The sequence below is a fragment of the Bacillus sp. SH5-2 genome, from assembly GCF_008368905.1.
GTDB lineage: Bacteria > Bacillota > Bacilli > Bacillales > Bacillaceae_G > Bacillus_A > Bacillus_A luti.
This window is the reverse complement of sequence record NZ_QOSD01000036.1, coordinates 1-57,671: the sequence shown is the minus strand read 5'-3', so window position 1 is coordinate 57,671 and position 57,671 is coordinate 1. Positions and strand designations below refer to the sequence as shown.

Below are 57,671 nucleotides of genomic sequence, written 5' to 3'. Positions count from 1 at the left end.
TTTCCCGAACAAATGGCTGATCGTCTACAATTAACAAACGAATAAGTCCATCTTTTATTTCAGTTTGTCGTGGTATGGTACAAGTAACAAGCATACCTTCATCTGGCTTTGTATATACAGAAAATTGACCTTGCAAATTCATTGCCCGTTCTTTCATCGCATTCATACCGAAGCCTTCCTGCCATTCTACATTTCCTTTTCCATTATCTTGAACTTCTAATCTCGTATATTGTTGTTCAAACTGCAATGAAACTATAATTTCAGTCCCCTGACCATGACGTACTGCATTCGTAAGGGACTCTTGTAAGCAGCGAATGAATGCGATCTTCGCTTGCCGAGACAATTCATATTCCTCTCCGTATGCCCGAAAACTTACATTTACCTGAGCGTGCTCCTGAAATTCGGTTCCAAGATTTTGTAGAGATTGAATCAAGGAAGGCGATTGGCACGGAGAATCCATTTGATGTAGGTAACCTCTTACGTCCTCGATGCTTTTACGTCCCATTTCAAGCAGAGAATCTAGCCTCTGTATACCCATTTCAGTAGCAAGTTCGGTGCGCAACGTTTCCATCCCCATAATAATAGAAGTATAAGCGTGACCAACTGTGTCATGAAGCTCGCTCGACAGCCTGTTCCGTTCTTCTGCTAGTGTAATGCGTTCAATCTGAGACATATATTGCTCAAGTACTGCGTTTTGTTTACGAATTGCTTCATTTTGCTTATGATTGACGATTAATAAATGAAAAGCGAAGCCCATTACATATGCGAATCCATAATAGGTGACCATAACCCAATAGCTATTACTTGGCGCAACCGCACAAAAAATTCCAGTTGTTATAAAAACTGTTATTGGAGCTGTCCAATAATAGGACAAATGCTTACTATTCGCAGCAATTAGAAACACTGATATAAGAAATGTGTTGTAAGCTCCTGGAAATAATGAGGTTAAATATATACATAGTCCACCATACAGCAGTATTTCTGTGAACAAATAATATTTATAATTGAATAGTAAGGCTACCCATGGAACAGAGAAGGCAATAATTTCCCAAAGAATAATAATCCAAAGTGGTAATGTTAAACCATCCTGAAAATTTAATGTAGCTAGAATGATAGACACACTAGCAAGTAGGCGTACCCCTAACATAATCCAATCATACCAAAACCAATACTTAACCATATCTAACAAGTCCTTTACCCCCTAAATAGCCTACCATTTTACTTCCTATATTATAATTTAATCCTTCCTGCCTTATTATACTTTTTAATTTAAAACTACGATACTACTCACAGACTGCAAACTTCTATTGATTTAGTTGCCGAATCATACTACGTGTATAGCCCCCAATTTTCTTTGTCAAACCATCGACTATTCTAATACTTATGGCGGTAAATACTATACCCATAAACATTACAAAGAGTGACTTGGCAAAAGTATCTATTTGTATGAATATAATATTCATATCGATGTATCGATATAGTAGTGGTGCCAACAGGAACATAAGTGGCATTACATAAAAAGTGATTGTACTAATGAGACTGAAAATGCCAATCACAAATTTCTGCATTAACCAATAGACAGCAAACCAAGTGCGACGATCTGTAAGCACTAATTTCACCTGAGTCCAGTTCGATGTATCCATTGTTATACTTCTATCGTAAGAGTCGGTCGAAATATCTGTATAAATTTTCGTCTGTATGCGCTCGAATTGGATAAAGGGTGTGGTAGTCTGTAGTACGCGTATAACTAGTGGAATCCCAACTACCGTAAATGAAAGGGTGAAACTGAATAGCAGAGCTATTAGATAAAAACAAAAATAAAACAATCCTGTAACGAAAGTTAGCAATAAAAAATAACCATTCTGGATGAATCTTGATTTCATAAAGTTCATCGCTCCTATCTATGTAATAACCGAATCATACTGCTTTTTTTGTCATTCTCACTAGTGTAAAAGTGTCATATGACAGTTCTAAATGATGTTAAAAAGGGGAGAGCAGCTTACTTCTGGTTAAAAAAGATGCTTTTATTAATCCTCTACAAAACAATCCCGTTTTTGCAGATGCAAGAACGGGATTGTTTTGTACTTTTATTTAATATGAGATGGACTTGTTTTTCGAATATGAAAAATAATATCAAATTGCTCAAGCAATGATTTATCAAAGTATGCCGATTCGTTCGGGAAGATTTGTCCCCCTATACTTAGTAATGGTCTTTTTGCTTTAACCCATTTCTCTGCTTGTCCTTTAAGGTGACGGTTATCCAATAAAAACATGTTATATGGTACTTTCCCGAGAGTATAATTAAAGCTATTTACATTTTGTGGGATTTCGCGAGTTGTAATCTTACCTCCAGTGGAAGGATCATATTCGCTGTATAAGGTGAAATTTCCCTCCGTAGTTGTACTACCAATTGTGACATAATTATTGTCTAAACGTTCCTTCAAAAACTGCCCCGCAACATAAGGGTATAATTTCTCATCGATAATTCCTTTAGCTATATGAATATTGTGTGCCCATACCATAGTTTTACCACCCAATGCCTCTTGTGCCCACATTGCATGATCGGCCAAGTATTGTTCATGTAGCTTTATCATACTTGGATAGTCGTTAGGGAGCAGCATTGTGGTAAATTTCTCTATTGCACTCGCCGTTGCTTTCGCCCAGATGTACTCGGATGGAATTATTTCTGTGTTGGGTTGCTCATTCTCATCTTTTAGTAATCGGGCTACTCTCTCAGCGTTTGCTTTAAACTTCTCTTTCTTTTCAGGAGCAAGTTTCATATATTCCTGTATACTTCCAGTAAAAGACGACAATTCTTTATAATTTTCTTCTACTTCTGCCAGCAAATCTGGTCGATGCAGCCTTACATAATCAATTACTTTATTAAAGCTACCTTGGTCCAACGCCTTTAAGTCGAGCCCAATAAATTGGATCTTTTTTTTATTGGATGGATCAGCATTATAATCTTTCATCCACTCAATCATGGCTATAATTTCATCAGTAGGATATAACAATTTTAAAAATTCCCTAGGGTTTCCTTTTCCTGTTTGGATATATTCATTTAGCTTTAAGCCGTTTCCCCAATCTTCTTCCATTGCAAAATTCGTAAAACCCATCTCAGTAACCAAATATTTCACAAGGCGAAACTTCATAGTAAAAATTTCAGAGCTTCCATGAGTATTCTCTCCTAATCCTACATATTGTGCGCTCCCAATCATTTTCTTAAGTGGTCTTAGATCATCAAATGGTTTTGACGGTTCTATCGTTTTTAATGGGATAGCCTGTGATTGTATTGATTTAACTATATTTTTTTGGACTGATTGACCTGAATTTTCGACTGCTAACGTTTGAGCATTTCCTACTTCTCCAAATCCTGTGACTAATAAAGCTGTACTAACCATTGCAATCATTTTTTTCTTATTCATCTTTGCCACCTCAATTGAATTATTTTTATAAACAAGATTGATTCATGTACTTGCACGAATCAATTGCCTTAATTCAATTGTTATCTATCCCATATCATATTTTCTAGTTACATATTGTCATAAGGTTAAATTGACACAAGTCATAGGTTAATCATTACACTTTTGTACTATCGGCTATGACAACTTATAAATAATAATTACATTGATGAGTCGCAAGTAAGACTAGATTATGAGTTTGGGAGGGATTTTAAAGATGAATGATCTGTATGCCAAAATATTTTTATTCTAAGTTGTGTCTGTGGAAATGACAAGAAGTAAATTCGATAAACAAGTGAATGAAAGGGGAAGGGCGGATTACAATGATATTACACGCAAAATCGTTCCACAATAAAGATAAAATCCAACGTGCTAAAATAGGACTTCAACTCTTTCTAAGTATCTTAACAATTACTTCTATTATCCTAAATGTAATAGTAATGGTTACTAAAAGTATGCCGCTTATTGTGGTATATATGTTTACCCCAGCATTTTCTTCTATTTTGACTCGCATAATATTGAAAGAAGGGTTTAAAGATGTATCTTTTAGTCTCGGTAACTTAAAGATATGGAAGGGGATTGGTTTTGCTCTATTAATACCTATGATAATATGTGGAATTACTTATTCTATCGCCTGGTTGAGCGGAATTGCGAGGTTTCAGCATCCCGAAGGTGGTATGTTAGAACCAATCTACAATATACTTGGACTTCAGTATTTACCGGCACCATTCAGTTTCATTTATCTAGTAGTATTGAGCGGCGTTTTAGGAAGCTTGCTTAACTTAATCCCAGTTATGGGAGAAGAAATGGGTTGGCGAGGTTATATGCTCACAAGGCTAGTTGATGCAGAGTTTTCACGGCCTATCCTTATTAGTGGATTGATTTGGGCAACGTGGCATGTTCCAATTGTTATTGCTGGTCTATATGTAGAGGGATCATCTGTCCTACTTTCAGTACTTGGCATCTATTTTTGTATTGTACCATTCAGTTATATTACAGCTTATTTACGACTTATCACAGGTAGCGTTTGGCCTTCGGTTATCATCCATACCACTTGGAATGCCATTATTCAAGGACCTTTCGCACGTGCAAGTACAGGATATCAAACTGAGATTTGGATTGGAGAATCTGGCTTGATAACCGCTATTATTATCTTAATTACTGCAATAATTACGTCTCGAATAGTAAATCTTACTAAATAGCATACGGGTGTGTTGTAAATTCAATTAGTGAAATATGACGAGGCGAAATAAGATACCCCTAAAAATATAGTTAACTCATGCATAAATATCATAATTCGTCACATGTTATTCGCAAATATAATGGAGGTATAATTATGGATATTCAAATACATGAAAGTAATACAAATGAAGTGAATGTAAAAGTAATACAAAAAGCGAATATAGATTAAAATTTTTTGATACATTTCTGAGTATAAAAATTGATTTATCCCGCGTTAACGGACAGTAAAACTCCCACCTCAAAATTCAGTTGGAGCAAAGAAGTTAGGTGGGAGATCAACTGTCCGTAAACGTCCGATTGGTTCAACTAATAATCAGTGGGGGATGAACAAAACCCCCACTGATTAAAGTTTCACTTTATACGAAAAAACGGATTTGATGAGATTACTAGAAGAAGTTCAATAACTTTAATCGTAAAAAGATAAAAAGGAGCGAAAATACGCTCTTTTTTTATTTATCGTACTATTTTTAGGAGGTTAGTATGAATAAGGTGTGAATAAATAATGAATATCATTTTCAATTATGAAAATTCATTAAATTTTTTTATGGAATATATGTGAAATGTTGTATAAAATAAGCAAGTATGCCAAAAAATATAGGAGGAAAGTTGTGAAGAAAAATAAGAGTTTAGTAATTTTTTTAGGAGTGTTTATTATGTTGTTTTCTTTTTGTTTTCAAGGAAATGTACAGGCAGATGTAAATACTGTTCAATCTGGAAAAATAAAATCAGGAAACGTAACGGTATGGGAAGTTGGAAATGTAGCGAAAGTATTAGCGGATGTGGAGCGCTTAAATTTAAATACAGTAAATGTACCAATCCAAGTTGATATTCCGAATGTAACTTCTACTAATATGGTAATTAATCAGGCGCAAAAGAAACAGGCTATTATTTTAATTCAAGAATTATTAAAGCGTAATATTCAAGTTATCGTGGAACCATTCCCGTATATTCAACAGGGGAATGTTGGGGAGACAGAATGGAATCCAAGTAATATTAATGATTTCTTCTGGAATTGGAAGACGATTGTTTTACAAGATATTTTTGATTCTATTACAAGTAAATATAATGTGTATGGATTAAAGATTGCTTCTAATTTCGTTAATATGGAATATGCAGAAGGATATTGGAGCGATACGATTGATTTCGTTCGCCAGCAGTATAAAGGAAATGTTTTGTATCAAATGAACTGGTGGTTAACAGCAAGTTGGGACCCTTCGTATGAAGCGAAGTTTAAAGAGAAAATAAATCGTCCGTATTTAAAAAAGGTGGATATTGTTAGCATCGATAGTTGGTTTGAAGTTTCCGGAAAAAGGAATCCATCATATGAAGAAGTGAAGCAAAGTTTATTTGCGACAACAGTATATAATCGTGGACAAAATGTTGTTCAGCAACTAGAACAATTACATAATGTAACAGGAAAACCAGTTTATTTTGGTGGATTTAACGTACCGGCTCGTGAGCTTGGACTACAAAATCCGTGGAATCCAGATGTTTCGAATGTGTTCTCAAAAGATGTACAACTAAACGGATGGCGTGCTTACCGAGATGTATTAGAACCGAAACCATATTTTAAAGGTTTTTCAATTTGGTTTATTGGTTCTAATAATAGTACGCATGCGTATCAAATACATAGTAAAGAAGCAGAGGCAGTTATTAACGGCTGGTACCGAAAATAATTTTTATTAAATAGGTAAGTTTTGAATTTTACCACATATATTTCTAGTGAAAGGCCTTTCACCATCTTATCACCTAGGGGGCAATCATAATGAAATTTTTGTCTTACCTTACAGTAATTTTGGTGATTCTTGGCGGTTTGAATTGGTTGTTTGTAGCGTTAGATTACAATGTAGTTGAGAAATGGTTTGGTTCTATGCCGGCGCTTGTGGACACTATTTATTGGCTCTTTGGTCTTTCTGCTATTTATCAAATTTTTGATCGGTTCTTTACGAACAATTAGCTATTATTCTATTATTACTAGAGTGTTAAGTACGATTATGTACTTAACACTTTTTTGTGTATTTATAAAGTAAGCATCAAATATTACCCACCTACAATTTGTAAATAATCTATGGTGTAATCTCCGTACATACTACATATGGAGTTTTTTTGGGATTTATAGTTATAACATCTTATATTTTGTTTATAATTGTAAATAGTTATTCAAATGTTATTTCTTTTTTATAAAAAAAGGAAAAATAATGCAACTTTTTAACGCGCTTATTCGTGTTATATATGAAAGGAGGAGGGGGATGGAAATTGAAGAAATATATAAGGTTTATATAAACGATGTGTACCGGTATTTATTTTCCCTTTCTCGTAGCCATCATGTAGCGGAGGACTTGGTGCAGGAGACTTTTTATCGGGCGTATCTTTATCTAGAAGACTATGAAAACCAAAAGGTAAAATCATGGCTTTTTAAAGTGGCGTATCATACGTTTATTGATTTTGTTCGGAAAGAGAGAAAAGTGTCTTTTGTAGGAACGGAGGAATTAGAGGCAATGCAAGCAGGTGAATCTACAGAAGAGTATGTAGTCACAAAAAATAGTTATGAAAAATTAATTCAGATTATTCATACTTTACCTATGGGAGAGGCACAAGCTGTTTTATTATGTGATGTACATCAATTAACGTACGAAGAGGGTGCTTCTGTATTAGATTTAAAGTTAAACACGTATAAAAGCCACATATTTCGCGGGAGAAAGAGATTAAAACAATTGTTAAAGGAGGAAAAGAGTCAAAATGACAAATGATAAACCTCATTCTGAACAAGAAGATTATAACGACTTGTTGCAAGAAGCTCTTCATCAAAGGCCTGCATCTCTTCCTGATGGAAAACAGGAGCAAGTGTTGAAGATAGGAAAAAAAAGAGCTCGTATTACGAACGTTTTAATTGTATTTACTTTTTTATTACTGATTCAACCTATTTTATATATATCTACGCTCTTATACTATGTATTTGCACCTACAAACGCAATGGAGATACGGAATGTAGTAAAGCAAACGATAAGTGTAACGGAACCAAATGTATTTATGAAAGAAAGAGACATGGAGCAAACATTGTTACCGCTTAGTTTACAATTGAATTTTGATTTGTATAAAAGGGTAGGAAAGAAAGATATTCGAATAGGCGAAGAGAAAACATACTATTTATTAAGCAACGTAACGAAAGTAAGCCGCGAATATACAACAGATGAAAAAATTCCAGAAGTCACATATATAGATAATGAAGTGTTGTCTCATCCTAATAATTATAATACGTCTTATAATAGTAGCGAAGAAGCGCAGGTATTAAAAGGTCTTCCGCAAGAATCTGTTGTAGAAGCATTTGTATCTTTTAGAGAATTATTAAGTGTACAAGAGGTAACGAATATGTTTCCTACTATTGATATCGTCTGGTATGCCATTAATACAGGATTAGAGGAGAAACAAAAGAATGATGAGGGTATGTATGTTGCGCCGATTGGTTTTCCGGCAGATATGATTTCAAGTATAAGTGGTCCTTTTGTAAGTGATTCACCTCATGAGGAACAATTTATTGGTGTGCTAAAGTCATTACAGAAGCATGAAAATTTAGCGGTGAAGCTATCTAGAGCGAAAACATTAGAGTTGTCAAAGCGTATTTCTTTTCTTGAAAAAAATGGGGTAAAAACATACGGGGCAGTTGTAACTGGACCTAAAGGTGAAGTTGAAAAATTGATGAGTCATGAAAAAGTTAGAAACTTGAAAGTAGGTGAAGCGAGATTATGGAATTGGCATTCTTAAAAAAAAGAAAGAATCATAGTTATAAACAGGAAACATGGATGGGGACTATTTCATTAATTATTGCCTTTCTAGCGTTATTGTATTTGAACATTACATTGCTTAGTCAAGAAACATTTATAGGCGAAGGTTTTCGGCAAATAGTTGCAGTTGGATTGTTATGTTCAGTCGTAGGCATGATCACAAAAAGAAAAAGTCGAAAATATGCATTGTGGGCATGTAGTTTATTTGTTTTTATGCTACTGTTTACTGTATTTGGATTTATGTTAGGTTGGATGATAAGTTTTGGACCGTAAATATGCGGGAAAGAGCGAATGTAGATTCGCTCTTTTTTATGTGTAAAAAGTAAAATAAATAAGAGAAGAACGTATCAAATTTGAAAGGAGAGCAGTATACGATTTGAATGCTGTTGTGTTGATTTGTTTTTTGTTCCTTTTATAAAAACTATATTGGCACTTGCAAGCGATTCCATTGCGTCTTGCGCCGTAATAATAGAAAACAAATTGACCGTATATTGTATTTTGGGGTATAATTCAGAAAGTTTAAAAAATAAAAGATGAGAAATAGGGAGGTCATCCGGGTGATGGAGAGAGTGTATAATTTTTCAGCAGGACCATCAATACTCCCTTTGCCAGTTTTAGAGAAAGTGCAAACGGAGCTTGTAAATTATAACGGGACAGGCATGTCAATTATGGAAATGAGCCATCGATCTTCTTATTTCCAAAGTATTATTGATGAAGCGAATAGCTTACTTCGTGAATTAATGAACATTCCTGATGAGTATGAAGTATTGTTTTTACAAGGCGGTGCGTCATTACAATTTTCTATGATACCGCTGAATTTAATGAATACGTATAAAAAAGCGGGGTACGTATTGACTGGCTCATGGTCTAAAAAGGCGATGCAAGAAGCAGAAAAAGTAGGGGAAGTACAAGTAATTGCTTCTTCTGAAAAAGAGAAGTTTACTACGATTCCTAAACTGGATGGTTTATTAGGCGATGAAAACCTAGACTATGTACATATTACAACGAACAACACGATAGAGGGGACGAAATATGTGGACATTCCACATGTAGATAAAGTACCACTCGTTGCGGATATGTCCTCAAATATTTTATCAGAACGATATGATGTTTCGAAGTTTGGTCTCATATATGCGGGAGCACAAAAGAATTTAGGACCAGCGGGCTTAACGATTGTGATTATAAAAAAAGATTTAATTGGCGGGGCAGACCGAGTTTGTCCGACAATGTTAAACTATGAAACTTACAGTAAAAATAACTCCTTATATAATACACCGCCGTCCTTTAGCATTTACGTAACAAAACTTGTACTAGAGTGGTTAAAAGAGCAAGGCGGAGTATCTGCGATTGAAGAACAAAATAGAATGAAATCGTCACTTCTTTATCATTTTTTAGATGAATCTAAGTTGTTTACTTCACCAGTTGATCCTACGTATCGATCACTTATGAATATTCCGTTTACAACACCATCAGACGAACTTAACAATCAGTTTTTACAAAAAGCGAAAGAACGCGGCCTTGTTACACTAAAAGGACATCGCTCAGTCGGTGGTATGCGCGCTAGTATTTACAATGCGATGCCAGTACACGGCGTACAGCAATTAGTAAATTATATGAAAGAATTTGAGCTTGAGAATAGATAGGGAGATGGGGATATGTTTCGTGTTCAAACGTTAAATCAAATTGCAGAAAAAGGTTTGCAAGTTCTTGGCGGAGAGCGGTATGAAGTAGGGGATCGTATTGACCATCCAGATGGTATTTTACTTCGCAGTTATTCTTTACATCAAGAAGAGTTTTCGAAAGATTTAAAGGCGATTGCAAGAGCTGGTGCTGGTGTAAATAATATTCCTGTAGATCGATGTACAGAAAAGGGAATTGTAGTATTTAACACGCCAGGGGCAAATGCCAATGCAGTAAAGGAACTCATTATCGCGAGTCTTATTATGTCTTCACGTAACATTATTAATGGCGTAAGCTGGACGAAAAATTTAGAGGGTGAAGAAGTACCTCAGCTTGTTGAATCAGGGAAAAAACAATTTGTTGGATCAGAAATTGCTGGGAAGCGTCTAGGGGTTATCGGCCTTGGCGCAATCGGTGCTTTAGTGGCAAATGATGCGTTAGCGTTAGGAATGGACGTTGTCGGATATGATCCTTACATTTCAGTTGAAACAGCGTGGCGCCTTTCTACACATGTGCAAAGAGCATTTAGCCTAGATGAAATTTTTGCAACGTGTGATTATATTACACTTCATATTCCTCTTACAAATCAAACGAAGGGGATTATTGGCGAACATGCTGTAGAGAAGATGAAAAAAGGTATGCGTCTATTTAATTTCTCTAGAGGAGAACTTGTAGATGAAAAGGTTCTTCAAAGAGCGTTAGAAGAAGATATTATTACACATTACGTAACGGACTTCCCGAATGAAAATGTTATAAAGATGAAAAATGTAACTGCGACGCCACACCTTGGTGCATCTACGTCTGAATCGGAAGAGAATTGTGCGGTCATGGCAGCGCGTCAATTACGTGAATATTTAGAGACAGGAAATATTCGCAATTCAGTAAACTATCCAAACGTCGAATTACCGTATATCGGAAAGAAACGAATTACAATTATGCATCAAAACGTTCCGAACATGGTAGGTCAAATTACAGGATGTTTAGCAGAACATCATATTAATATTGCGGATATGATTAATCGTAGTAAACATTCTTGGGCATACACAATGATTGATATTGATAACGGAATTGATGATATAATAAAAGAGAATATTGTGGAAAATATAAGTAAAATTACAGGTGTTGTAGCCGTTCGAATGATTGTGTAAAGGGGAGAGAAATGTGGCAAAAATCCGACCGTTTCGGGCCATCCGTCCAGTAGAGGAAAAAGCAGTGCAAGTTGCAGCTTTACCTTATGACGTATTAAATAGTGAAGAGGCAAGAGAAGTTGTGAAAGGAAATCCGTATTCTTTCTTACACGTTGACAAAGCAGAAATTGACTTAGAGCCGGCACTTTCACCGTACGATGATCGCGTATATGAAAAAGCAGGTGAAAATTTAAATCGTTTTATACGAGAAGAAGTATTCATTCAAGACGAAGAGCCAGCACTATACATTTATGAATTGACGATGCAAGGAAGAACACAGTCAGGTCTTGTCGTTTGTACATCGATTGATGAGTATGAAGATGACACAATTAAAAAACATGAAAGAACACGTCACGAAAAAGAACTAGATCGCATTCGTCACGTAGATGTGTGTGATGCAAATACAGGTCCTATCTTTTTAACGTACCGTACAAAAGACGAAGTGAAGCGTTTAATTAGTAACTGGAAAGAAGAGCATGCGCCAATTTATACATTTACAGCAGAAGACGGCGTTAGGCATGTTGCATGGAAGATTGCAGAGGAAGAAGTAATTACGACTTTAGTAAACGCATTTGAAGATATTCCGAATTTGTACATTGCAGACGGACATCACCGCTCTGCATCAGCTGCAAAAGTAGGGCTAATGCGAAGAGAACAATATCCGAATTACACAGGAGAAGAAGAATTTAATTTCTTCCTATCAGTTTTATTCCCTCAAGATGAATTATCCATTTGGGATTATAACCGAGTTGTGAAAGACTTAAACGGATTATCAGAAGAACAGTTTTTAAAGCAAATCACGCAATATTTTTATGTAGAAGAAGCAAACGTTTCTCCGTATAAACCGAATGAGCCGAAAACATTTGGTATGTATATAAACGAGAAGTGGTATAAGCTCACTGTGAAAGAGGAAACGTTTGATGCGAACGATCTTGTGAAAGGTTTAGATGTGTCTATTCTGCAAGACCATCTATTAAGCCAAGTGCTTGAAATACATGATCCGCGATCTGATTCACGCGTCGATTTTGTAGGCGGAATACGCGGGTTAGAAGAACTAGAGCGCCTTGTGAACAGCGGTGCATATAAAGTAGCGTTCTCATTATATCCAACGTCAATGGAAGATTTATTAGCAATCGCAGACGCTGGGGAAGTTATGCCACCAAAATCAACGTGGTTTGAACCGAAGTTGCGCAGCGGGTTGTTTGTACATTCTTTAAAGTAAATATAGACTTCTTTAGTTAGAAAAACCGAAATGATGTTTAATTTCGGTTTTTTTTATTTTAAAAGTGTTTTTAAGGAGGGGTATTAATGAAATTGCAAGTAGGGGAGAAAATCACTTTTGAGCGAACTTTTACGAAAGAGGATGTTGCGTTATTTACCGAAGTATCTAAAGATGAAGGTGTTCATCATGTTACACCAGATGAGCAGGGGAGATTTGTTGTACAAGGGCTTTTAACATCAACGCTACCTACAAAAATTGGTGGTGATTATAACGTACTAGCTCGCAAAATGGATTTTGAATTTTTACGTCCTGTTTTTAGCGGTGATACAATTCGTTGTGACGTAACCATTGAACAATTTGAACCAGATGAAAAAAATCGCACAGAGATTATGGCGATGTTTATTTGTAGGAATCAACTGGAAAAGGAAGTAATGAAGGGGAGTTTTTCGGGGGTTATTCTTTAATTGATAGGAAAAGTAATGAATAAGTGGGGCCCCCATGCCTCTCAGGCTTAGAGTTTTAATTCCCCCCCCATAACGAAAATTTTATGTATCGTTGAATACTGATAATAAGACGTTATGTAATATACTCTATTCTTTTCTTAACTATTAGAAAATAGTTGAATAAGCTCGTCAACAAAAAGGACATTCCTAGTATTACAAGAAATGTCCTTTCCACTAAATTATAGGATATTTTGCTAAAATTCCAACTCTAAAATTAGTTTACTGGTTTGACCTGTAAACTGATAATTATAGGACCCTCTCAGACTTTCTAAGTTACCGGTAGCTTTGATAATTGTTCCTGGGGAATCTAAATTTCCTTTATCAAATATTCCTTGCTCTATAGCTGTAAATGTCCCTTGTTGCCCCTTATAAATTCCTTCAAAGTGTAAAAATCCAGAAATTTTAGCAGTAGCCAAGTGACCATCATTTATATTTGAGTCTAAATAATATAATAAGTATTCAACAAAAGCTTTTCCTTTTAATTCACCATCAATATCATATTCAACATGGGCAATATTAATAGGGAAATCTTTTCTAGTATCATCGAGTAGTTTTTCATCCCATTTACTTACTGTAAATGTTACTTCCATACACGTAAATCCCCCTTTATCATTAGATAAGCAATCTCCATATCATTTAAAAAGAACCAATTCACAGTCATATCTCATAGGAGTGTTTTTATTTATTTGAGTCCTGCCATATCGCTATCAAGCTAATAAAATAGGATCAGGAAACATAATTATAAAACTTATGGCTCTATTTATTTAAAGTTTCACTCCACGCTACTTTCCAAAATAGAGAAAGATCTATTTTCACAATCAATTTCTGCCATCGCACCGTAAGGTAAAATAAACTTCGGTTCAGTATGGCCGAAATTCAAATTATAAAGAACTGGCAAATTTTCTAAGTTATATTCCTTCATAACTTTCAGTATTTCATGTTTATATTCTTCATAATACATTTCGTCTTTCGGTTTACCAAAAATGATACCTTTTGCTTTTTGCAGAATGCCTTGCGCTGCATAATTTCGTAACCAATACTTTATATAACTTGGTTCTGGATGATCTTCAGAGGTTTCAAAGAAAAGAATACTATTCTCCCAATGTTTTTTCTCAGGCCAAAGTTCCGTTCCTTTTGCAAATTCCAGTACTTCTATACAACCACCAATTAAACGCCCTTGTACGGTGGTAGAGCCTTGAAGTACCTCATATCCATTGTTTTGCTGCATCGTACGCCTTGTATTCTTATTTATTTCTATCCATTCTAAACGCTCACTCGTCCATTCATGAGCTGGTTGAATTTTACCAATTTTTTCATTTGAAAAGAGTGTTCGATTTACCATTTCAATTGTATATGGATCCATTGCTACATTTTCGGCAAAGTCGGTCAAAATTGCTGGACCGTATAAAGAGGAAAGACCTGCTTTATGACAGAATAAATGTGAAACGGTATCGTCAGAGTACCCCATAAAAATTTTTGGGTTTTCACGTATCACATTAAAATCTATATAAGGAAGCAAACGGATGCTATCTTCTCCGCCAATATTCGTAATAATTGCTTTCACGCGCGTATCTTTAAATGCAGTCATTAAATCTTCCGCACGAGCCTTTGGGTTGTTATAAATGAATTCGCTACCTTTTAAACTATTCGGCATTGGGATAACTTTAAGACCGAAAACTTCTTCTAATCTTTTTACTCCTTGCTCATACCGCCATCGTAGCTTAGCATCACCTGCGCCTCCCCACGAAGCACTTACTGTCGCCACAATATCTCCTGCCTGTAATCTTTTTGGTTTTATTAACATGTTAACTCCGCTCCTACATAATGTAATGGACTACGATTATACAAACTGTAACATTGAAAAAATACGATGCATGACATTATTTTCTTCATCATCAATCCGTTTACCTGCTGTTATGCAAGAATTTCGCAGTAGTGTTGAATATAGGAATAATCGATTTATATTTAAAAATCACAGTATGCAACATTGCATGAGAAAGAGGGTTGATATTTTCTATGGTATGTAACTATAATGGTTACAGGTTGGTCGTATCCAATCAAAAATAAAATCATCATGAATGGAGATGTTACATCATGGGTATGAAAAAATTAATTTTAGCAGGTGCTTTAGGGATCGCAGCATTATCAGGAACAAATTTACCAGGATTAGAAGTAACAAAAGCGAGTGCAGCTTCTATTGAATCGAATTTCTCGACGTTAGAAGGACGAGTAGTAGAAGTAGATAACGGTGTAATTGTTGTAAAATCTAAGGAATATGAAGAACTTGTTAGTGTATATATAGCTTCTCTTTCAAACGTGAAAGTAGGAGATGAAGTGAAAGCTACTGGATCTATGATGCGTAATTTTACAGAATATATGGTTGCAACTGCAGTTGAAAATACAACAAACAAGTTAGGTATGCACATGAAAGAAGATGGCTCGCCTGATTATGTAATTGGAGAAGTATCAAAAGTAGGAACGATGGAAGATGAGGGAGACGGTGCTACTACATATGTCGTAGTTGAGTATCCATCGCTAAACGGGAAGAAAGTTATTATTGATGTTTTCTTAACAAAGGGACAAGTATTTCATTCGGGTGAGAAAGTGAAAATTGATATGAAGTATGTGGGCTGGGGCGGAAGTTCTATTAACTGGAACACAGTTGATCATATCGAAAAGGTTTATGAGGTAAAGAGCAACGTTGAAAATAATGATGATGTTTGGATTTGGTCTTAATTAGGCTCCTGTAAATAATAAATGTATCATGTAGTACCCAGCAAATGGTCATGTGTATGACCATTTGCTGGGTACTTTTTTGTTTTGTATTTTTTGAGAATAAGGGATTTCCGACTAGAATATGATGTTTAAATCGGAGCGAATTTAAAAAATACAATAATGAAAGAGGTGTTTACATATGGAGCGAGATGAGAATTATTTACGAGCTAAAAAAAGAGTGGAGAATTTAAAAGCATTTTACATTCATTTAACGGTCTATATACTAGTTAACTTAATGCTTTTTTTCATAAATATAAGTTCTGATTCAAGTAAATTATGGTTTTTATATCCACTTGGAGGTTGGGGGATCGGTATCGTTATACACGGTTTGACAACTTTCCCATTTGGGATATTCGGAAAAGAGTGGGAAGAACGAAAGATTAAAGAGTATATGGAGAAAGATAAGTAAATTCATTTTGATTATTCTATTTTCAAAATGAGATATAAAGCAGTAAAGTTTGATGTTCATAGTAAAGACCTTACGGAGGATTTTCGTTCATTTTAAATCGACAAAGATGCGAAGTCATAGAATAGACTTCGCATCTTTGTTTTTTTCTGTTTAGTAGGATCAATGAGTTATTCTCGTATTCACATAAGCGGCTAATATAACATGCCCACTGATAATAATAGGAGAGATATTTTTGTAAACGAGATAATAGCGGTGGAGAAGCGAATAAATTTATCGCTACACTTCTAAGATTTATTCATGTACATTCTATAAATCGCTGAGCTCTTTTAGAAAGCTTCCGATCTTTCAGCCATATAATTGATGATTCAGACTCATAAGGGAAATCTATTAAATCTACTATTTTTATAAATTCTTGCGGGATATGAGATACAGCACTTTTCGGCAAGATAGAGGCGCCGATTCCAGTCATGATAAGCATAAGAATAAATGCTGAGTCAGGACATTCACATGCTATATTTAATGTTATACCAAGTTGCTTGCATTCATCGATGACGAGCTGATGATAGCTGTTTTCTTTATCTTTATGTAGAAGTAAAAGGGGAATATGACTTAATTCGGTTAGAGGGATTGGAAGGTGTGAATGATAGAGTTCCCATTTAGCAGGCATGACTAATACGAAAGGTTCTTTTGATAAACAAATACTAGAAAAAACATCTTTATTAAAAGGTGTACGCAAGATAGCAAGTTCGATATACCGATTTTCTAATTGCTCTATTAAGTATAAAGGGCCACCTTCCCATATTTTTAAGTTCACATTTGGATAGTTATCTTGAAAATAAAGGATTTTTTCAGAGAGAAAAGGAATGCAAGAATGAAATGCTCCAATAGATAGATTGCCCCTTAGCCCTTCACCGGTATCTTTAATCTCCGTAATAGTTTCTTCTAATTGATGAATAATGTTTTTTGCTTTCGTATATAAAATTTTCCCTTCTTCAGTCAAATGCATATTTCGGCCGTTTCTTTCAAAGAGGTTTACTGATAATTCTTGTTCTAGTAGAGATAGTTGTCTACTTAGAGGTGGCTGTGCCATATGAAGTCGGTGGGCAGCACGGGTAAGTTGTTTTTCCTCAGCGATTACAATAAAGTAACGAAGTTTTCTTATATCCATGTCAAAGTCCCTTTCTATACCATTTTTGTATACAAAAACAACCTTATAGATAGTTTTCATATAATATCCCACATGATATCATAAACAAAAAGTTTTAAAAATAGAAAATTCTAAAAATTTAAAATTCTATTCAAGAAATTAATAACTTGAAAATATATTGTATCGCTTTGAGGGGGGAGTGTTATGAAAGTTTCGTTATTTATTACTTGTCTATCAGATGTGTTTTTTCCTCAAGTGGGTAAGAGTGTCGTAGAAATTATGCAGCAATGTGGAGTGAAACTAGATTTCCCTGAAGGACAGACTTGTTGCGGGCAACCAGCTTACAATAGCGGATATCAAGAAGAAGCAAAACTAGCAGCAAAGCAAATGATCAAAGCATTTGAACATAGTAAATATATTGTCACTCCTTCTGGATCTTGCGCTAGCATGGTTCATCATTATTATAAGGAAATGTTTAAAGACGATAGTGAATGGTATGAAAAAGCGGTTCATTTAGCGGATAGAACGTATGAGTTGACGGATTTTTTAGTGAATGTACTTGGAAAAAGTGATTTGAAATCTAAGTTGGCGGAGAAAGCCGTTTTTCATCAATCTTGTCATATGAGTCGTGCGCTTGGGATAAAAGAGGAACCACTTAAGTTATTATCGCAAGTAGAAGGTCTAGACGTAAAAGAATTACCATATTGCCAAGATTGCTGCGGGTTTGGTGGTACTTTTGCAGTGAAAATGAGCTCGATTTCTGAAACGATGGTTGATGAAAAAATAAAACATATTGAGGCGACAGAAGCAAATCTCTTAATTGGAGCAGATATGGGATGTCTTATGAATATTGGAGGGAGATTGCGCAGGGAAAATAAAAATATTCAAGTATTACATGTAGCAGAAGTACTGGCGAAGGGGCTGAATAAATGAGTGTGGCGGGGGAACAAGTTTTTTTGAAAAGAGTAGATAAAGCGTTGAACGATCCGCAGATGAGAAGCGCGGTTCCGTTTACACAAGATAGGCTTCGGATGGGACGTGAACAAGCTACACAGGAATTAGGGAATATTGAAGAATGGCGTGAGGCAGCATCTGAAATTCGGATGCATACAATTGAAAATTTAGATAGTTATTTGGAACAATTAGCTACTAATGTTCGAAAAAATGGGGGGCATGTTCATTTCGCTTTCAAAGCAGAGGATGCCGTATCGTACGTTTCTGAAATCGCAAGAAAAAAAGGAGCGAGATCAGTAATTAAGTCAAAGTCCATGGTTTCAGAAGAAATACACCTTAATAAAAGCTTAGAAGAGATAGGGGTGAAAGTAGTAGAGTCCGATCTTGGGGAGTATATTATTCAACTAGCTGGAGAAGCTCCATCCCATTTAATCGCCCCAGCCATTCATAAGACGAAGGAACAAGTAGCAGAGCTTTTTTCTAAAGAAGCAGGAAGAGAGATACCAGTTGATACGAATCAATTACTACAATTTGCTAGGAAGCAATTGCGTAAAGAGTTTTTAGAAGCTGATATTGGTATTTCTGGTTGTAACTTTGCGGTAGCGGAATCTGGATCAGTTGTTCTTATAAGCAATGAAGGAAATGCTCGCCTTACTACGACATTGCCAAAAGTTCATATTGCTATTATGGGGATGGAACGTCTTGTTCCCACGTGGAAAGATCTTGATGTAGTCGTTTCAATGTTAACAAGAAGTGCTACAGGCCAAAAGATTACCTCTTATGTAACTGGAATTAATGGCGCGCGTTTACATGAAGATATGGATGGACCTGAAGAATTTCATTTAATTATTTTAGATAATGGTCGTTCTGATATTTTAGGAACTGCTTATGAAGAAGTATTAAAGTGTATAAGATGCGGAGCTTGTGTAAATGTTTGTCCTGTGTATCGTAATATTGGGGGCCATGCTTATGGAAGTGTTTATAGCGGGCCAATTGGGGCAGTACTAGCACCTTTATTAGAAGGGTATGAAGAATTAAAAGAATTACCTTTTGCATCAAGTTTGTGCGGAGCGTGTACAGATGTTTGCCCCGTGAAAATTCCATTACATGACCTTCTCATTGAACATCGAAAAGATGTGGTGGAACAAGGGTTTGTAACGAAATTTGAACAACTGGCTTTTAAAGGTTTCACGTTTATGGCAAGTCATCCATTCATTTATGAGAAAGCTATTAAAATGGCACACACAGGTTTATCGATCTTTGCAAAAGATGGCTATATTGCGAATGGCCCAGGTCCATTAAAAGGGTGGACAGAAAGTAGAGATTTTCCAAAACCTGCGAACCAATCATTCCGTGATTGGTGGAAAAAAGAAAAGAGGGATTCATAATATGAATACGGATGTACAAGAGTCTTTTTTAAACAATATCGCACGTAAATTAAATAGAGAACGTCGCTCGGGAGTCACTCCTCCCAGGTGGAAAAACGATCCGCTTAGGCACTTTTCTAATGAGATAGATCACGAAAGTTTAATAGAGCAGTTTATTGCAAACTTGCATACGTTACATACTGAAGTAAGTCATATACACCGTTCAGAAATAGGGAGTGCACTTCAGTATGTTGTACATAAATTTAATGTTCAATCTGCGGTGTATTGGGATGATGATAGATTACACCAGCTTGAAATAGGAAAGCATTTAAAAGAAAATTTCGTTTCTCATCGTATTTGGCAAAGGAAAGAAGGTGAAAGAGAACTACGGGATTATGCAGCTCAAGTAGATATGGGAATTACATATGCCGAAATGGGACTCGCTGAGACGGGAACGGTTGTTTTATGGAATGGTGGCGGACGCGGGCGTTTAGTTAGCGTTTTGCCAGCAGTTTATGTAGCAATTCTCTCAGAACATACAATTTATAGACGCTTAACAGAAGGAGTAACTAGAATTCATGAACAGGTTTCGAATGGATTACCTGCCTGTATTAATTTTATCACTGGACCTAGCCGGACAGGTGATATTGAGATGGAATTAGCTTTTGGAGTTCATGGCCCAGGCAAGGTCCATGTCATTCTATTAAAGGATTAGAAAGAAAAACAAAAGAATGCGAGGGGGAGTGGGAATTTTGATGAAGAATAAATTTCGTTATTATGTCTTTACAATGCTCACGTTTATTACGATGGTGAATTATATTGATCGAGGGGCCATCGCTTATGCGCAGTCTTTCATTATAAAAGAATATGGCTTTGACCCGAAGGAGTGGGGAGCTATATTAGGGTATTTTGGTTACGGTTACATGATCGGTTCTTTATTAGGAGGTATTTTTTCAGATAAAAAAGGACCAAAATTTGTATGGATCGTAGCAGCAACGGCTTGGTCTATTTTTGAAATTGCGACCGCTTTTGCTGGAGAAATAGGGATTGCTGTTTTTGGAGGATCTGCTTTAATAGGATTTGCTATCTTCCGCGTTTTATTTGGATTAACAGAAGGGCCATCTTTCGCGGTTTCGAATAAGACAGCAGCAAACTGGGCGGCTCCAAAAGAAAGAGCTTTTTTAACATCTCTTGGTTTTGTTGGCGTTCCGTTAGGGGCAGTATTAACTGCACCTGTAGCGGTTATGTTGCTATCTTTCACTAGTTGGAAAATCATGTTTTTTATCCTTGGTACAATTGGGATTGTATGGGCGATTATTTGGTATTTTACTTTTACGAATATGCCTGAGGATCATCCACGAGTGACAAAAGAAGAATTAGCTGAAATACGAAGTACGGAAGGTGTGCTTCAATCAGTAAAAGTAGAGAAAGAAATTCCAAAAGAGCCATGGTACTCCTTTTTTAAAGTTCCGACATTCGTTATGGTTACGATAGCATATTTTTGCTTCCAATATATCAATTTTTTAATATTAACTTGGACACCGAAATACTTGCAAGATGTATTCCATTTTCAATTATCTTCCCTTTGGTATCTTGGGATGATTCCTTGGCTTGGGGCTTGTATCACATTGCCGCTAGGGGCGAAGCTATCTGATCGTATTTTACGTAAAACAGGGAACCTTCGTTTAGCTCGAACAGGGTTACCGATTATTGCTTTATTACTGACAGCAATTTGTTTTAGCTTCATCCCAGTGATGAACAATTATGTAGCTGTATTAGCGCTTATGTCGCTTGGAAATGCGTTTGCTTTTTTACCGAGTTCATTATTTTGGGCAATTATTGTCGATACAGCTCCTGCGTACTCAGGAACATATAGCGGAATTATGCATTTCATCGCTAATATCGCGACAATCTTAGCCCCGACTTTAACTGGATATTTAGTTGTAAGTTATGGTTACCCTTCCATGTTTATCGTAGCTGCCGTTTTGGCCGCTATTGCAATGGGGGCAATGTTGTTTGTGAAACCAGGGCAACAAACGAAGACGGAAAGCTTATTTAACTGGAGAGGTAAGAAGCGGTTAGAGGAACCTCGTGCTAATTTTGAATGAGTCAAGTAAGGTGAAAAAATGAGTTGTATGCATTTGAATTGAATCCGAATAGTGGTATATGAAAAAACTCCTGAATTTGCATACTAAGTATGCAAATTTAATGGAGTTTTTTTCATTCTCCTCGGGAGAAATAAAGTGAAATGATCAACAACATGGGAAGTATAAAATTGTATATAAATCTCTGTAATCAAATGCTTAATGTAAAGTTTATTCTACGGCTTCATATATTTGTTTTTTATTTGAATTTTGCCCGAGTAGCATGTGAAATCAAAACTTTATATGTAGCACATAATAAATACAGTTGTTATCCTTTTTTAATTACATGTGGAAATAGGATAAAGTTGATTTATCAACCTATATTAAAATGAAAATAAACCACTGTTCGATTTGAATATTCCACGATATAATGGTGAGAGTTTATATCTGAAGAAATATTTACATAAGAAGTGAGGTACTATATGAAAAAAAGAACGACAGACATTATTTTTATTATTATTGGTGCATTTCTTTTTGCATTAGGTGTGAATTTGTTTGTTATTCCGAATGAGTTTGGTGAGGGCGGGGTAACAGGTATCACGATTATTACGTACTATTTATTTGAGTGGTCACCAGGTTTAGTCAACTTAATTTTAAATGCGATTTTATTGATAGTTGGTTATAAATTTTTAAATAAGATCACAACGATTTATACGATTATTGCTGTAGTTACGAATTCACTGTTCCTTCATTTGACAGAAGGCTGGACGATTACTTCGGATGAAATGCTCGTAAATGCCATTTTCGGTGGAATATTTATTGGGTGCGGGATTGGTCTTATCATTCGCGTTGGCGGAACAACTGCAGGTACGACCATCTTAGCAAGAATGACGCATAAGTATTTAGGATGGAGCATTAGCTATGGTCTATTGTTCTTCGATTTAATCGTTGCGTTCTCATCTTATTTCATCATTGGTGCAGAAAAACTGATGCTGACAATTATTATGCTATATGTAGGAACGAAAGTGATGGAATTTGTAATCGAAGGTTTAAATCCGAAAAAGGCCATTACGATTATTTCTGATAATCCGGATGAAATTGCAGGGAAGGTGACAACCTTAATGGGCAGAGGGGTTACCGTGTATTCAGGTCATGGCTATTACACGAAAACGCCGAAGGACATTCTTTATGTTGTTATTAATAAGCAAGAAGTAGTGAAGCTAAAGAGGATTGTTCAAACTACGGATCCGGCTGCGTTCATCGCTATCCACGACGTTCGTGATGTATTCGGAGAAGGATTTGTTGATATTTCTAAGGCTTAAAAGTTGTTTTTGATTAAAATAATCTTAATACTGAAACGTGAGAATCTATTTTGAATAGTCTTTTTTCAAAATAGATTCTTTTTCTTTTTCTTTTTCTTGCAAAAAAGCCAATTCTTTCTTAATGTAGTGATGTAGAAGGATGAACGAGAGAGGGTTTAATGAAGATGATACATATTTTATTAGCTGATGATGATAAGCATATTAGAGAGTTATTACATTACCATTTACAAAAAGAGGGGTTTAAAGTTTTTGAAGCGGAAGATGGAAAGGTAGCGCAAGGCGTGTTAGAGAAGGAAAATATTCATCTTGCGATAGTGGACATTATGATGCCATATGTGGATGGCTATACGTTATGTGAAGAAATCCGGAAGTATCATGATATACCGGTTATTTTATTAACTGCGAAAGATCAGTTAGTCGATAAAGAAAAAGGGTTCGTTTCTGGTACGGACGATTATATTGTAAAACCGTTTGAACCAGCCGAAGTCATTTTTCGTATGAAAGCTTTATTGCGCCGTTATCAAATGCTGAGCGCTGACATTATTACACTTCACGGAACGACAATTGATCGTAAAGGTGTTGAGGTAAAGTGTAATGGTCAAACGATTTTGCTCCCATTAAAGGAATTTGAGTTATTATCACAACTGGCTAGTTATCCTGGAAGAACATTTTCAAGAGAAGAGCTAATTGAATTAGTATGGGGAATGGATTTTGAAGGGGATGAACGAACAGTTGACGTTCATGTGAAGAGACTACGAGATCGATTCTCAAAACGAACAGATGATTTTCAAATTACAACAGTGCGCGGACTCGGTTATAAGTTGGAGTTGAAATAAAATGAAATCACTATATTCGAGATTTGTATTTATGACAGTCGGTATTATGCTACTTAGTAGTATTATCGGCTTTTTATTAACGAACGTATATTATCAAGTGAAGTTAAAACCGTATAATAGTGAAAAGATTTTAAAGTATGCTGAGGAAGTTAAATCGTTATATGAAAAGCAAAGTGAAGAAAATAAAGAGGCGTATTTGCATTCTATTGCGAAATTAGGATATGAAATTTATATTGTCGATGATCAAAAGAATGGAAAGCGTATCGGCAATGCGTTTCGTAAGACGTCTATTAGCGATGATACCGTTCATAAAGTATTGGAAGGGGAAACGTTTAATGGCGTTTCCACATATCCGACCCGCCTATTTATTACCGGTTTTTTCGATAATGAATTAATTAATAGTGTCGGTGTACCAGTGCAACACGGGGATAAACAGTACGCTTTATTTATTCGTCCCGACATTCAGAACCAATTTGGTGAGATGCGAATTTTCTTAGCGGTATTACTTGGTTTTATCGTGTTATTAAGTATTCTCTTTATAGCGATTGCAGCAGGTTATATCGTTCGTCCAATTCGTAAATTTACGAAGGCTACGCAAAAAATTGCGAGTGGTGAATATGAAATTGAATTAGACGTAAAACGAAAAGATGAAATTGGTACGTTATCTACAAACTTTCAAAAGATGACGAAAAGTATAAAAGAGTTAGATGAAATGAGACAGGAATTCGTTTCGAACGTTTCACATGAATTTCAATCGCCGCTTTCTTCCATACAAGGGTTCTCGAAAACATTGCAAACAGAAAAGATGAGTGAAGAAGAAAGAAATCATTACTTACGAATTATTGAGGGCGAAAGTAAGCGAATGTCTAGTTTATGTAAACAGTTACTTACGCTAGCTTCTTTAGATAAAGAAGAGAAAGTATTACAAATAAAAGAATTCAATTTACAAAAGCAAATTAAAGACGTCATTTTTATGCTCGAATGGAAATGGCGTGAGAAAGATATCGCCGTTGAATTTGATGTACCAGACATTACAATTCAAGGTGATGAAAACTTACTTCATCAAGTATGGAGTAATATTTTTACGAATAGTATTAAGTTTTCAAACGATGCTGGAACGATTGAGTTTTTCGTGGAAGAGTTAGAGTCTAGTGTAATCATCTCTATATCCGATAACGGAATCGGAATGGAAAAAGAAGAAATGGAACGTATTTTTGATCGTTTCTACAAAGTAGATACAGCGAGAGCGAGAAACGTAGAAGGTAGCGGTTTAGGATTATCGATTGTGCAAAAGATTGTTGAACTGCATAACGGAAACGTTTCAGTGTATAGTACGAAAGGGGAAGGGACTACTGTTCGGGTGGAGCTTCCGAAATAGATGGAAGAGGCTGTTTGGAACGGCCTCTTCTTTTTGTTGTTTTTTGTTGGTAAGTCGATATAATTGGTAAATCGCTGATATAATTCGAGTTGCGCTGATATATTTTGAAAACCGCCGATATAAATTTCATGTACTGTATTCCTGCTATAAAGCCGCACCTTTCCCGTGTTCTTCCTTAAACCGAATTTCAAAAGTATCCGCTGTAATCTCATCAGCTTTCGGCAATGAACGTAATTTCGGATGAAGTAGCCATACGAGAGAAATAAATAAAATACCAATGCTAGCGAGTGCGAAAATGAGTTGGCTACTAAATACATTTGCGGTGTATCCGCCAATTAAAGAACCAAATGGCATCGCAATTGTGCCCATACTTCGCATAACTGAGTTGATGCGTCCGATATATTGATTTGGAATTACAATTTGACTAATTGTCGCAAATAATATGTTGGTTGCACCAATCGGTACCCAAGCTAGGCCGAATAAGAAAATAGATAACCATTGAAACGGTACAACAGTAGAGAGAAACCAAAAGATAGCACCAGTTGCAAAGCCAATAATAGAGACACGGCCAACATTATGTTTACCAACCCATGAACTGAATAGCGCTCCAATTAAACTACCGGCTGATATAGCAGCTAAGAAGAAGCCGTATGATTTCACACCGCCTAAAGAATCAGCGAAAGAAGGGAGTATTGCCATCGTCATACCGATTGAAAAATTAGCGACAACGGAACCGATTAAGAATACGCCCATTAATGAACGGAAGACGATTGAAAAACCTTCTTTTAAATCAGAGAAATATTGTTTAGTTGAAAGTGATGTGTTTGCTTCGGTTTGCTTTGGCATTTTTAATGAAAAGAACAAAAGGGCCGTAATCGCGAATGTAAAAGAGTCGATTACATATAAAGTAATGGCGCCAAATAGTGCTACTAATATTCCAGAAAGAGTCGTACAAATTAAATCGATGCCTTGATATGCAAATGAGAAGAGTGAATTTCCTTTTAATAATTGTGTTTTATGCAGTAGAAGTGGTAAAGCTTTTGATTGTGCGGGATAGGCGAATTGTTCGATAAAGGCTACGATTGGCATAATGATGAGTAGTAGTTGGACTGTTAATAGGTCGAAGTAGTGTGTAATAGGAATGATTAATATAAGAATGCATTGCAAAACTTGTGTGATGACGAGGGTGTTTTTAATTTGCCACCTATCAACGAATGGGCCAGTAAGAAATTGAAGTGCAGAAGGTAATAACGTAAGAAAACCTGCTAATCCAGAATAAAAAGGATTACCACTTAGCTTATATACGAGCCACATCGCGGCTACATAGTACAAGCTATCTCCTATGTTTGTAAAAATTCTCCCTAAAAACAATAAGAGGAAATTCCGGTTTTTTAATATGTCCACTTTATCTACTCCTTTATAATAAATTTATTCGGTAAAATAAATTTGACCGTTTATGTAAAAAAAATCGTATTACGATTTTTCTTCTTCTTTAATAAATTGCTGCATTGTTCTCTCAGCGATTTGAAGTGCAGTAGTAGAAATATAATAAGGTTTACTATTTGGGTTTTTATCTGCACCTTTTGTGATCTCGTTTAATTCAGCCATCAATTGATGAAACTTTTTCACCCACACTTGAAATTGTTCTGGCGTAGCATCAAACTCCCAGCAAGATGAAACGTAATTCCACTCAGCTGGGTCTTCGCTTGCTTTTCGTAATATAAAAGCTTCTTCAGGTGCAGCGAGAATACGGCTTTTCGTTCTTTCTACCATTTGTAAAAAGATTTGGCGACCTGATTCGCTTAATATTTCTAAATGAGGTAATAGATCTGCAGCAGGGGTAAATCCTTTAGCGACAGATTGATAAAATTTTTGAACGATGCCATTTTTTTCTTCGGTATATACGATTTCTATAAGACCATTTTTCTCTAATTCTTTTAAATGGTAATGAATTTTCGCCCTTGAAATGCCGAATTTCTCAGATAGTAATTGTCCTGTATAAGGACGTTCACATAGACGCATCATCATTTCGGCACGTAGTGGATCGCTTATTGCTTTTAGTTGGCTATAAGTAGTTAGTATTAACATGGGCTTCAACATAATCAACTCCTCAAATTAAATTACTCGGTCAATATTATTTGACTGAATTGTATCAAGGATTCTATTTATTTTCAATACTTTCTGAAAATTTAATTTTTACTATGTAATCTTCTGTTCATATTCCGTTCATATTTCTTTTTTATGATAAGTGCATAGAAAGTAAGAGGAAGGAGCGAGCGAAATGTTTTTAGCTCTGCGTGAATTAAAACAATCAAAATTAAGATACGGATTAATCGGACTTATTATGGTGTTATTATCATTTTTAGTCCTTGTGATTTCAGGATTAGCAAATGGATTATCATATGATAATGCTTCATCGATTCAAAATATGGAGGCAAATAAGTTCGTTTTAGCAGATGATGCGGAAAATAAATTACTTCGTTCACAAATTAAACAAGATGATGTAGATAACGTAGTAAATCAAGTAGGCGAGAAAGAAGCAGTTCCGTTTCGTGTGAAAGTTTCAACGTATGAAAAGAAAGATAGTTCGAAAAAAGTGGATGTTGCGATTTTCTCAAGTGAACGTGATTCATTTTTAGAACCGAACATTGTAAAAGGTGAGAAATTAGGTACAGCAAACAACGAGATGGTTGCTGACGAATCAATTAAAGAAAAAGGAATCGATATTGGAGATACAATTATTGATCCTGTTTCAAAGAAAGAATTTAAAATCGTTGGATTTACGGAGAATCAAATGTTTAGCCATACACCAGTCGTTTATGTAAATGAAGACGTATGGGGCGCTATTTCACAACCAAACCAAAAAGATTATAGTGCAATTGCACTTAATACAGATAAAGAAGTAAAAAATGCACACGTAATTGACAAAAAAGAAGTGCTGCAAAGTATTCCAGGATTTAAAGAAGAGCAAGGAACATTAACGATGATCATTGCGTTCTTACTTGTTATCGCTGCGTTACTAATTGGTGTATTCTTCTACGTAATTACATTACAAAAAACACAGCAATTAGGTGTACTAAAAGCAATCGGTACAAAGAACACTTATTTAGCAAATAGCTTAGTCGTACAGGCGTTATTCTTATCAGTTGTGGCGATGATAATCAGTATTGTTCTTGTACAAGGGTTAGAACAAATTTTACCAGCAGGTATGCCGTTCTTATTAACAACACCGATGATTGCACAATATGCAGTAATCTTTATCGTAATTAGTATTTTAGGAACACTTATTTCGTTATACCAAGTATTAAAAGTTGATGCATTAGAAGCAATTGGAGGCGGGATGTAATGACTTCATTATTAAAATTAGACAAAGTAAGTAAAGTGTACGGAGAAGGGAATACGGAAGTAACAGCCCTTCATCCGATATCGCTTGATGTGAAAGCTGGAGAGTTTATCGGAATCGTCGGTCCTTCTGGATCAGGGAAAAGTACGTTATTATCAATCGCGGGTGCATTACTATCACCATCAAAAGGGGATATTTACATTCGTGAGCAAAATATTACGAAGTTATCAGAAAAGGAAATGACAGACATTCGTTTGAAAAAAATCGGCTTCATTTTCCAATTCGCAAATCTCGTTCCATATTTAAATGTAAAAGAGCAATTACTGTACATTGCAAAGCTTAAAAAAGAAAACAAGCAAGAATCTGAAAAGCGTGCAGATCACTTACTAGCAGCATTTGGATTAGGAGAAAGAAAAAATCATTATCCAAATCAACTATCTGGTGGGGAAAAACAAAGGGTCGCAATTGCTCGTGCGTTCATGAACAACCCAGATTTAATATTAGCAGATGAGCCAACGGCAAGCCTAGACTCAAAACGCGCACGTGAAGTTGTTGAAATGATGAAACGCGAAGTGAAAGAGAGCCAAAAAGCAGCTATTATGATTACACATGATGAAAGAATGCTTGATGTATGTGATCGTATATTGACGCTTAGAGATGGACAGTTAATACAAAATTAAACAATGAAAAAGGACAACAATGCATATAAGCGTTGTTGTCCTTTTTACAAATATATTTATAATGGCGTTATTTCGAGAAGAACGTTTTAATTTTATTTCGTGTTACTAATAAAAGTCCACCTAAAATAGATAACATACCTAAAGCCATATTACTTGATTGCTCACTACCAGCGTTAGGAAGTTCTCTAGCAGTATTTTTCGCTGGAACATTCGTAGTGTTAGTATTCGTTGTCGTTTGTTTCTGTTGTGATACTTCATTAATTTTGTTATCTACATTTTGCTTCGTAGTATGTACCTCAGCTAATTTGTCATCAATTTTTTTCTCAGTATGTTTAAAGTCGTTGATTTTAATATCTAAGTCTTGTTTTTTCTTTGTTAAATCGTCTGAAACAGTTTGTTTTGATTGTTTCATTTCATTGATTTTATTGATTAAATCTTGTCTAGCTTCTTGTAATTCAGCTAGTTTGTTTTTGATATCTTGTTTAGCTAGTTCTAAGTTAGCGGAAAGACTATCTAAATTTCCTTTGATTTTTTTTAGTTCTTCTAGCGTGTTACCAGTGTTTGGCTTCTTTTCTTTTAGCTCAGCAAGTTTGTCCTCAGCAGTTTGTTTCGCTTTTTTTAGCTCGGCTAATTTTTCATCTACTTGTTTTTTAACTTCTTTAAGTTCATTAACCTTCTGGTCGATGTTCTCTTTATGTTGCTTAATTTCATTCACTTTTTCATCGATAGTTTGTTTATGTTCTTTAATCTCATTCACTTTGTTATCGATATTTTGCTTATGTTCTTTTACTTCAGCAACTTTATCTTCTACTTGTTTTTTATGCTCTTTAATTTCAGCGATTTTGTCCTCAGCAATTTGTTTGTCTTGCTGAAGTTTTGCATCTAACTCTTGTTTATGTTGTTTAATTTCGTTGATTTTTTCATCAGCAACTTGTTTACGTTCATGTAGTTCATTAACCTTTGTATCAACATTTTCCTTAACTTGGTTAAGTTCATTCAACTTTTGATCCACGTTTTCTTTGTGCTGCTGCAATTTCGCATCTAACTCTTGTCTATGTTGCTTAATTTCAGCTAATCGATCTCCAGTACTTTGCTGAGTAGTAGCATCATTTACTTCAGCATGAGCAGAGTTCGCGCCAGCAATCATCGCTAAAGCTAGTGTAGACGCAGCGATTGTTTGTTTTGTCTTCATATTTTTGTACCTCTTTCCTATGAATGAATTCCATTCTGTAAAATTGAGCATATAAAAGCAGATTATTATATCATTATATACCATGTTCGTCGCCTAGAGGAATTATTTGCATAATAATCTATGATTATATAATGTTTAAAATCTATTATTTAGGGGGAGGGGATGAACTTTTAGCGAGATGAATATAGAGAATAGACAAAATGGCCGGAGAGATAACGAGCTGAAAACTTGACAAAAAAACTTATTTATGCTATAATTTAACAATATTAAAATAACGTGTATAATAGGGTTCTCCTGGCCAGGGGAACCCTATTTTTGTTGTGAAAATGAAGGAGTGTATGTGCATGAAAAAAGGTGAAGCAAGTGTAACATCGTTAGTATCAGCTTTCAGCAGGGCATATCATAGTCAGTTTGATAATCCGAAAATCTTTGATGATTATGTAGCTAAAGAGTTCATTTCACAAAAAGAACGTAACGAAATTGAAACGAACATGATTCAAGGAATACATTTTTTCAATAAAGAGATTGCAAAGCAGTTTCAAGACAATCCGAAAGAAATATTAAAATGGATTACACAAGTGCAGTTATCACCAACACCGTTAGCACGTGCGGCATATTGTGAAAGAGTATTACTACACGAAATTACACTGGGAGCGAAACAATACGTCATACTCGGTGCGGGATTAGATACATTCAGTTTTAGACACCGAGAGTTAGAAAATAAAATAGAAGTATTTGAAGTGGATCATCCTTCTACGCAACAGTTTAAGAAGGAGAGAATAAAAGAAGCAGAACTTGAAGTTCCAAATCACCTTCATTTTGTGTCGATGGATTTTACGAAAGAAATTTCCTATGAACAGTTACGGAATGAAGGATTTGAACATAAAAAAACGTTCTTTAGTCTGTTAGGTGTTTCGTACTATTTAACGAAAGAGGAACTTGCTAGTTTAATAGAATGTTTATTCGAGATGGTTCCGGCAGGTAGTTCTATCGTTTTTGATTATCCCGATGAAAACCTATTTACGGAAAAAGGGTTGTCTAACCGAGTTGAAAATATGGTAAAAATGGCAGCGGTAGGCGGAGAACCGATGAAATCATGTTATTCTTATCGCGAAATGGAAGCATTGTTAGAGAAATCGGGTTTACTCATTTATGAGCACTTATCACCAGAGGACATAAATACATTATATTTTGAAGGAAGAAATGATTATTTGAAAGCTTTTGAGACGGTGCAGTATATTCATGCGGTGAAGAAGTAGATAATGAGTATTGTGAATTTCCAAGGGAAACAATTGGGATATCTTAAGAAAGAAGAGATTTTGTCTTTTTATTGTATACATGAATCAGCTTACTTTAATAGGTAGATTAAAATAAACTATGATATGATTAGCATTGGATTTCTTAATAAGGGGGTTTTTAAATGACGCCAGAACAAATTGTTAGAAAATTTTTTGATGAAGTACGTTCAGGGAATAATCCTGACTATTCAAATCAATTCATGGCAGAAGAAGTATTGGCACATCAAATTGTATCTGAAGAAGAACAAACAGTTTGCAGAACACCTGAAGATTATGCTGAACATGTAAGAGAGATGATTGAAGTATACGGTAATTTTTCTTTAGAAATTCAAGAATTTTTAGCACAAGGAAGTAAAGTATATGTACGTTGGAAACAAGTAGGTATGCATGTAGGAGAAATCGATGGATATGAACCTACAGGACTTTCAATCATTCAAATAGCAAGTGCAGTCTATAGAGTAGAAGATGGAAAAATTGTAGAGTATTGGATTCAAATTGATAGGTCAGGAATTCAAAACCAATTAGAGCGCAATAAAAATATTCAGTAGTTAACTTGTAAAGCTATAAGTAGGCATGGGGAGAAATCTCTGTGTCTCTTTTTATGAAAAATAAGGAAAAGAGATGTAGTGATGGAAAGTATAATGCTATTAAGCGACTATATGATGGTAACGTTACATTGCCATAAATCTAAGGTTTCACACTATTAATGAAACAAAAAATACACTATCTTTTCTTATAATACTACAGAAAGGATAGTGTATTCTTGCAAAGAGATGGGCATATAGCGGGATCCTATGTATACTGATCAATTTACATTTGACAAAATTAATATTTAAGTGTGCGTAACCATATGGCTCTTTTGTTTGCTCGTTAGGAAAATTAGTTCTTTATTTCCATAAACTTTAACAAATCGTCCAAAACTTCTTGTTGATTCTGCCAGAGTTCAGGTAAGTTATTTAAGGGGAAAAATTTTAGCTGTAAGCTTTCTTCATTATCAGTATGTAATGTTCCATGAAAATCTCTGCAAATATAAGTCAATTTCACTAAGGCAACTTGATCACCGTTTGATAGCGTTCTTTCGTATTTTTTTCCAGAATACACATTAAAGAATTCAAGTTTTCCTAATTTTAAACCAGTTTCTTCAAATACTTCTCTCCTTGCTGTATCTTCAACTGTTTCGCCGAATTCCATAAAGCCGCCAGGATGTCCCCATTTCCCATTATCAGATCGTAATTGCAGAAGTACTTCATTCTTTTCGTTCAATACAAAACACCCTGCAACTACCATAATTACTTTTTCATGTCCAACCATATTTCTTAAATAACTTATATAATCCATGTGTTTCAGCTCCAATATGAATTTATATTCATTATAAATAATTTCATAGCAATTTGTTTTGTTCATTGCAGTCCCAATTGTAACATACAATTTAATCCATGCTATCCCTCGATTACCTTAATTGTACCATGAGCAAGGACAAGGAGTAACCATACTCTTATAAAGGAATCTCTATTTTTATTTTATGTATTTTTATGAATGATAAAGTACTTTATTGAAATTGTGTAAAGGAAATTAAAATACAACATATTAAACGAAGTGATTTATCGTATAAATTTACATTCAGTTAATATTAGTAGGTTAATAGAAAAATTAGTGTTAATTGTTGAATGGGGCGTGTAAAAAAGACAAAATCTCTTAAAAAACACTTAAATTTTTATTCCATTAATCTTTACAATCTCTCTCTATAATGTGAATTGGACAAGCATCTAAGAGAAAGCAGAACATATCAGTTTATACATTTTATTATTAGGGGGAGAATTTGTATGAAAAAGGCAGTTGCTTCATTAGCTGTTATGGCGGCGTTATTACCGACATTTTCAGCACATGCGGAAGGGAAAGGGCAAGTCCGAAAATCAGCTACAACTTTTAACGTTATTAGTGATATTCAAGGGGATTTAGGAGATTTTGATCATGTGTTAAAAGATATGAACAAAGTGATGCCACTTTCTAGAGCGCTTATTATGAATGGGGATATAACATCAACTGGACAGCAGTCACAATATGATGATGTGAAGCGTGTGTTAAACAAAAATAAGGTCCCGGAAAATGTATGGTCAACAGTTGGAAATCATGAATTTTATGCTGGTAAATGGACGGCTGATGGGAAACTTTCTCAAAATACATGGCCAAATGGTGTAACTGAGGAAACTTTATTTAACCGCTATTTGAAATTTAGCGGACAAGAAAAAGTATATCATAAAAAAGAATTAGACGGTTATCCGCTTCTATTTTTAGGAACTGAAAAATATATGAAATACCACGATTCAAAAATGTGGGACGAAGTATATATGAGTGATGAGCAACTAGGTTGGTTAAAACAAAATTTAGAAGAGTACAGCCAAAAAGATAAAAATAAACCAATTTTCATTTTCTCTCATCACGTTTTACCTGATACTGTGTCTGGATCAAGACAATCACCATATCTACAAGACTATTTAAACGTCGATAAATTGTACGATATATTAAAAGACTATCCGCAGGTCGTTTTCTTTACGAGTCATACGCATTGGGATTTAAACTTACCAGACTGGGCTGGTAAAAAGAAGATTGCAGGTGGAGATGAAAAAGGATTTACAGTTGTAAATACGGGCGGAATTGAAACGGGCTGGATGTCAGCTGGACCAAATGGCGGAGAGAAAACTGCTCCAGATGGATATTCATTTAAACAAGGACTACAAATAAAAGCATACGGTAACGATGTAATCGTAACAGCTTACGATTATAAACGTGATAAAGATATTAAAAAATTATTAATTAGCGATTCGAAAGTTGCACAAATGGCACCAAATGTTACAGCAGATGACAGTAAAAACGTAATCGTCGGTGCAACAGAATACATGGAGTATTCTATAGAAGGAACGAATGAGTGGCATACGTATAATCCAGGGAATCCTCCGAAATTTGATGGGGACAAAATTGTATACGTACGCCATAAAGGCGAAATGAATTTACAGCCGGGATTAACGCAGCTACTTCGTTTTTCGGTAAATAAGTAATTGGAAAGGGCCTACTTTTTAATGAGTGGGCCTTTTTTGTTTTGTTGGTTTTTGTCGGTAAGTCGATATCTTATGTCGAATCGTCGATATATTGAAAAAATCGTTGATATATTCCAAGTTATGAACGATATATTTGAAAAATCGTCGATATAAATTTCATGTACCGAATTGAAGTGATAAAACCGTAAATGCAATGTCACGTACCGAATTCCAATACATTTTAAATTCAGAAAGATGACTTCATCATTTTTCCATGTAATAATAGTATCGTTACATATATTGTGAAAGAAGTACAAAAGGAGCGTTACAATGAATTTATCTAAATTTCCAAGAAAAAAATATACAGAAACATATACACCAATTGAAAAGTTAAACAACTTTTCTGAAGCACTTGGTGGCCCAACTATTTATTTTAAACGAGATGATTTACTTGGTTTAACAGCTGGTGGTAATAAGACGAGAAAGTTAGAGTTTCTAGTTGCGGACGCGCAAGAAAAAGGTGCGGATACGTTAATTACAGCTGGCGGTATTCAGTCTAACCATTGCCGTTTAACTCTTGCAGCTGCGGTAAAAGAAAAGATGAAATGTATCCTTGTATTAGAGGAAGGGCTTGAGCCAGAAGAGAAGCGAGACTTTAACGGTAACTATTTCTTATATCACTTATTAGGTGCTGAAAACGTAATTGTTGTACCAAACGGAGCAGATCTTATGGAAGAGATGCAAAAAGTAGCGAAAGAAGTTAGTGAAAAAGGTAATACACCATATGTAATACCAGTTGGTGGATCAAATCCTACTGGTGCAATGGGATACGTTGCTTGTGCGCAAGAGATTATGGCGCAATCATTCGAGCAAGGAATTGATTTCAGTTCAGTCGTTTGCGTAAGCGGTAGCGCTGGTATGCACGCTGGTTTAATTACTGGTTTTTCTGGAACACAAAGCCAGATTCCTGTAATCGGAATTAACGTAAGTAGAGGAAAAGCGGAGCAAGAAGAGAAAGTAGCAAAACTTGTAGATGAAACTTCAGCTCACGTTGGTATTCCGAACTTTATCCCGCGCGACGCTGTTACGTGCTTCGATGAATACGTAGGGCCAGGTTACGCGTTACCAACGCCGGAAATGGTAGAAGCCGTACAGCTGTTAGCAAAAACAGAAGGTATTTTACTTGACCCAGTGTATACAGGTAAAGCAGTAGCGGGACTAATCGACTTAATTAAAAAAGGTAAATTCAATAAAGAAGACAACATTTTATTCGTACATTCAGGTGGTTCGCCAGCTTTATATGCGAACACGTCTTTATTTGCGTAAGTGTGAAAAGCATTGGGTATCCAATGCTTTTTTGTTATGTAATGGAATTATTAGGAAGTGAGAGGGGCGATTATATGAGTTCAAATTTAAAGTAGATCATATATACGGTACTTAGCATTTCTATTCTATTAATTTTATCCTTTTCGGCAAGAAGACTCCATCTGATTTGTGTTACGGGTGAAGCCCAACAATTCAGGTGGAGATGAATTGCCGTCAGCGGGTAGACGAAACAATTTTGTTTCTTTTGTCTTACGATATAATCTGCCCTAGATAAGGAGGGAATATATCGTAGGACAACGAAATTAGATAATGATAATCATAATCATTTGGCTACTTAAACCAAAAGGAATTACGATGAAGACCATGTTCACATTTTGTTCCGTTCCAAATATTGATTTGTCAAAAGTGATTAACAATTACAAAATTTTTTCTTTCCTAAGAAAAAATACAATCTTAGGAAAGAAAAAATTGTAATGAACTCTTTGAGAAAGGTGGTGAAAAAAATGGCTAGAAAGAAAGCAGTGAAAGTATTACGGAAACAAAAGAAAAGAGAAACGATGCAACGATTCACGCAGAAACAGAATATCGGACGAGCTTGCCTTACTGCAAAAGAATTTCGTTTACTTAAGCGTATGTCACATAGCTCAAAAGCGTTGCGAAATGTTGGATTGTACACGATGAAACAAAGTTATTTGAACAATAACAGGATAGCTACTGTAAAAGAAGTGGACACCGCTATGCAAGCCGATATGAACTACTGGGGCATGCAATCAAACTCTGTTCAAGCCATTCGTAGAGCCTTATTTACAGAAGTGAAGAGCTTTTTTAAAGCGTTGGAACAGTGGAAGAAAAATCCTGAGAAGTTCACAGGTCGTCCGAAGTTTCCAAATTATTCTCGTTCCACTGACAAACGAATCATTGAAATCTATCAAGTGCCAAAAGTGGATGAGAACGGATATTGGATCATTCCGATGAATGTTGCATTCAGGAAAAAATTCGGTTCCATTCAAATACGTATGCCTAAAAACTTGAGAAATAAAAAAATCTCCTACATTGAGATTGTACCGAAGCAAAAAGGTCGGTTCTTTGAGGTGCATTATACATATGAAATGCACGTTTCTCAAATGAAGAAACCATCCACGACTACTAGTAACGCTTTGAGTTGCGATTTAGGTGTAGATAGATTAGTAAGTTGCGTGACAAATACAGGTGATGCATTTTTAATTGATGGAAAAAAACTAAAATCCATTAACCAGTACTTCAACAAAACGATACGTAATCTGCAACTGAAAAATATGGAGAATGGAATTTCAAAACGTATTGTAACGAATAAAATGGCCGCACTTTGGCATAAACGAGAACGACAAATAAATGGTTACATTTCACAAGCGGTAGGCTTGTTGTTCAAAAAAGTGAAAGCATGTAACGTAGATACAATTGTCGTAGGGTATAACGCTGCTTGGAAACAAAAATCTGATATGGGAAAAAAGAATAATCAAAAGTTTGTTCAAATCCCATTTCATAAACTGATGGCAGCGATTGAGAATAAATGTGTAAAAGAAGGCATTCGCTTTTTAAAACAAGAAGAAAGCTATACTTCAAAAGCTAGTTTTCTTGATAAAGATCCGGTTCCAGTTTGGTCTAAGGATGATAGGACGCAGTATCGCTTTAGTGGCAAACGAATTACGCGTGGTCTGTACCAAAGTAAATCAGGGAAATGTATTCACGCTGATATGAATGGTGCATTGAATACCTTGAAAAAATCAAAAGTTGTAGAATTGGATGACAATCTCAAAGTGAAAACGCCGATTCTATTAAAAGTACAAAAACGTAAGGCTGTTGCTTCGCGCATAGCTTAGTGGGTGCGTCAACCATCCATGTGTACTCGACTTGTCGGGGCTTGTAGCACACGCCGGATTCATCTGAGTGGTGGCTTCTTCCATAAGGAAGAACTGCTCTTTTTCGAAAGGGTGGTGCAAGTGGGGAAACGAACGTTCGTTGCCAGTACCAACCAAAAACATACTTGGGGTGATACCATAAGGTGGCATGAATGCTAGAGCGTCAACTGTCTAGTGATGGACGAAAAGACCTAGCATTCAAACTCAAGCCCCCACTGAAACGTTTTATCTCAGTGGGGGTAGTTGACTTGTGGCTTATGGGGTGTATTTGTATTTTACATCGTGAAAAGAAGTGAGATTCAATTTATTGTTCAGTTTAAAAACTCGATGTAGTTAGGTACCCAATTAACAGAGAAAGTATAAAAATATATGGTACGTAACTTTTGACCTTCCTCCAGGAAAATAAATATATACGACAAATTATGACAAAGGAATATATATACGTTTGTTATACTATGAAAGTTATTGATTTGTAATGTATATATAGGAGGATTTTTTGATGTTAAAGAAATTGTTATTAGTTGTACTGATGAGCTTGTGCGTATTTACTTTAAGTGCTTGTAAAGGCGACGAAGAAAAGTTAAAAGCGACAACAGGTGAACAAAAAATAGATACGGAAAAAGTAGATGAAGATAAAAAAGTAGCAGAGGAAGAAAAACGCAAGCAAGAAGAGCAACAAAAAGCAGAGGAAGAAAAACGCAAGCAAGAAGAGCAACAAAAAGCAGAGGCAACAAAAAGCAGAGGAAGAAAAACGCAAGCAAGAAGAGCAACAAAAAGCAGAGGAAGAAAGCAAGAAGAGCAACAAAGAGCAGAGGAAGAAAAACGTAAACAAGAAGAGCAACAAAGAGTAGAGGAAGAGAAGCGTAAGCAAGAAGAGCAACAAAGAGTAGAGGAAGAAAAGCGTAAACAAGAAGAGCAAAAGGCTCAGCAACAGCAGTCAATGCAACAAGCGAGCACACAAAAACAAGAAAAAACAACACAAGCAACGAGCGGGAAACCAACAAGATCACAAATTTCAGTTGGTTCACATGTAGTTATTCAATTGGATAATGACTATAGTAAGACTGTAAGCGGTGTTGTGAAAGATATTTTAACAAATAGTGAAACACATCCGTACGGAATTAAAGTTCGATTACAAGATGGGAAAATTGGCCGTGTTCAAAGTGTTAATTAATGAAAAAAGATTAGCAAAATGCTAATCTTTTTTATTCATTCAAATTTTGGTCTACTGTTACTTAAAAATCTAGTCAAAAATAATGAAATTTCAGGAAAAATAAGGTACACTAGTCAATGGTTTTGATTTAAAATCGATTGACGTTAATGTATACGGGGGAAAGATTGATGAACAACAATCAAGTAAATGAATCAGTTGAAGAAGTGGATAAAACACGGGTAAGATCAAGAAAACGATTTGCAAATTGGAAGCTAATCGCAGCGGGTATTGGTGTAATTGCACTTCTCAGTGGGGGAATGAGTTATTATCAGGCAACGCACTTCAATTCAAATGTTACGATTAATGACACAAAAGTCGGTGGTCTGAGTGCTGATCAGGCAATGCAGAAATTAAAAACTTCTGGACTAGCAAATAAAGTTTATGTCGATCAACAGCAAATTTTAGATGAAAAAGATACAAAAACAGAACTTACGGAAAAAGATTTGCCGCAAGTTGAGAAACTATTAAAAAGTCAGTGGACATTTTTCCCTTCTGCAAAGGAAAAAAATTATTCATTGCTACCAGAAGAGGCAGATCAGTATCGTAGTAACACGATGAAAAAACTTGTAGAAGAAAAGCTCATCTCTATGAATGAAAAATTAAAAGCGCCTCAAGATGCTATGGCGAAGCTTGAACAAGGAAAAATTGTTATCTCGAAAAGTGTTGAAGGAAAACAGTATGACGTTACGAGTCTACTGAAAGATTACGACAAGCAGAAGTATAAAAGTGAGATTCATTTGAAGTCTACATACATACAGCCTATTAAAGAAGACGATCCGATTATCAAAAAAGAGGAGAAAGCACTACAGAATCTTCTTGGGCAGTCCGTTGAGTATAAAGTGCAGAATGAAGTGTATCCTTTAAAAGCGAAAGATTTAATTCAAAATGCCTCTATGTCAAAGGATATGAAAGTTACAATTGATGCGAGCGATATTAAGAAAAAGATTGCAGAAATTAATAATGCTAAATCTACATTAAATAAAGACTTCGCTTTTAAAACACATTCTGGTTCGGTCATATCAGTAAAAGGTCAAGGATACGGCTGGGCACTAGATGTTGAAAAAGAAACAAAACAAGTTCAACAAGCCTTTGAGAAAGGTGAAAAATCGCTTTCTGCTTCTAATATTCACGGAAATGGTTGGGAGAAGGAAGGTATCGGTTATAAAACAACATCGAATAATGGCATCGGAGACACATATGCAGAAGTTTCCATTGCAGATCAACAAATTTGGATTTACAAAGATGGGAAATTAGTCGTCACAACAAATGTAGTAACGGGTAAACATAGCACGGGTGAAGATACATCACCAGGTGTGTGGTACGTCCTATACAAACGAACACCATACACGCTAAGAGGAAGCGCAGTAGGGAAAGCTGATTATGCAGTTAAAGTAGATTACTGGGTTCCATTCACAAATAGCGGCCAAGGATTCCATGATGCGGGCTGGCGAAAAGACTGGGGAAGTAATGCTTATTTAACAGGAGGATCAGGCGGTTGTGTAAACCTTCTACCTAATGTTGCAAAAACTGTGTATGATAGTATGAGCACATATGATCCAGTTATTGTGTATTAGAAAGTAGCTACGTATCAAGAACTTAAACGAATAAACAAAGCAGGAAATCTTACCTGATGGTACATGAAAAAACACCTCTTGCATTCGCATACTAAGTGTACAAACGCAAGAGAGGTGTTTTTGTTTGAAGACAAGAGTTTATTGCTTATAAGAAACAAAGTGGCAAGAGATTGAGATAAAAAAATAGGTGTTCAAATAGTCAATAATAATTGATAATGAATATCGCATATTTAAAAAAACTCCTAACAAAATTTGTTAGGAGTTTTTTCATGTTTCTACTCTACTATTTTAAAAGTCGGACGACTATATCGCTATCAAGCTAACAAAACAAAATACCATCTAATATGAAAAAATACGCTATTCTTTCTGAAGAATCATAGGAAAGGAGTACTTGATATATCATCACTATAAAAGTATCGGTCCAATCCCAGTGTATATTTGTGACGTGTTGAATTTAAACTTGATACCTTAGATTCACAGATTTTTCTCCAGTCGTGCGAATTTGATTACGTATAATTACATAAAAACTTGTCATTGTAACTTTGTTATCTTGCTGTTACATTCCAAAATGCGTACAACAGCGTACCCTCAAGGTTATACTGAGTCTGGAGGTGATTCAAAGTGACATACGATCGGAAAATGAATTCGGAACAAACTAATTCATAAACTGATTTTTACAAGTAAATTCCATCCGTATTTCACTTGGTTTATAAACGAATGCGGAATTATTTTTCGGAAGATGGGCTTTTCATTAGCCAAGAGAGTTTTAAAGATCAAGTCTTCATTTTGAAACTAAAATCGCTTTTATATTAGGCTTCGAATTTTTATGTGGTACAGACATTAGTTGAAAGATAGGTTTTTCCTGTTCTTATTTATATCGTTAACTTGATAATTTATAAATATGAATTTAATGGGGGGATATTATGAAAGATAGCAAACGTTTCAATTTTCACAAGCTTTGGCTAGGACAGTCTATAAGTTTATTAGGTACTCAGTTTACAATAGTAGCTTTGCCACTTTTTGCATTAGAGGTGTTACAAACAAGTGAAGCAAATGCTGCTATACTTCGTGGGGTTATATTCGTCCCATACCTAATTTTCGGTTTAGTAGCCGGTGCTTTAATAGACATTTTTCATAGGAAAAATGTCTTGCTAATTTGTAGTTTATGTCAAGGAGTATTTTTTTTATCAGTATTCATACTGACTGTAACAAATATTATAACGTTCCCTTTACTGGTATTTATCATGTTTTTAAATGGAATATTCACCACGTTTTACAACATTGCCATTCCTTCTTTCTTACCGGAAATACTAACAGATAAAGAAAACTTAAAAAAAGGAAATGCTCAACTAGCACTTTCGGAGTCGCTTTCTATAGTAATTGGTCCTATGCTTGCTGGAATCGTCGTTACTCTAGTTGGATTAACAGGCTCATTCACTGTTGACGCAGTAACGTATTTTGTTTGTTTTATGTTTGTATTATTTATTTCAGAGTTTAAACCGCATACAGAAGGTTCTTTAAAAGACGTAAATTTAAAATCTATATACCAAAACATATATGAAGGTTTGGTATATTTCAAAAAACACCCTGTATTGGAACCAATTGTGACATGTGGTGCTGTTTACGGTTTTTTTAAATACATATTAAATAGCATTTTAGTAATATTCCTTTATAAGGTAATGGGTCTATCTGAAATTGAAATAGGATTTGTTGTAGGTTCAGCAGCGGTGGGATTTTTAATAGGTAATACGATACTCATGAAAAAAAGTCAACAAATTAATAATACAAAAATGCTTATTTATAGTGCCACTGTATCAGTTACCGGTTTGGCTTTTATACCGATAATGGGATATATGGGAACAGTTTACGGAATAGTAGCCGCAAGTATCATACATGGTATGGGAGAAGGTGTATTTGGCCCTTACGCTGCAACTATACGACAACTTGCCTCACCAAATCACATGCTAGGCCGAGTAAATGCTGTACAGCGTACGCTGAATTGGGGAGCTTGGGCATTAGGAAGTTTTGCTAGTGCATTTTTAATTTCTATATTTGGGCTTCAAACTACGTTATTTATAGGGGGATTCGGAACAACATTGTGTTTAGTGGCGTTGTTAAGACGAGGTGTATCAAAAGGAAATGATATTGAATATACGAGTTCATTTTAGAGGAGATGATTATGATGCATAAGGTATTAAAAGGAACTGACATAGAAAATAAAACACACATTTTATTTATAGGGGGATGGACAAAGCCTATACAAGATGCATTAGACAGTGGCTATACTGTTTCGTACATAGGATCGTACGCTAAACACATATATTTTGATGGGACTATCTTAGAAAAATGTTTCTATAAAAAAGAATTAGACACGACAAACATACCCTTGTCTATATACTATGCTGAAGGATTATTCAAAGAGAAACCCTTTGATGTGGTTGTATCTTTCAACGAAACAGCATTAGATACGGCTTGCATAATTGCAAAGATTTTTAATGTTAAAGGGCCTTCTTACAATGCTAATATGATAACCCGCAATAAAGACATGATGCGTGAAATGCTAGCAGGTAAAGACTTTTCGATAGATTCGACAGTTTGCAATAACATTAAAGATATTAATGAATTTTTGAACAAAAAAGATAGTATTATAATAAAGCCCCCGATTGGCGCAGGGGGTAAAGGTGTATCTAAGCTAGACAGGGGAGATGACGTAGAGGTATTTATTAAAGAAAATGGTATTCAACTACCTGTTTTAGTGGAAGAGTACATTGAAGGTGATGTAGTTTATACGGTTGAAACCGTTTCTTATAACAAAAAACATTCTATACTAGCGATATCAGCTGAAGTATTTAAAGAAGATACGTTTATAATAAACTATACTATTATGCCGGCACCTATAGATGAATCTCAAAAACAATTAATTATGGAAAAAGTAATGATATTTTTGGACGACATGCAAATGGAAAATGGCATTACTCATACAGAAGTAAAGATAGACAAACAAAATAAGCCAATAATTATAGAATCTCAAGTTAGAATAGGTGGTGGCAACATCTGGAAGATGGTGGAACTAACAACCGGCATATCTCAATTTGGGTACTATTATGATGTGTTAGCTACTGAAACTATAGATGAATTTAGATGTATATCGTCAAAATGTCAAGCCATGTCTTTAAGCTTGATTCCAAAACCAGGTTGCTTAAAAGAAATAAAGTATAAAGAATTAACTAACATATCCGAGGTGGTATTAATTGATCTATTAGTAAAAGAGGGAGACATCATACCAACTATTGTGGATAGCACTCAACGCAAAGGATCTATATTATTTACGACTAATGATATGAAACGTATGTACGAAGTTGCAGAGGAAATATGTAACAACATAACGTTTGTTTATTAGGACTTATCAGAATGGAAACCTTCTTTTAAAAAATATATGTAAAAAGAAATGTGGCAAATGACTGGTCTGTATAAAAAAGATAATTTTTTGAATTACCTGATATTTATAAATCTAAGCGAAATAATGAACTATCCTATGGAAGAAAGTTGAGGTAGCTAATCGCATATGTTTTATTGAAAGGATGTGATTGAATTATGGAACGGCCGAATTGGGGAATTGGAGGATTAGTATTCGTTGGCTGTATGTTTCTTGGTGGAGGAGTGGGATCTATGTTAGGTAATGCCCAAACTGGATGGCTAATAGGAATGGGCGCTGGATTTCTTGGGATGGCTTTAACGAGACTGATCAGAAAGTAATGTAACTGGGATTCTTCTTCCGGTAAATAAGGAAATATGTAAGTAATTCATGGCATAAGAGCTCCATAAATTATAGTTAGAATCTTCTCTTTTGTATTTGTCTTTTCTAAATTTCTCCATACATAGATACGATTCTCAAGTCGGAGGATGGCACCTTAGGGTGTCTTTTTTATGCTCTTTAAAAATGTCTTACCATATAATAGCTGATTTTTGCTTTCAGTCTCCGATGCCCATTAAGCATAAAATCAAAATTCTGCACCATTTAAACTTTGATAACAATTCATACGATCAAGAATAATTGAGTTAATAGCTTTCGGTAGATTGCCATCATCTTTTTTATAATAGAATAGATTCATTACCGTTGCATACCTATGTATTCATTCATAACCTAACAGTAAAAGGGGGGATGATGAAAGATATGGCGAGTAATGATGAATTAATTTGTCAACAGTTTGCAAGAATTATCGGCGGACAAGAAGGATTCGCTGGCGGGAAATGTGTGGCAACGATAAATCGAGATGAAATACAAGCAACAATCTTAGGTAAACGTTTCAGAGTAACAACTTCCTTCTCATTCGAATCACGAGATTATAAAACTGGACGAGCATTATGCCTAGGACGGGTAGCGCTCTTACAAAAGGAAGTTACTGAATTTGTTGCTACAATTCTAAAACAAGGAATAATCGTTTCGTCTATACACAACGAGTGGTTATGTGATAATCCAAATTTGATTTACGTTAATATCGAAGACGTTGATGATCCACTAAACTTCGCAAGAAAAGTTAGAAGAGCGTTATGCAATTAACTAATTTCTTTCGTTAAATGAGTGATTTTGTTAAGTAGAATATTTCGGATTGTTGAATGGTTTTATAAAGTGAAAGAAGACGTTCCATAATTGGAATGTCTTTTCTTGATGTTTTTATAATTTGAAAGACGAGGAAACGAACTTGGAGGGAGTATTGGAAGCATGTTTGAGAAGATTAAATCATTGGAAAGAGAAATGTGTTTAAGTCGGGGTTATGGACCTATCCTTCGGTTCTAATTAACTAAAAGAAGAACTTCCCCATACCGATTAGGCTACCAATCATTCCTATTCCATTCATAGTGCCTTTTCCTACTGTAAGTAAGTTTCCAAGCATTCCTGGCTGACCGTAACCTCCGTTATTCCCCCATCCCATGGGACTTATCTGTCCTCCCCATCCTGGAGAGTTTCCGAAAGCCCCCCATTTATTGGTATTAAATTTAAAAGCTTTAGCTGGCGGAGATAGTAAAGCGGCAAGATGACCTTGTGCGAACATCCCTGCATGATTGAATGGTTGGGCCCAGGGGAAGGGAGGTTTTTGAAAATTAAAACCTGCATGGCCTGGTAATGGAGTCCAATTAGCAGGATGTCCTTGGGGCATCATCCCTGTATTTGGCTGTCCCCAAGAGAAGAGAGGGCGGTGGGGATTGAAAGCTGTATAATTGGCTGGTGAATCCCAACTAACTGGATAGAAGCGACAACTCCAATTCTCAGGAATCTTCAAACCATTCATACCTTCAGCTTTAGTTATTTGGGGCTGTAAATATAATGATGACATTGAAATTTGGTTATTATATTGTTCCTCGTCTCCCTTTGAATTTAAATCCCAATATTGGTGCATAAGCTTATTCCCCTCACTTTAAAAATGTAATGTTAGACTTAGCCTATGTAATCTTCCTTTTTATGGATGGTTACATAACTAGATTTCCAAGCCTGTATTTAAAGGAATGGGTGTGTGGTCTTGTTGGTTTATCCCGCTGTTTGTTGTGGGCTGCCTGCAAAAGTCCCACTGATTAAAGTTTCACTTTATTTTAGAAGGGTATTTTCAGTTGCTTCTTTTGTTTATTTTAGCCTAATTTATTTTCGGTTAACAAACGTGTTTACATATTCATTCAAAATCTTAAGATGGGTAAGTAGAATTGCTAAAAAGAGAATATCCATTCGAAGAGTTTGGCAAAATACTGCAAGGGTAATATATTCTCGCGCAAATATGCAAACGATTTAAATGAATCAATGGAATTTATAATGAAGGGGCAAATAAATATATGAGTGAAACGTTACATAAAAGAAAACCACCGTATTTAATGCTTGTAATCCTTTTTATTGGGGCATTTGTTTCATTTCTAAATAACTCGCTTTTAAATGTAGCCTTGCCATCAATAATGAAAGATTTAGACATTAAAGATTATTCAACGATCCAGTGGCTTTCTACAGGGTATATGCTTGTAAGTGGTATATTAATTCCGGCATCAGCATTTTTAATAACCCGCTTCTCCAATAGGAGTTTATTTATTACATCTATGGTGATTTTTATTCTTGGTACGGCCTTAGCGGCTGTAGCACCGAACTTCGGTTTATTACTTACTGGCCGGATGGTTCAAGCAGCAGGTTCTTCAGTCATGGGGCCTTTGTTAATGAATATTATGCTAGTAAGCTTTCCAAGAGAAAAAAGGGGAACAGCAATGGGGATTTTTGGGTTAGTTATGATTACAGCTCCAGCAATTGGACCGACACTATCAGGTTATATTGTAGAGTATTATGACTGGCGTTTGCTTTTTGAAATGATTTTACCGCTAGCAATCATTAGCTTACTGTTAGGGGTTTGGAAATCGGAGAATGTCATGAGACAAAACAAAAATGCAAAACTTGATTATCTCTCATTACTATTATCTTCTGTCGGTTTTGGCGGTCTGTTATATGGGTTTAGTTCTGCAAGCTCCTATGGTTGGACGAATAAAGTTGTCGTAACAAGCTTAATCATAGGCGCTATTGCCCTAATTGCTTTCATTATCCGTCAATTAAAAATGAATGAACCATTATTGGATTTACGTGTTTACAAGTACCCAATGTTTGCACTTGCTTCTGTAATTGCAATTGTCAATGCGGTGGCTATGTTTTCGGGTATGATTTTAACACCGGCTTATGTACAAAATGTCCGCGGTATTTCACCGCTGAGCTCCGGGCTGATGATGCTTCCAGGTGCGGTAATAATGGGAGTTATGTCACCAATTACAGGTAAACTATTCGATAAATATGGCCCTCGGATTCTTGGCATAGTAGGACTTTCCATTACAGCTGTTTCAACTTATATGCTAGCAAACCTGCAAATCGATTCTAGTCACACACATATTATCCTTATTTATACGTTGCGGATGTTTGGAATGGCGATGGTGATGATGCCACTTATGACAAACGGCCTGAACCAATTGCCAACTCGCTTAAATCCGCACGGTACAGCTGTTAATAATACAGCTCAACAAGTGTCCGGTTCGATTGGTACTGCTATTCTTATTACGATTATGAATTCTGTAACAAAAACAAAAGCTGAAAGTCTAATGGCTGAGGTAGATCCAACAACCTTCACAGAAGCTACGAAGGCAATGTTAACTCAGAAGGCTTTATTATCCGGAATTCAACATTCATTCTATGTAGCGCTTGGCATGAATATTGTTGCACTACTATTAGTTTTTTTCGTTAAACGTGTAGATACAAGTGCGGAAGCTGTTGAGAGATTAAATCGGTAGAGTGAAATAAAACTCTACATAATGATTTTTATAAGTTTTTTGCTGCTAAGAAGCTGATAATTAAAACGGGAAAAGAACTGAAAGAAACAGTGAAATAATTACATATAGTGAAAAAGGATCTGATATTCATATCAGATCCTTTTTCACTCGTAACACAGTATACTTACTTATCGTATTTGTTTGAATTGACATGAGAAACAACTCGTTTTCCCAATACTACAATTTTTAGCTCTCAATTTTTGATAAACATTATAATAATACGCTTCATTTTAATTTAGTATTTTTTCTGCAAGTTATAAATCTAATATCAACAAACAACTTAGATTATCAATCTTATAAGCAATATCATAATCGTGAATAGTTAGGGAAAAGATAAAATAAGGTAATCAATTACATATCTTTATCCCAGTCGATTCATTGCTATCTTCTTTTTATTGAATGGGATATTTTATTTCATGCTTTTTTGAAAGGGTGTTTTTAATGGATAAAAAAGTATCTGCCATTCCTCAGCCGAAAACATATGGACCGCTGGGGAATCTCCCATTAATCGATAAAGATAAACCGACTCTATCGTTTATTAAGCTGGCGGAAGAGTATGGTCCCATTTTTCGAATTCAAACTTTAAGTGATACCATCATTGTCGTTTCTGGGCATGAATTGGTAGCAGAAGTCTGTGATGAAACAAGATTCGATAAAAGTATAGATGGTGCTTTAGCAAAGGTTCGTGCCTTTGCTGGAGACGGATTATTTACAAGCGAGACTCACGAGCCTAACTGGAAAAAAGCTCATAATATTTTGATGCCTACATTCAGCCAACGGGCAATGAAAGATTACCATGCCATGATGGTCGATATTGCCGTACAACTTGTTCAAAAATGGGCAAGGCTTAATCCGAATGAAAACGTAGATGTTCCGGAGGATATGACTCGCCTTACATTAGATACAATTGGTCTATGTGGTTTTAATTACCGATTTAATAGCTTTTATCGTGAGACCCCTCATCCTTTTATCACTAGCATGAGCCGTGCTCTAGATGAGGCGATGCACCAATTACAGCGGCTGGATATAGAAGACAAACTCATGTGGAGAACGAAACGTCAATTTCAGCATGATATTCAATCTATGTTTTCTTTAGTAGATAATATTATTGTTGAACGTAAAAGTAGTGGAAATCAGGAAGAAAATGATTTACTTTCCCGTATGTTAAATGTGCAGGATCCGGAAACTGGTGAAAAATTAGATGATGAAAATATTCGTTTCCAAATTATTACCTTTTTAATAGCTGGGCATGAGACAACAAGTGGATTGTTATCTTTTGCAATCTATTTTTTATTAAAGAATCCAGATAAATTGAAAAAAGCCTATGAAGAAGTAGATCGGGTTTTAACAGATCCCACTCCAACATACCAACAAGTTATGAAACTAAAGTATATCCGGATGATTTTAAATGAATCGCTACGTCTATGGCCTACTGCTCCAGCATTCAGTCTCTATGCAAAAGAAGATACAGTAATTGGTGGGAAATACCCAATTAAGAAAGGAGAAGATCGTATTTCTGTTCTTATTCCACAGCTACATAGGGATAAAGACGCGTGGGGAGACAATGTGGAAGAATTCCAACCTGAACGATTTGAAGAGCTGGATAAGGTTCCTCATCATGCTTATAAGCCATTTGGAAATGGTCAACGAGCATGTATCGGTATGCAGTTTGCACTTCATGAAGCCACACTCGTAATGGGAATGCTTCTTCAACATTTTGAATTCATCGATGATCAAGACTATAAACTGGACGTAAAACAAACATTAACGCTAAAGCCTGATGATTTTAAAATTAAGATTCTACCCCGAAATCAAACTATTAGCCATCCTACTGTTCTTGCGCCTACAGAGGAGAAACTGAAAAACCATGAAATTAAGCAGCAAGTTCAGAAGACTCCTTCTATTATTGGAGCCGATAATCTTTCGCTGCTTGTTCTGTATGGATCGGATACAGGGGTAGCAGAAGGTATTGCAAGAGAATTAGCAGATACAGCTAGTTTAGAAGGGGTTCAAACGGAAGTGGTAGCTCTTAACGATCGAATTGGAAGTCTGCCAAAAGAAGGGGCGGTTCTTATTGTAACTTCTTCTTATAATGGAAAGCCGCCAAGTAATGCAGGACAGTTTGTGCAGTGGTTGGAGGAATTAAAACCGGATGAGCTAAAAGGTGTTCAATACGCAGTTTTTGGTTGTGGAGATCATAATTGGGCTAGTACTTATCAGCGGATTCCAAGATATATTGATGAGCAAATGGCTCAAAAAGGAGCAACAAGATTTTCTACACGTGGAGAAGCGGATGCAAGTGGTGATTTCGAGGAACAGCTCGAGCAATGGAAACAAAGTATGTGGTCTGATGCAATGAAGGCATTTGGATTGGAACTTAACAAAAACATGGAGAAAGAACGCAGTACATTAAGTTTACAATTTGTCAGTCGTCTTGGAGGATCTCCTCTTGCGCGGACATATGAAGCAGTTTATGCATCTATACTAGAAAATCGTGAACTTCAATCATCTAGCAGTGAAAGAAGCACGCGACATATTGAGATATCCTTGCCAGAAGGCGCTACGTATCAAGAAGGTGACCACCTTGGGGTGCTGTCAATTAATAGTGAGAAAAATGTTAACCGAATTTTAAAACGCTTTGGATTAAACGGGAAGGATCAAGTCATACTGAGCGCAAGTGGACGAAGTGTAAATCACATACCTTTAGACAGTCCTGTTAGTTTATATGACCTTCTTAGTTACAGTGTTGAAGTGCAAGAAGCAGCCACCCGAGCACAAATACGAGAAATGGTGACATTCACAGTATGCCCTCCTCATAAAAAGGAATTGGAATCATTATTGGAAGACGGGATTTATCATGAACAAATATTAAAGAAACGTATTTCAATGTTGGATCTTCTTGAAAAGTATGAGGCTTGTGAAATCCGATTTGAACGCTTTTTAGAACTTCTTCCGGCGCTCAAACCGCGTTACTATTCTATTTCAAGCTCTCCACTCGTTGCACAGGATCGTCTGAGCATTACGGTTGGTGTTGTTAATGCGCCTGCATGGAGTGGGGAAGGGACATATGAAGGAGTCGCTTCTAATTATTTAGCTCAGCGTCATAATAAAGATGAGATTATCTGTTTCATTCGAACGCCACAATCAAACTTTCAATTACCTGAAAATCCAGAAACACCAATTATCATGGTTGGACCAGGTACTGGAATTGCACCATTCCGTGGATTCTTACAAGCACGACGTGTTCAACAGCAAAAAGGTATGAACTTAGGACAAGCACATCTATACTTTGGTTGTCGTCATCCTGAAAAGGATTATCTCTATCGTACAGAACTAGAAAATGATGAAAGAGATGGATTAATCTCTGTACACACAGCTTTTTCTCGCTTAGAAGGACATCCTAAAACATATGTACAGCATTTAATAAAACAAGATAGAATCCATTTAATTTCGTTATTAGATAATGGGGCTCATCTTTATATATGTGGTGATGGAAGTAAAATGGCTCCTGACGTAGAAGACACCCTTTGTCAAGCGTATCAAGAAATTCATGAAGTTAGTGAACAAGAAGCAAGGAATTGGTTGGATCGTGTGCAAGATGAAGGGCGATATGGAAAAGATGTTTGGGCTGGTATATGAATTTTTCATAATTAGATAAGTAATATGTAACGAATGAACTTCTTTCGAATAAGTGAATAACTCATTTATAAAAATCCCGTATTTTTATTGAATATGGGATTTTCTTATTTTTAAATAAGCTGGACTGATACTGTAGGAAAAAATATCTGACATGAAATCAAACCTACATAATCTTAGTTTGATGGGCACGATGTTAACCACGTGATTTGAAATTTAAACCTTTGCGCACTGGTTGAACAGTTTTTAACACATTATCAAATCGATGGAGGATAGGTATATCTTCTATAACCGCTGGAATGAATCTTACCGTAGAAAAATAATAGGTAAATCATTTGACAATTAAAATGACCTACTATAATATATATGCCATAGCATATAATTAATGAAACAAATACATTCACTGTGAATAATTGACTGGTATGCTATATCCTTTTATGTCTTAATTTATAGAGGTGATACATGAACTTACATGATTTAATAGGCTATCTTGTTCATCGTACTGATGTGAAAATGACGAATTATTTTACGAAGAAATTAAAGCCTTATGGAGTTACGCCAGAGCAGTGGGGGATTATTAGTGTTCTTTGTAGCCAAAGAGCCACTACTCAAAAAGAGTTAGCAGAAGCCATTGATAAAGATCAAACTACTGTCGTAAGAATGATACAGTCAATGGAGAGAAAAGGAATTGTAAAGAAGGCTTTGAATGACCAAGATAGACGTTCACACAACCTGTTTTTAACTGAAAAAGGTGACGAATTAAAGAAAACAATCTTGCCTGTAGTGACAGACGCTCACCATTTCGTTACGAGTAATTTGAGCGAAGAAGAGATTAAAGTATTACAATCATTATTAAACAAATTGTATGATACACGCTATTAATATTTGTTCCTTATTGATGCTACGCTATTCATAAGGAACAAACTTTGTTTTATGTATTATATATGCTATAGCATATATTTTTGTTTGGAGGAATGGGGAGATAGTTTTATTTTGTATGATATTTGATTCAGGTTCATTTTTTACCTAGTACCAGTCAAATTTTTGTATTATATATGCTGTAGCATATAAATTATCAAATAAATAAGAAAGATGTGATTGCTATTTTAATATTAATCAATGTAGTAAAAGTTGTATTGTTTCTGTTCTTTTTAATGACAGGAACGAAAATTATATCTGGGAAAATGGCAGATGAGTTCAAACGATTTGGTTTACCGTCGTTTTTTAATTTCTTAACTGGGGCTTTTGAGATTGTAGGAGCAATTGGAATGTTGATAGGAATTTGGTTCCCAATGGCAGCTTTATTGGCAGGATTGTTGTTAGGCGGTACGATGCTTGCAGCTGCATTAACTCTTATTGTATTAGCGAAAGATCCCTTTAAGAAAGCTATACCTGCGCTTGTTTTGTTCGTCCTTAGTTTAGGGATAAGTTTGTATCATATTTTTTAAACATAACCGAAAACTGTTAAACTTCATGCGTTCAAGTTACTATCGTTTTGTGATTATTTTACAAATAGGGGGATTCTCAAATTAGTGCTTGAATAATAATAGCAATACGAATTTAGACATTACTATCATTCGAATCATAATCAGTAAAAGAATGGGAAGAATTTTATATTAAAAATAGGAGTGAGTGAAAATGGCATATTTATTACAAGTTGATTTTCCGTTTGAAGGTCCTTTTGGTGAAGAAATGGAAAAAGCATTTTGGGATTTAGCAAACAGTATTAACGAAGAAGAAGGATTCCACTGGAAAATATGGACTGAGAATGAAGAAACAAAAGAAGCTGGAGGCATTTATGTATTTGAGGAAAAACAAGATGCTGAAAAATACGCTGAAATGCACAAGAACAGACTTGAAGCAGCTGGTGTTAAAGATATTAGAGTAAGAATTTTTAACATTAATGAAAATTTAACGGAACTGAATCGTGGGTATATTAAATAATTGCGACAGTCGGAGCAAGCTGAAAAAGAAGGGGATAATCCCCTTCTTTTTTTATTCTTAAATTGATGGTGAGGGGGCTCGCATAAAAAGGGATTCGTGTATCGGTATATAGTTCCCTGGAAAAGGTTGTATGAAGTCTAAAATATGAGAGTTCTTACATTTGTGAAATTGACGTAAAAGTACTTTGAAGAAATCTTATTGAAATAATTTCTTCTCCTTTAATTCTTTCAGTCTACTTTTCTTTAACGTCTCATGCCCATCAAGCTAAGAAAACGGATTAACCCCAAAATAAAAAAATTCTTCGCACAATATGTGAAAGAAAAGGAGAGATAAAGGTATTTTAACCTTATCTCTCTTTTTCTATATTAATTTATTTTCAGGTAAGGAGTTGATTAGTTATTACTATTTATAAGAACGTGAAGAAGTGCTGATGCTGGTTGGAACTGTTGTAAAGGTTGAGGGGGGAATCCAAGGAAATATCAGAGATGTGCATGATGATTTGGCGCAGGGTTATTAATCCATCTTCTATGAAATCGTGGGATTATATAAGCATTTATTATCCTGGAGATTTTAAAATAAAACCTATCTAATTACAGAAGTGATTTGAACGTAAGGAAATTGTAAGAAATGCATAAGAAAAAAGAAATTTTTATTATGTAGGATACAAATATAGAGAAGCACAAAAGAGGGAGGATAAATAGGATTTATTTATACGAAAACCAAACTAGTAATAAGTGCATTCTAAATAAAAAAATCATTTATGGTACTAACATACATGTGAAAAAGAGAGGTTTTACCGTTTGTTACGACAGTATGGTGCTTGTAAAAATAAACAATATAAAGATGATTTCTGTGTAATTAGTAAGAAATAATATACAACCGCCGATACTATATGAATAGAGGGGAAGAGTGTCTTATGAAAATATATAATTAACTCCCATTTGCAGATTTAGCACTGTTCATTGCCGGAACTTTTTTATTATACCTAATACCAACCTCAATTATAAAAACAGGCTCCACTCAAAATATACTTAGTTCATTACAAATAAGTACTCAACGAGATCGTACCTCTGTCGAACAAGCAATGCGAGATACATTGCAACTTGGATACCCAGGGATACTCGCTAAAACTTCCGAGGGTAGAAAAATGTGGGGTATGCAGCTGGTGTAGCGGATATAAGAACTAAGAAACCGATGAAAACAGATTTTTGCTTTCGCATTGGAAGTGTAACGACTTAAACAAATTTTTTCTTATTTGCTTGGTAGCAATTACTGAAAGAACAGCAACTAAAACAAATACTCACTACAGATCCTACAGGAAAGGGAGGAACAATGGATATGGTCTAGGAATCTATGAAATTAAACTTCCTAACGTTGTCTCGATAGGGGGACATACAGGTGTTATTCCAGGATTTGATACTTTTGCTGGAGGGACACATGGAGGTAGGCATATGTTGACGGCAATTTGAACAGTATAGGTAGAGCCGAGAATACTGATCTTTTTAAAAGTATTTTACTTGTTGAATTTAGACAGTAGGGATAAAGCTAGAATAGTAGTTTATGTGATGTTTGTAATTGAACAAATAAAAGATGAAATTGATCATTATCTAAGGAGGCATTTTTTTATGGAAAATAAATTATCTGGGGTGTTAGCCGCTACTTTGGCTCTAACGATGAGCCTACCAACAGGAGCGATAGCGTCTTCTAGCAGTAAGACTCCGGTTGTATCTAGCCAAGAAGTTGCTAGCAAAGATTTGGAGAAGATTGCTGTAGAGAATGCTGCACTGCTCACGAAGTCCTATGAGACGACTAGCGTACAGTATGCGCTGATTGATAATGGTAAACTTATTTTGTCGGGGCAGACAGGTAAGAACGACATAGAAGGGAAAGAACCACTAACCAAAGATACTCTATACGGAATTGGTTCAACCAGTAAAGTATATACGGCTGCGGCTGTTATGAAACTAGTAGACGAAGGAAAAGTTGATTTGGATGCTCCTGTTGCCCGCTATATTCCTGATTTCAAAATGAAAGATAAACGATATAAGCGTATTACACCGCGTATGCTGTTGAATCACTCCTCGGGTTTGCAAGGTTCGACGTTCAATAATTCATTTTTATTTAAAGATAATGATGCTTATGCCCATGATATCTTGTTGCAACAATTGTCCAACCAAAGCTTGAAGGCAGACCCTGGCGCGTTCTCAGTATACTGTAATGATGGTTTTACGCTGGCTGAGATTTTGGTAGAAAGAGTCAGTGGTATGAGTTTTACTGAATTTCTACATCAAAAGTTTACAGAGCCATTAGAACTGAATCATACGGTAACATCGCAAGACAAATGGGAAGACGAAAAGCGGGCTGGACTGTATTCTCCGAAATACCAGGGACAGCTTCCCAGTGAAATGGTGAATGTGATTGGTACGGGAGGAATCTCTTCTACTGCAGAAGATGTGGTGCGATTCTCACAAATATTTATGGGACAGGGAAAAGAAATTCTCTCTAATAAAGCAGTCAAGGCGATGGAACAAGAAGAATATAAAAAAGGAATGTGGCCGGGAGATAGCGAAAATGTGTTCAACTATGGTCTTGGCTGGGATAGTGTGAAACTATACCCATTCAGTGAATATGGGATAAAAGCGTTGACTAAGGGGGGGGATACGATGCTGCAACATGCTACATTGGTTGTACTTCCAGAACAGAAGATGGCAGCAGCTGTATTGTCCTCCGGCGGCACCAGCATGACAAATCAACTGTTGGCAAACAAATTACTGCTAGCCAGGCTTAAAGAGAAAGGGACAATTAAGGATATAAAACCAGATAAATCCTTCGGCAAGCCAGTCCAGGTTAAAGTGCCCCAAGACGTGGTAAAAAAAGCAGGATTTTATGGGAATAGCTACAGCAATTTCAAAATAGAAATTACGAAGAAGGGAGAACTGTTTTTACCAACTAAACCGGAAGAAAAATATGTATATACGGCGGATGGAAGCTTTATAAATGAGAAGGGTACTTCCAAGCTTAACTTTGTCACTGAAAAGAATGGAAAAGTTTATTTGAGAGAGAGCACATATGAATTATCACCGGGATTGGGGCAAAATGTGCTGACTCACTATTTAGCCCAGAAATTAGAAAACAATGTGTTACCGAAGAAAACAGCTGCTGCATGGGCGAAGCGTGAGGGTGGCAAGTTCTACCTCGTTAACGAAAAATTTAATTCTATGAACTATCTAGGACAACTAATGCCTCTTAACACACAAATTACGATCAAGGATGGGTATTGGGACGGAAAAAAAATTACAGGTCCGAATACGGCGACGCATCAAATTCAGATTCCTGTGATGAATGGGCGGGATACGAAGGAAGCCCATTTCTATACAGAGGATGGTACTGAATATATGGAGATGGCCAGCTTTTTATACGTCAGTGAATCTAACGTAAAATCCCTTGATACAGGTCAATTATCGAAAGTTACGCTGCAAAAAAATGGGCATGCGAAATGGTTTACGATTCCGCAAGAGGCAGCAGGGAAAACGATGACTGTGGAGTTGCCATCAGGAAGTTCATTCGCGGTGTATGATGAGAATGGAGTATGCGTCAATTTTACTGTTGTTAGTGACAATAACAAAGTAAAACTACCAGAGAACGGAACGGTTGTATTTGCTGGCGCACCGAATTCCGAATTTACAGTCGCATTGAACTAGCTACAACTCGGGATAGACTTCAATAAAACAGTACGACATGGAAAAGATATTTTATTTGTATCTTAAGTATTTCCTTAAATGATATTACACTTAAACTCTTAGCTTGATAGCAATGGGGTCCCGCCACACATCCATCAACTT

Annotated in this window: 49 protein-coding genes and 2 pseudogenes (1 of these 51 running past the window's edge); 40 read left to right on the top strand and 11 right to left on the bottom strand. The window is 35.7% G+C overall.

Translation table 11 applies throughout. From position 1 onward, the window contains the following. From DN410_RS25665 to DN410_RS25655, 3 genes are all read right to left on the bottom strand, one after another. Positions 1 to 1,189: the 5' portion of a helix-turn-helix transcriptional regulator gene (locus tag DN410_RS25665; RefSeq protein WP_149178547.1), read on the bottom strand. It extends 599 nt beyond the left edge of the window; the window shows 1,189 of its 1,788 coding nt (coding positions 1–1,189); it begins with the start codon at positions 1,187 to 1,189; its stop codon lies beyond the left edge, outside the window. Positions 1,190 to 1,304: 115 nt separating this feature from the next. Continuing rightward, complete coding sequence (locus DN410_RS25660; RefSeq protein WP_149178546.1) at positions 1,305 to 1,883, bottom strand: sensor domain-containing protein; 579 nt, start codon at positions 1,881 to 1,883, stop codon at positions 1,305 to 1,307. A 204-nt stretch (positions 1,884 to 2,087) separates the two neighbouring features. Continuing rightward, positions 2,088 to 3,425, bottom strand: a complete 1,338-nt coding sequence (locus DN410_RS25655; RefSeq protein ID WP_149178545.1) for an erythromycin esterase family protein — start codon at positions 3,423 to 3,425, stop codon at positions 2,088 to 2,090. 359 nt (positions 3,426 to 3,784) lie between these two features. Here DN410_RS25655 and DN410_RS25650 point away from each other — a divergent pair, with 359 nt between their 5' ends. The 10 genes from DN410_RS25650 (at position 3,785) to DN410_RS25605 (ending at position 13,038) form a co-directional block, all read left to right on the top strand. Beyond that, the gene (locus DN410_RS25650; RefSeq protein WP_149178544.1) at positions 3,785 to 4,663 is read left to right on the top strand and encodes a CPBP family intramembrane glutamic endopeptidase; all 879 of its coding nucleotides are present in this window, start codon (positions 3,785 to 3,787) and stop codon (positions 4,661 to 4,663) included. 648 nt (positions 4,664 to 5,311) lie between these two features. Then, positions 5,312 to 6,379, top strand: a complete 1,068-nt coding sequence (locus DN410_RS25645) for a glycoside hydrolase family 113 (RefSeq protein ID WP_149178543.1) — start codon at positions 5,312 to 5,314, stop codon at positions 6,377 to 6,379. 89 nt (positions 6,380 to 6,468) lie between these two features. Next, positions 6,469 to 6,660, top strand: coding sequence for a DUF378 domain-containing protein (locus DN410_RS25640; protein ID WP_000670802.1), 192 nt, complete (start codon positions 6,469 to 6,471; stop codon positions 6,658 to 6,660). Positions 6,661 to 6,952: 292 nt separating this feature from the next. Next, complete coding sequence (locus DN410_RS25635) at positions 6,953 to 7,453, top strand: sigma-70 family RNA polymerase sigma factor (RefSeq protein ID WP_179958645.1); 501 nt, start codon at positions 6,953 to 6,955, stop codon at positions 7,451 to 7,453. Then, entirely contained in the window at positions 7,443 to 8,465 is a 1,023-nt protein-coding gene (locus DN410_RS25630; protein WP_149178541.1) for an anti-sigma factor, read from the top strand. Before DN410_RS25635 ends, DN410_RS25630 begins: the two co-directional genes overlap by 11 nt. Further along, a complete protein-coding gene (locus tag DN410_RS25625; RefSeq protein ID WP_149178540.1) occupies positions 8,447 to 8,758 on the top strand; it encodes a hypothetical protein in 312 nt (103 codons plus the stop codon). The genes DN410_RS25630 and DN410_RS25625 overlap by 19 nt, the downstream gene beginning before the upstream one ends. Positions 8,759 to 9,045: 287 nt before the next feature. Further along, complete coding sequence (gene serC / locus DN410_RS25620) at positions 9,046 to 10,128, top strand: 3-phosphoserine/phosphohydroxythreonine transaminase (RefSeq protein ID WP_149178539.1); 1,083 nt, start codon at positions 9,046 to 9,048, stop codon at positions 10,126 to 10,128. A gap of 12 nt (positions 10,129 to 10,140) precedes the next feature. Beyond that, a complete protein-coding gene (locus DN410_RS25615) occupies positions 10,141 to 11,313 on the top strand; it encodes a 3-phosphoglycerate dehydrogenase family protein (RefSeq protein ID WP_149178538.1) in 1,173 nt (390 codons plus the stop codon). 13 nt (positions 11,314 to 11,326) lie between these two features. Beyond that, positions 11,327 to 12,574 carry a DUF1015 domain-containing protein gene (locus DN410_RS25610; protein WP_149178537.1) on the top strand — a complete coding sequence of 416 codons (1,248 nt, stop codon included), beginning with the start codon at positions 11,327 to 11,329 and terminating at the stop codon, positions 12,572 to 12,574. 86 nt (positions 12,575 to 12,660) lie between these two features. Beyond that, the gene (locus DN410_RS25605) at positions 12,661 to 13,038 is read left to right on the top strand and encodes a hotdog family protein (RefSeq protein WP_149178536.1); all 378 of its coding nucleotides are present in this window, start codon (positions 12,661 to 12,663) and stop codon (positions 13,036 to 13,038) included. Between the two features lie 233 nt (positions 13,039 to 13,271). Here the strand turns inward: DN410_RS25605 and DN410_RS25600 are convergent, their stop codons facing one another. Both DN410_RS25600 and DN410_RS25595 read right to left on the bottom strand, forming a co-directional pair. Beyond that, positions 13,272 to 13,667: a DUF3224 domain-containing protein gene (locus DN410_RS25600; protein WP_149178535.1), complete on the bottom strand. Its 396-nt coding sequence runs from the start codon at positions 13,665 to 13,667 to the stop codon at positions 13,272 to 13,274. A gap of 182 nt (positions 13,668 to 13,849) precedes the next feature. Next, positions 13,850 to 14,881 carry a S66 family peptidase gene (locus tag DN410_RS25595; RefSeq protein ID WP_149178534.1) on the bottom strand — a complete coding sequence of 344 codons (1,032 nt, stop codon included), beginning with the start codon at positions 14,879 to 14,881 and terminating at the stop codon, positions 13,850 to 13,852. Positions 14,882 to 15,171: 290 nt separating this feature from the next. Here DN410_RS25595 and DN410_RS25590 point away from each other — a divergent pair, with 290 nt between their 5' ends. Further along, positions 15,172 to 15,813 (top strand): hypothetical protein, encoded by a 642-nt coding sequence (locus DN410_RS25590; protein ID WP_149178533.1) that lies wholly within the window; start codon positions 15,172 to 15,174, stop codon positions 15,811 to 15,813. Positions 15,814 to 15,991: 178 nt separating this feature from the next. After that, positions 15,992 to 16,261 carry a 2TM domain-containing protein gene (locus DN410_RS25585; protein WP_000438994.1) on the top strand — a complete coding sequence of 90 codons (270 nt, stop codon included), beginning with the start codon at positions 15,992 to 15,994 and terminating at the stop codon, positions 16,259 to 16,261. Between the two features lie 295 nt (positions 16,262 to 16,556). Here the strand turns inward: DN410_RS25585 and DN410_RS25580 are convergent, their stop codons facing one another. Then, a complete protein-coding gene (locus DN410_RS25580) occupies positions 16,557 to 17,429 on the bottom strand; it encodes a LysR family transcriptional regulator (RefSeq protein ID WP_149178532.1) in 873 nt (290 codons plus the stop codon). A gap of 183 nt (positions 17,430 to 17,612) precedes the next feature. On the opposite strand from DN410_RS25580, the gene DN410_RS25575 reads away from it, so the two are divergent. From DN410_RS25575 to DN410_RS25545, 7 genes are all read left to right on the top strand, one after another. After that, entirely contained in the window at positions 17,613 to 18,341 is a 729-nt protein-coding gene (locus DN410_RS25575) for a (Fe-S)-binding protein (RefSeq protein WP_149178531.1), read from the top strand. Next, a complete protein-coding gene (locus tag DN410_RS25570; protein WP_149178530.1) occupies positions 18,338 to 19,750 on the top strand; it encodes a LutB/LldF family L-lactate oxidation iron-sulfur protein in 1,413 nt (470 codons plus the stop codon). Before DN410_RS25575 ends, DN410_RS25570 begins: the two co-directional genes overlap by 4 nt. Before the next feature lies 1 nt (position 19,751). Continuing rightward, on the top strand, positions 19,752 to 20,444 hold the full coding sequence (locus tag DN410_RS25565; protein WP_149178529.1) for a LutC/YkgG family protein: 693 nt from the start codon (positions 19,752 to 19,754) through the stop codon (positions 20,442 to 20,444). A 40-nt stretch (positions 20,445 to 20,484) separates the two neighbouring features. Continuing rightward, positions 20,485 to 21,837, top strand: a complete 1,353-nt coding sequence (locus DN410_RS25560) for an MFS transporter (RefSeq protein WP_179958646.1) — start codon at positions 20,485 to 20,487, stop codon at positions 21,835 to 21,837. Between the two features lie 458 nt (positions 21,838 to 22,295). Beyond that, the gene (locus DN410_RS25555) at positions 22,296 to 23,135 is read left to right on the top strand and encodes a YitT family protein (protein ID WP_000747503.1); all 840 of its coding nucleotides are present in this window, start codon (positions 22,296 to 22,298) and stop codon (positions 23,133 to 23,135) included. Positions 23,136 to 23,293: 158 nt separating this feature from the next. Continuing rightward, positions 23,294 to 23,971: a response regulator transcription factor gene (locus DN410_RS25550; RefSeq protein ID WP_179958644.1), complete on the top strand. Its 678-nt coding sequence runs from the start codon at positions 23,294 to 23,296 to the stop codon at positions 23,969 to 23,971. A 1-nt stretch (position 23,972) separates the two neighbouring features. Further along, on the top strand, positions 23,973 to 25,349 hold the full coding sequence (locus DN410_RS25545; RefSeq protein ID WP_149178527.1) for a sensor histidine kinase: 1,377 nt from the start codon (positions 23,973 to 23,975) through the stop codon (positions 25,347 to 25,349). 144 nt (positions 25,350 to 25,493) lie between these two features. On the opposite strand, the gene DN410_RS25540 is transcribed toward DN410_RS25545, so the two are convergent. Together DN410_RS25540 and DN410_RS25535 are read right to left on the bottom strand one after the other, a co-directional pair. Further along, positions 25,494 to 26,753 (bottom strand): MFS transporter, encoded by a 1,260-nt coding sequence (locus DN410_RS25540; RefSeq protein WP_149178526.1) that lies wholly within the window; start codon positions 26,751 to 26,753, stop codon positions 25,494 to 25,496. A gap of 69 nt (positions 26,754 to 26,822) precedes the next feature. Then, on the bottom strand, positions 26,823 to 27,449 hold the full coding sequence (locus DN410_RS25535; RefSeq protein ID WP_149178525.1) for an ArsR/SmtB family transcription factor: 627 nt from the start codon (positions 27,447 to 27,449) through the stop codon (positions 26,823 to 26,825). 181 nt (positions 27,450 to 27,630) lie between these two features. Between DN410_RS25535 and DN410_RS25530 the strand changes: the two genes are divergently transcribed. Together DN410_RS25530 and DN410_RS25525 are read left to right on the top strand one after the other, a co-directional pair. After that, on the top strand, positions 27,631 to 28,695 hold the full coding sequence (locus DN410_RS25530; RefSeq protein WP_149178524.1) for an ABC transporter permease: 1,065 nt from the start codon (positions 27,631 to 27,633) through the stop codon (positions 28,693 to 28,695). Further along, on the top strand, positions 28,695 to 29,372 hold the full coding sequence (locus DN410_RS25525; protein WP_149178523.1) for an ABC transporter ATP-binding protein: 678 nt from the start codon (positions 28,695 to 28,697) through the stop codon (positions 29,370 to 29,372). The genes DN410_RS25530 and DN410_RS25525 overlap by 1 nt, the downstream gene beginning before the upstream one ends. Before the next feature lie 67 nt (positions 29,373 to 29,439). Here the strand turns inward: DN410_RS25525 and DN410_RS25520 are convergent, their stop codons facing one another. After that, a complete protein-coding gene (locus DN410_RS25520; RefSeq protein WP_149178522.1) occupies positions 29,440 to 30,564 on the bottom strand; it encodes an LPXTG cell wall anchor domain-containing protein in 1,125 nt (374 codons plus the stop codon). 344 nt (positions 30,565 to 30,908) lie between these two features. On the opposite strand from DN410_RS25520, the gene DN410_RS25515 reads away from it, so the two are divergent. Together DN410_RS25515 and DN410_RS25510 are read left to right on the top strand one after the other, a co-directional pair. Beyond that, positions 30,909 to 31,823 carry a class I SAM-dependent methyltransferase gene (locus DN410_RS25515; protein ID WP_149178521.1) on the top strand — a complete coding sequence of 305 codons (915 nt, stop codon included), beginning with the start codon at positions 30,909 to 30,911 and terminating at the stop codon, positions 31,821 to 31,823. A 161-nt stretch (positions 31,824 to 31,984) separates the two neighbouring features. Continuing rightward, positions 31,985 to 32,410, top strand: a complete 426-nt coding sequence (locus DN410_RS25510) for an ester cyclase (protein ID WP_149178520.1) — start codon at positions 31,985 to 31,987, stop codon at positions 32,408 to 32,410. Between the two features lie 331 nt (positions 32,411 to 32,741). Here DN410_RS25510 and DN410_RS25505 read toward each other — a convergent pair whose 3' ends face one another. Next, positions 32,742 to 33,200: an NUDIX hydrolase gene (locus DN410_RS25505; protein ID WP_000384571.1), complete on the bottom strand. Its 459-nt coding sequence runs from the start codon at positions 33,198 to 33,200 to the stop codon at positions 32,742 to 32,744. Positions 33,201 to 33,685: 485 nt separating this feature from the next. On the opposite strand from DN410_RS25505, the gene DN410_RS25500 reads away from it, so the two are divergent. The 10 genes and pseudogenes from DN410_RS25500 to DN410_RS25455 all read left to right on the top strand — a co-directional run bounded on the left by DN410_RS25500 (position 33,686) and on the right by DN410_RS25455 (position 45,469). Continuing rightward, complete coding sequence (locus DN410_RS25500; RefSeq protein WP_149178519.1) at positions 33,686 to 34,918, top strand: DUF4073 domain-containing protein; 1,233 nt, start codon at positions 33,686 to 33,688, stop codon at positions 34,916 to 34,918. A 309-nt stretch (positions 34,919 to 35,227) separates the two neighbouring features. After that, on the top strand, positions 35,228 to 36,223 hold the full coding sequence (cuyA, locus tag DN410_RS25495) for a D-cysteate sulfo-lyase (RefSeq protein ID WP_149178518.1): 996 nt from the start codon (positions 35,228 to 35,230) through the stop codon (positions 36,221 to 36,223). Between the two features lie 347 nt (positions 36,224 to 36,570). Beyond that, positions 36,571 to 36,655 (top strand): annotated as a pseudogene (locus tag DN410_RS28930) (transposase); the annotation flags it as partial. Positions 36,656 to 36,726: 71 nt separating this feature from the next. Continuing rightward, positions 36,727 to 38,082, top strand: coding sequence for an RNA-guided endonuclease TnpB family protein (locus DN410_RS25485; RefSeq protein ID WP_149178517.1), 1,356 nt, complete (start codon positions 36,727 to 36,729; stop codon positions 38,080 to 38,082). 538 nt (positions 38,083 to 38,620) lie between these two features. Continuing rightward, complete coding sequence (locus DN410_RS25475) at positions 38,621 to 39,295, top strand: YwbE family protein (RefSeq protein WP_149178516.1); 675 nt, start codon at positions 38,621 to 38,623, stop codon at positions 39,293 to 39,295. 167 nt (positions 39,296 to 39,462) lie between these two features. Then, a complete protein-coding gene (locus DN410_RS25470) occupies positions 39,463 to 40,908 on the top strand; it encodes a L,D-transpeptidase family protein (protein WP_149178515.1) in 1,446 nt (481 codons plus the stop codon). Positions 40,909 to 41,831: 923 nt separating this feature from the next. Further along, positions 41,832 to 43,076 (top strand): MFS transporter, encoded by a 1,245-nt coding sequence (locus DN410_RS25465; protein ID WP_149178514.1) that lies wholly within the window; start codon positions 41,832 to 41,834, stop codon positions 43,074 to 43,076. 14 nt (positions 43,077 to 43,090) lie between these two features. After that, positions 43,091 to 44,308 (top strand): ATP-grasp domain-containing protein, encoded by a 1,218-nt coding sequence (locus DN410_RS25460; protein ID WP_149178513.1) that lies wholly within the window; start codon positions 43,091 to 43,093, stop codon positions 44,306 to 44,308. Positions 44,309 to 44,502: 194 nt separating this feature from the next. After that, positions 44,503 to 44,664, top strand: a complete 162-nt coding sequence (locus DN410_RS28090; RefSeq protein WP_029442740.1) for a hypothetical protein — start codon at positions 44,503 to 44,505, stop codon at positions 44,662 to 44,664. Between the two features lie 406 nt (positions 44,665 to 45,070). Further along, positions 45,071 to 45,469 carry a DUF1259 domain-containing protein gene (locus DN410_RS25455; RefSeq protein ID WP_179958643.1) on the top strand — a complete coding sequence of 133 codons (399 nt, stop codon included), beginning with the start codon at positions 45,071 to 45,073 and terminating at the stop codon, positions 45,467 to 45,469. 241 nt (positions 45,470 to 45,710) lie between these two features. Here the strand turns inward: DN410_RS25455 and DN410_RS25450 are convergent, their stop codons facing one another. After that, positions 45,711 to 46,307, bottom strand: coding sequence for a hypothetical protein (locus DN410_RS25450; protein ID WP_149178512.1), 597 nt, complete (start codon positions 46,305 to 46,307; stop codon positions 45,711 to 45,713). Between the two features lie 424 nt (positions 46,308 to 46,731). On the opposite strand from DN410_RS25450, the gene DN410_RS25445 reads away from it, so the two are divergent. The 7 genes and pseudogenes from DN410_RS25445 to DN410_RS25415 all read left to right on the top strand — a co-directional run bounded on the left by DN410_RS25445 (position 46,732) and on the right by DN410_RS25415 (position 57,530). Then, a complete protein-coding gene (locus DN410_RS25445) occupies positions 46,732 to 48,210 on the top strand; it encodes a DHA2 family efflux MFS transporter permease subunit (protein WP_149178511.1) in 1,479 nt (492 codons plus the stop codon). Between the two features lie 480 nt (positions 48,211 to 48,690). After that, on the top strand, positions 48,691 to 51,888 hold the full coding sequence (cypD, locus tag DN410_RS25440; RefSeq protein ID WP_149178510.1) for a bifunctional P-450/NADPH--P450 reductase: 3,198 nt from the start codon (positions 48,691 to 48,693) through the stop codon (positions 51,886 to 51,888). Positions 51,889 to 52,347: 459 nt separating this feature from the next. Beyond that, positions 52,348 to 52,767, top strand: coding sequence for a MarR family winged helix-turn-helix transcriptional regulator (locus tag DN410_RS25435; RefSeq protein ID WP_088081583.1), 420 nt, complete (start codon positions 52,348 to 52,350; stop codon positions 52,765 to 52,767). A 215-nt stretch (positions 52,768 to 52,982) separates the two neighbouring features. Beyond that, the gene (locus DN410_RS25430; RefSeq protein ID WP_149178551.1) at positions 52,983 to 53,333 is read left to right on the top strand and encodes a DoxX family protein; all 351 of its coding nucleotides are present in this window, start codon (positions 52,983 to 52,985) and stop codon (positions 53,331 to 53,333) included. Positions 53,334 to 53,523: 190 nt separating this feature from the next. Beyond that, positions 53,524 to 53,829, top strand: coding sequence for a monooxygenase (locus DN410_RS25425; protein WP_149178509.1), 306 nt, complete (start codon positions 53,524 to 53,526; stop codon positions 53,827 to 53,829). Positions 53,830 to 54,784: 955 nt separating this feature from the next. After that, positions 54,785 to 55,366 (top strand): annotated as a pseudogene (locus DN410_RS25420) (hypothetical protein). Between the two features lie 88 nt (positions 55,367 to 55,454). Continuing rightward, a complete protein-coding gene (locus DN410_RS25415; RefSeq protein WP_149178508.1) occupies positions 55,455 to 57,530 on the top strand; it encodes a serine hydrolase domain-containing protein in 2,076 nt (691 codons plus the stop codon). The last annotated feature ends 141 nt before the right edge of the window (positions 57,531 to 57,671 follow it).

Excerpts from the sequence above, each read along its gene's own strand:
- DN410_RS25560 (WP_179958646.1), top strand. The coding sequence starts at position 20,485 with ATGAAGAATAAATTTCGTTATTATGTCTTTACAATGCTCACGTTTATT.
- DN410_RS25580 (WP_149178532.1), bottom strand. The coding sequence starts at position 17,429 with ATGGATATAAGAAAACTTCGTTACTTTATTGTAATCGCTGAGGAAAAA.
- DN410_RS25660 (WP_149178546.1), bottom strand. The coding sequence starts at position 1,883 with ATGAAATCAAGATTCATCCAGAATGGTTATTTTTTATTGCTAACTTTC.
- DN410_RS25570 (WP_149178530.1), top strand. The coding sequence starts at position 18,338 with ATGAGTGTGGCGGGGGAACAAGTTTTTTTGAAAAGAGTAGATAAAGCG.
- DN410_RS25505 (WP_000384571.1), bottom strand. The coding sequence starts at position 33,200 with ATGGATTATATAAGTTATTTAAGAAATATGGTTGGACATGAAAAAGTA.
- cuyA (WP_149178518.1), top strand. The coding sequence starts at position 35,228 with ATGAATTTATCTAAATTTCCAAGAAAAAAATATACAGAAACATATACA.
- DN410_RS25625 (WP_149178540.1), top strand. The coding sequence starts at position 8,447 with ATGGAATTGGCATTCTTAAAAAAAAGAAAGAATCATAGTTATAAACAG.
- DN410_RS25575 (WP_149178531.1), top strand. The coding sequence starts at position 17,613 with ATGAAAGTTTCGTTATTTATTACTTGTCTATCAGATGTGTTTTTTCCT.
- DN410_RS25450 (WP_149178512.1), bottom strand. The coding sequence starts at position 46,307 with ATGCACCAATATTGGGATTTAAATTCAAAGGGAGACGAGGAACAATAT.
- DN410_RS25655 (WP_149178545.1), bottom strand. The coding sequence starts at position 3,425 with ATGAATAAGAAAAAAATGATTGCAATGGTTAGTACAGCTTTATTAGTC.
- DN410_RS25650 (WP_149178544.1), top strand. The coding sequence starts at position 3,785 with ATGATATTACACGCAAAATCGTTCCACAATAAAGATAAAATCCAACGT.
- DN410_RS25520 (WP_149178522.1), bottom strand. The coding sequence starts at position 30,564 with ATGAAGACAAAACAAACAATCGCTGCGTCTACACTAGCTTTAGCGATG.
- DN410_RS25600 (WP_149178535.1), bottom strand. The coding sequence starts at position 13,667 with ATGGAAGTAACATTTACAGTAAGTAAATGGGATGAAAAACTACTCGAT.
- DN410_RS25435 (WP_088081583.1), top strand. The coding sequence starts at position 52,348 with ATGAACTTACATGATTTAATAGGCTATCTTGTTCATCGTACTGATGTG.
- DN410_RS25615 (WP_149178538.1), top strand. The coding sequence starts at position 10,141 with ATGTTTCGTGTTCAAACGTTAAATCAAATTGCAGAAAAAGGTTTGCAA.
- DN410_RS25510 (WP_149178520.1), top strand. The coding sequence starts at position 31,985 with ATGACGCCAGAACAAATTGTTAGAAAATTTTTTGATGAAGTACGTTCA.
- DN410_RS25530 (WP_149178524.1), top strand. The coding sequence starts at position 27,631 with ATGTTTTTAGCTCTGCGTGAATTAAAACAATCAAAATTAAGATACGGA.
- DN410_RS25470 (WP_149178515.1), top strand. The coding sequence starts at position 39,463 with ATGAACAACAATCAAGTAAATGAATCAGTTGAAGAAGTGGATAAAACA.
- DN410_RS25460 (WP_149178513.1), top strand. The coding sequence starts at position 43,091 with ATGCATAAGGTATTAAAAGGAACTGACATAGAAAATAAAACACACATT.
- serC (WP_149178539.1), top strand. The coding sequence starts at position 9,046 with ATGGAGAGAGTGTATAATTTTTCAGCAGGACCATCAATACTCCCTTTG.
- DN410_RS25605 (WP_149178536.1), top strand. The coding sequence starts at position 12,661 with ATGAAATTGCAAGTAGGGGAGAAAATCACTTTTGAGCGAACTTTTACG.
- DN410_RS25595 (WP_149178534.1), bottom strand. The coding sequence starts at position 14,881 with ATGTTAATAAAACCAAAAAGATTACAGGCAGGAGATATTGTGGCGACA.
- cypD (WP_149178510.1), top strand. The coding sequence starts at position 48,691 with ATGGATAAAAAAGTATCTGCCATTCCTCAGCCGAAAACATATGGACCG.
- DN410_RS25585 (WP_000438994.1), top strand. The coding sequence starts at position 15,992 with ATGGAGCGAGATGAGAATTATTTACGAGCTAAAAAAAGAGTGGAGAAT.
- DN410_RS25445 (WP_149178511.1), top strand. The coding sequence starts at position 46,732 with ATGAGTGAAACGTTACATAAAAGAAAACCACCGTATTTAATGCTTGTA.
- DN410_RS25535 (WP_149178525.1), bottom strand. The coding sequence starts at position 27,449 with ATGTTGAAGCCCATGTTAATACTAACTACTTATAGCCAACTAAAAGCA.
- DN410_RS25465 (WP_149178514.1), top strand. The coding sequence starts at position 41,832 with ATGAAAGATAGCAAACGTTTCAATTTTCACAAGCTTTGGCTAGGACAG.
- DN410_RS25485 (WP_149178517.1), top strand. The coding sequence starts at position 36,727 with ATGGCTAGAAAGAAAGCAGTGAAAGTATTACGGAAACAAAAGAAAAGA.
- DN410_RS25640 (WP_000670802.1), top strand. The coding sequence starts at position 6,469 with ATGAAATTTTTGTCTTACCTTACAGTAATTTTGGTGATTCTTGGCGGT.
- DN410_RS25630 (WP_149178541.1), top strand. The coding sequence starts at position 7,443 with ATGACAAATGATAAACCTCATTCTGAACAAGAAGATTATAACGACTTG.
- DN410_RS25545 (WP_149178527.1), top strand. The coding sequence starts at position 23,973 with ATGAAATCACTATATTCGAGATTTGTATTTATGACAGTCGGTATTATG.
- DN410_RS25635 (WP_179958645.1), top strand. The coding sequence starts at position 6,953 with ATGGAAATTGAAGAAATATATAAGGTTTATATAAACGATGTGTACCGG.
- DN410_RS25515 (WP_149178521.1), top strand. The coding sequence starts at position 30,909 with ATGAAAAAAGGTGAAGCAAGTGTAACATCGTTAGTATCAGCTTTCAGC.
- DN410_RS28090 (WP_029442740.1), top strand. The coding sequence starts at position 44,503 with ATGGAACGGCCGAATTGGGGAATTGGAGGATTAGTATTCGTTGGCTGT.
- DN410_RS25590 (WP_149178533.1), top strand. The coding sequence starts at position 15,172 with ATGGGTATGAAAAAATTAATTTTAGCAGGTGCTTTAGGGATCGCAGCA.
- DN410_RS25500 (WP_149178519.1), top strand. The coding sequence starts at position 33,686 with ATGAAAAAGGCAGTTGCTTCATTAGCTGTTATGGCGGCGTTATTACCG.
- DN410_RS25550 (WP_179958644.1), top strand. The coding sequence starts at position 23,294 with ATGAAGATGATACATATTTTATTAGCTGATGATGATAAGCATATTAGA.
- DN410_RS25555 (WP_000747503.1), top strand. The coding sequence starts at position 22,296 with ATGAAAAAAAGAACGACAGACATTATTTTTATTATTATTGGTGCATTT.
- DN410_RS25415 (WP_149178508.1), top strand. The coding sequence starts at position 55,455 with ATGGAAAATAAATTATCTGGGGTGTTAGCCGCTACTTTGGCTCTAACG.
- DN410_RS25455 (WP_179958643.1), top strand. The coding sequence starts at position 45,071 with ATGATGAAAGATATGGCGAGTAATGATGAATTAATTTGTCAACAGTTT.
- DN410_RS25525 (WP_149178523.1), top strand. The coding sequence starts at position 28,695 with ATGACTTCATTATTAAAATTAGACAAAGTAAGTAAAGTGTACGGAGAA.
- DN410_RS25475 (WP_149178516.1), top strand. The coding sequence starts at position 38,621 with ATGTTAAAGAAATTGTTATTAGTTGTACTGATGAGCTTGTGCGTATTT.
- DN410_RS25425 (WP_149178509.1), top strand. The coding sequence starts at position 53,524 with ATGGCATATTTATTACAAGTTGATTTTCCGTTTGAAGGTCCTTTTGGT.
- DN410_RS25565 (WP_149178529.1), top strand. The coding sequence starts at position 19,752 with ATGAATACGGATGTACAAGAGTCTTTTTTAAACAATATCGCACGTAAA.